This window comes from Colwellia sp. MEBiC06753 (assembly GCF_053470325.1).
Map to the genome: position 1 here is coordinate 230,686 of NZ_JBQMTM010000001.1, position 57,671 is coordinate 288,356.

A 57,671-nucleotide genomic window follows, 5' to 3' on the forward strand; every position below is an offset into this window, starting at 1 on the left:
CGTTTGCGAGATACGTGGAAAGTACTGTTTCAAGACAAGCTGTTGCAATGCTTAATTGTCGCCAACATTATTTGTATGTTTGTGTACGCGCAAATGGACTCAACGCTTATTCAATACTTAACGCGAGCAGAAGTGCCCGAGTTGATGAAATTAATTTCCAGTATGATATTGGCGAATGCCTTAGTCATTATTACCAGTCAGTTTGTGTTGCTAAAAATGATGACCCGCTTAACATTAACTCAGCGCATTCAAATTGGTTTAGTGATGCTGGCCATTTCACAGCTGTGGATGATGCTAAATCCTGTAACAGCGTTTTGGGGCTGGATTGGTGCGGTTATAATTATGAGCTTAGCCGAAGCTATTTTATTCCCAACAATGAATGTGCAAATAGATCGGCTGGCACCGAAGCATTTACGTGGTGCTTATTTTGGCGCGGCCTCGTTTTATTTGATTGGCTTTGCCATGGCGCCCCTTGGCGGCGGTTTAATACTCGATTTATTAAGCGGACCTTGGGTGTTTGGTATAGGCGCAGGGTTAATCATGTTAACTATGTACTTATATAGTATTTTAGATAGGTTGCCACGCCCAGACTTTAGCCTAATGATGGCTAAAACGAATAAGACGGATGAAAGCTAAGTACGTAAGAGGCTTAGAATAAAAGAAAAGGTTAAAGCAAGATAAGCTGCTTCCAGAATGCCGCAGTCAACATTAGTCCTGAACACCGTGTGTTCAGGGCGGAAATTGCACTAAAGCCGTAGGCTTCCCGATACTAGTCGGGCATGCTCAATAGCCATAGCTGAATTCCCTAAGGTAAAACTTATCGGCTCAGGGACATAGTTAACACGCGAACATCCCAGAAGACAGACCTGAATTATAGCAAATTCGTCGCTAGATTTAAGTAAATTATTCGCTAACTAGTGCTGTTTGCTGGCTTAATAAACTAATTGATTATTTATCAGCAAATTATCTTGTTCGTTGAGACACGTTAACTGGAAATTTGTTAGCAAAAAGCGGGCTTTTCTTAGGGTCTGTTGCTCTTTCAGTTTGTAACTCTGTTGTTTTTGAAAAAGCAGTCAATCGCGGCGCTTAATATAAAGTTTGGTTATTCCAAATGCATATTAAGCAACAAAGAGTGACACTTTTTCAGAACAACCCGAAGGGCTATGACTAATTTTCAACCTAACTGCGTTGAAAATCGTTAATGTAGAATAACTACATTACACTCTGTTCGCCTTGTCATCTTAAAAATTAGCCTAAAGCAGAGACTAAAATGAAAGATCAACAGACCCTAATCAAAAGTAAAGAAATTAATACGGTTATTAAGTTTAAGAGGCGCGGTGAAACAAGCAGAAACTAGGTAAATTTAAGGCAGGCCTATGCTGATTTATTATGTTGACCAAGCGCTTGTTCAATCGTTGATTGTAGCAAAGCAATTTTACTTTGAGTTGCTTCGCGCTCTTTTTCATGACTTTGTTTGGCAACTAATAACTCGTTCACTAAGTTTAACGCGACCATCATCAATACTTGCTCTGGCGTATTAATCGCATCGGTTTTATTAAAGCTAGTCAAACGCTGATCTAATTCAGAAGCGGCGGCAAATAGCGCACTTTCCTGACCGACAGGGCAAGCAATTTTATATTTTCGACCAGCGATGGTAATTTCTACTTTGTTGCGCATTGCCGGAGCGAATTCCTTTAAAAATCAGTAAAGTCAGTGAATACCTCGCACTATAACCATCTGGTTAGTGGTATGCAAGCAATATGCACCGGCGTGCGATTAATCGTGATTAAAATGCGCTAATTAGGGTGGTGTCAAATAGGGGGCAATGGTAGGATTAACGCCATCTAATTAATGACATTTTGTGAAATAACATGTCTGAACAAACATTACTCGACTTTGCTCAACTGCAAGCCATTCTAACCTCAGAAAGTGTGCAAATTCATGCCGCCGAATTACATGGCGTTTTATCCGGCTTAATTTCTTCTGGTTATGAATTTGAAAGTACCGATTATCAGGCTATTGTCTGCGATATGCTGAATAACGGTGAGCCTCTACCGTCACCAGTAAAAGACACCGTGAAAAAACTTTATAGCAATATTTGGCAATCGCTACTTGATGACTCTTTTGGTTTTAGCTTGTTGTTACCTGATGACGATGATGCCATTGCCGAGCGCGCGAATGGTTTAGGCCAGTGGGTGCAGGGCTTTAATTTAGGTTTTGGCTTGCAACAAAAAGACGCTGGTGGCCATTCAGATGATGTGAAAGAAGTGCTGAATGACTTTGCTGAAATTGCTAATTTATCTGACGATATTGATGATGATGAAGCCACCGAACAAGCTTACTATGAAATTGCCGAGTACGTTAAAGTATCAGTGTTGTTGTGCTTTGCTGAGTTAGGCGCTGCGCCATCGGCACCGAGTAATGATGATAAGAAAACCATTCATTAAGTTAGCATCTTTTTTCATCGTACTAGCATTTAAACTTATTTAATAGAATTAACCCTTATGCTTAAAAACACCCTAATTCCTTTATCTGAATTTCAACAACGTCGCCAAGCATTAATCGATGCGATGCCAGAAAATTCAGTGGTGGTAATTAAATCAGCCGAAGAAATTACCCGCAGTAACGATACCGAATTTCCATTTTGTCAAAATAAAAACTTTTACTACTTAACGGGCTTTCATGAGCCGGATGCATTATTGGTGCTGGTGAAAAAGCAGCAGCAAGATTATCAAAGCGTGTTCTTTTGTCGCGATAAAGATCCGTTAATGGAAGTATGGCACGGCAGACGTGTCGGCTATGAAGCAGCTAAAACCGATTTTGGTTTTGATGTCAGTTTTTCCAATGATGAAATTTCAGAGCAATTGGTTGGCTATTTAACCAATGCCAGCGCAGTGCTTTACTGCTTTGATGATATTGACGTGATGACCATGATAAGCGAGGCGAATGCACAAATTGCTAGCCAGTTCCGTATTGGTCATAAGCCGCCAGCAACTATGTTAGATTGTGCACCGATTATTCACGAATTGCGTTTACATAAGAGTGCCAATGAAATTGCGGTTATGCGCCGCGCTAACGAAATAAGTGGCAATGCCCATCATCGCGCAATGACCTCAGCTGCTGCAGGCAAGTTTGAATATCAAATTGAAGCAGAAATGTTACATGAATTTGCGGTCAATGGCGCGCGTCACCCTGCTTACGGTTCCATTGTTGCTGGTGGCGATAATGCGAATATTTTGCATTACACCGATAATGACGATGTGTTAAATAATGGTGAATTGCTACTCATTGATGCTGGTGGTGAATTAGCGGGTTATGCCGCCGATATCACCCGTACTTTTCCTGTGAGTGGTAAATTTACTGAGCCGCAAAAAATAATTTACCAGCTGGTTCTTGATTCGCAAATTGCCGTGATTGATGCCATTAAACCGGGCAATACTTTTGCTAATTTAAATGATATTGCCTGTGAAGTGCTGACCAAGGGCCTTTATGAGCTAGGTATTTTACAAGGTGATTTGCCGACACTAATTGCTGAAAAAGCGTGTAAACAATATTTTATCCACGGGCTAGGCCATTGGTTAGGGCTAGATGTTCATGATGTTGGTGATTATCAAACCACAGAACAGCGCGAGCAACTTAGAAAATTTGTACCGGGCATGGTGATGACCATTGAACCGGGGCTTTATATTCCAAAAGGCTGTGATGCTGACGAGAAATGGCACGGCATAGGTGTGCGTATTGAAGATAATATTTTAGTGACCGAAAACGGTTATGAAAACTTATCAAAAGACGTAGTCAAAACCATTGCTGATATTGAGTCGTTAATGGCGCAGGCTTAAATTATGGTTAAGGTGTGTTAGTGGCATGGCGACGGTAAATGAGCCTACCAAGGTTTTAGACAATGACATTAGCGCCGACAATTTTGATATCACCATTGTCGGTGGTGGGTTGTCGGGCTTATTAATGGCGGTTAGTTTAACTGCTCAGCAGACTCGGCCATTAAACATTGCCTTAGTTGAAACAAAAAAAATTATAGCAAGTGATACCTCGCCGTTTGACGATCGGGTTATTGCGCTGTCTCATGGCAGTGTTAGTTATTTAAAACAGCTGAATTTATGGTCGCCGTTAGTTACTGATGCGACGGCCATTAAGCAGATCCATATCTCAGATCGCGGCCATTACGGCAAAGCGCGCATTAACGCCGCTGAACATAATGTTGAAGCACTAGGCTATGTGGTGCCATTAGCGGCAATGGCCAATGTCATGCTTAATCGATTGATTAAAAATAATGTCATTACTTGGTTGGTGCCAGAATCAATTACCAATATTGAATTTAACCAAGCAAATGTTGGCATTTACTTTGAGTCAGGTAAGCAAATTAGCAGTCAATTAGTGATTGGTTGCGACGGCGGTCAGTCAGTGTGCCGCAAAGCGGCGAATATTGGTGCGAACAGTCGAGATTATCAACAAGCTGCGGTTATCGCCAATGTTGAACTTGCTAAGCCTCATCACCACCAAGCGTTTGAACGCTTTACTGAGCAAGGGCCGATAGCTATGTTGCCAATGGCAGGCAACCAATGTTCGCTGGTTTGGACGGTTTCATCAGATAATGCCCAAGTAATTAGCCAGCTAAATGATGTAGATTTTTGTCAGGCATTAGAACAAGCGTTTGGCACTTGGCTTGGCAGCATAACCAAAACTAGCCAGCGTTCGGTGTTTCCACTAAATTTAGTCACTGCTGAGCAGCAAAGTTATCATCGATTGGCGTTAGTGGGCAACGCGTCTCACACCATTCACCCCATTGCTGGTCAAGGTTTTAACTTAGGCTTACGTGATGTCAAAGTACTGGCACAATTAATTGAGCAAGCTAGGCGCGAGCGTAGCGATATAGCTCAAGCGGAAAGTGATATAGGCCAAGCACAATGCGATTTAGGGAGCGGCGCATTATTAAATCAGTATCAAACTAATCGCACGCAAGATCAGCAAAGCATTATTCAATTAACTGATTCTATGGTATCGCTGTTTTCAAATGACTTACCACCATTGGTTGCTGGCAGAAATATCGGTCTTAAAGTGATGAATTATTGCACGGCGCTACAGGCTAAGTTTGTTAATAAAACCATGGGTTATTAGCTAATTCGATAATAGCGTCAGCAAAAACAAGAATAAACAAGTGGAAAATCAATGAATAAATATGATGTGTTAATTATTGGCGGCGGTATGGTGGGCTTAACGTTAGTGTTAGCTATTCGCAAGTTAACCTCATTTACTGTCGCCATTGTTGAGCCCAACCCACCTCAAACCAGCACAGCGGATTTCAGTGTTGACTCTAGTTTGCAACCAGAAATTAGAGTGAGTGCCATTAATGCGGCAAGTGAACAAATATTTAAGCAAATAGGCGTTTGGCCATTAATATGTCAGCAGCGTCTGCAAAGTTATTGCCATATGCATGTTTGGGATAAAGGTGCTGCTGGCGCCTTAGATTTTGATATTAGTGATTTAACAGAGCGTCGCGAGCGTGATAACTTGGGTCATATTATTGAAAATAGCGTAATCCGCAATGCGCTGTGGCAACAAGCTGAGCAAGACGCTGGAATCAGCATATTTAGCCAAGAGCCCCTACAAAACCTTGCTATGGGTGAACATGAAGTGTTCGCAAGTTTTGCAAGCCTGCCACCAATAATGGCGCGGTTAGTAGTTGGCGCAGATGGCGCAAATTCTTGGCTACGAAAACAACTGGATATGCCAATTGCTTTTCGTGATTATGATAATCATGCCATTGTTGCCACGGTGGAGTGTCAGCAAGGTCATCAAGATACTGCTTGGCAGGTTTTTTTAGCTGAAGGCCCATTGGCATTTTTACCCTTGTACCAAGAAAATTTATGCTCAATTGTTTGGTCAACCTCACCAAGTGAAGCCAAGCGTATTATGGCACTGTCAACTGAGGACATGGCAAAAGAATTAGTGGCGGCATCTGATGGTAAGTTAGGCAATATCAAAGTGGCGAGCGAGTTAGCTAGTTTTCCATTGACCATGCGCTTAGCCCATAAATTTATTAAAGATCGTGCCGTGCTAATTGGCGATGCCGCGCACACTATTCACCCATTAGCCGGGCAGGGCGTGAACCTTGGTTTGCTCGATGCCGTATCGCTAGCGCAATGTTTAGCGGATGAAAAGTTAGCGGGCAGTTTAAATGAAAATATCGAGCGTACATTAAGCCGTTATTCTCGCTGGCGACGTAGTGAAGCCGCCAATATGGTGGCAGCAATGGAGTTGATTAAACAGGCGTTTACTCCGCAACATCCGATTGCCAAAATAACCCGTGGTTTAGGCATGAATCTACTCAGTAATATTGGCCCAATAAAGTCGGTGTTTATCAAGCAAGCGCTCGGGGTTAATGGTGATTTACCTAAATTGGCTACAGACCAATAAAACTGACCATTTGTTCAAGAAAAAATCACTTTTCAAATTAAAAACGAAAGCGGCATCATGTCGCTTTTTTATTTCGCATAAAATTTTTAAAATATGATTTATTGAAAATTTAATTTTGTTAATTGATGTTGAGTTGTAGATATGTTCGGTTAATGCGTTTTTTCTTGTTGAATCAATGGCGCGCATTAAATATAATTTGCGCCACTTTTGGTAAATCAGCAAATATTCGCTACTTTTAGCCTGTGCTTTTGCAAAAAGCCGCTTGATTTACTAACCCAAAACATCATTAAGAGTGACGCAAATCATGACGAATAAAACCGTACTTCACGCTAAGCACATTGACGCTGGCGCCAAAATGGTCGATTTTCACGGTTGGGAAATGCCAATCAATTATGGCTCTCAAATTGAAGAACATCACGCTGTGCGTCAAGACGCTGGTATGTTCGATGTGTCACACATGACCATTGTTGATGTTAAAGGGGCTGACGCTAAAGCATTTTTACGTCGCTTAGTGATTAACGATGTTGCGAAATTAGATGTTGCTGGTAAAGCACTTTACACGGGGATGTGTAATGAAGCAGGCGGCGTGATTGACGACTTAATTGTTTACTTCTTTACAGAAACAGACTACCGCTTAGTAGTAAACTCAGCAACGCGTGAAAAAGATCTTGCTTGGATGGCAGAGCAAAGCAAAGGCTTTGACGTTACGATTACTGAACGTCCAGAATTTGCCATGATCGCTATTCAAGGGCCCAATGCCAAAGCTAAAGTGGCGACCTTATTAACCGCTGAGCAAAACGCAGCTGTTGAAGGCATGAAGCCATTTTTCGCGGTACAAGCGGGCGACTTATTTATTGCTACCACAGGTTACACTGGTGAAGCAGGTTATGAAATTGCCTTACCCGAAGCGCAAGCAGCTGATTTATGGCAACAGTTATTAGACGCTGGTGTTAAGCCTTGTGGTTTAGGTGCGCGTGATACATTACGCCTTGAAGCAGGTATGAACCTTTACGGTTTAGATATGGACGAAACTGTATCACCTCTTGCCGCTAATATGGCTTGGACAATTAGCTGGGATGATGAATCTCGCGAGTTCGTTGGTAAAGAAGCCATTGCAGCCCAGCGTGAAGCAGGCGGCCAAGCTAAACTAGTGGGCTTAGTGTTAGAAGAAAAAGGCGTGTTACGTTCAGGTTTAACCGTTGTAACTCCACACGGTGAAGGCGTGATCACTTCTGGTACGTTCTCACCAACATTAGGTCATTCAATTGCGATGGCGCGTGTACCACGTGCAGTACAACTAGGTGATACCGTACAAGTTGAAATGCGTAAGAAATTAGTAGACGTTGCGGTAATTAAGCCAAGCTTTGCCCGTAACGGTAAAAAAGCATTTTAATCACTATTACTCGTTATTTTTAGCAACGCGCAATAGTTGATCTGTGAAGTATTTTCACTATATTTGAGTTGATTACTTCACTTAACAAAGAACTTTAAAGTTAATATTAGGAACAATAAAAATGAGCAACATTCCTTCAGAGTTAAAATATACAACGTCTCACGAGTGGGTACGCAACGAAGGTAACGGCATTGTGACTGTAGGTATTACTGAGCATGCACAAGAGTTACTTGGCGATATGGTATTCGTTGAGTTACCAGAAGTAGGTGAAAGCGTTAGCACTGGTGACGATGTTGCTGTTGCTGAATCTGTAAAAGCAGCTTCTGATATTTACGCACCAGTAACTGGTGAAATCGTTGAAGTTAACGAAGATTTAGAAGACTCACCAGAGTTAGTAAACTCTGACGCATTCGGCGATGGCTGGATGTTCAAAATTAAACTTGAAGATGAAGGCGAACTAGAAAGCTTATTAGACGCTGAAGGTTATGCCAACTCAATTGATGAAGAATAATCATTAATTAACAACTAGTTAAAGGCCTCGAACTCAGTTCGGGGCTTTATTTTTTTGATACACATTAAGTGAAGCTGTTTTATGACTACCCAATCTCAATCAAACAACACGCTAACGGATTTAGAGCAAACTCAAGACTTTATTCGTCGCCACATTGGCCCGAATGAAGCGCAAACTCAAGCTATGTTAAATGATATCGGTGCCGAATCGGTTGATGCCCTTATCGATGAAATTGTTCCTGCCAATATTCGTCTTGCGGATTTACCTGCGATTGAAGAAAGCAAAACAGAAGTGCAAGCACTTAGCGATTTAAAAGCGGTTGCTAGCAAAAACCAAGTGAACAAAACTTACATTGGTTTAGGTTACTACGGCACGCTAACACCAAACGTTATTTTACGTAACGTGTTAGAAAATCCAGGTTGGTACACAGCGTATACGCCATATCAGCCAGAAATCGCCCAAGGTCGTTTAGAGTCATTATTAAACTATCAGCAAATGTGTTTAGACCTAACAGGTTTAGACTTAGCATCAGCGTCATTACTTGATGAAGGTACGGCAGCAGCTGAAGCAATGGCATTAGCTAAGCGTGTATCAAAAAACAAAAAATCGAACCTTTTCTTCATCGCTGAAGAAGTATTTCCACAAACGATTGACGTTGTGAAAAACCGTGCTGATATGTTTGGTTTTGACGTAGTAGTGGCACCAGCAGCTGATGTTGAAAACCACGATGTATTTGGTGCGTTATTACAATACCCAGCAGCCAGTGGCGAAATTACTGATATCTCAGTATTAATTGAAAAAGTACACGCGAACAAAGGTATTGTTGCAGTAGCGGCAGATATTATGAGCTTAGTGTTATTAAAAGCACCGGGCGAATTAGGCGCAGACGTAGTGATTGGTTCAAGCCAACGTTTTGGTGTACCTATGGGGTACGGCGGACCACACGCAGCATTCTTTACCACTTCTGATCAATACAAGCGCTCAATGCCAGGTCGTATTATTGGTGTATCTCGTGATACTCGCGGTAACGCTGCACTTCGTATGGCAATGCAAACCCGTGAACAACATATTCGTCGCGAAAAAGCGAATTCAAACATTTGTACTGCACAAGTTTTATTAGCGAACATGGCTGCGTTTTACGCGGTTTACCACGGTCCTAAAGGTTTAAAAACTATTGCTAGCCGCATTAACCGCTTAGCAGACATTTTATGTTTAGGTACAGCAAGCAAAGGCTTAACGGCTGATCACGCCAACTATTTTGATACCTTAACGTTCACGGTTAGCAACAAAGACGAAATTGTTACCCGCGCATTAGCTGCAAACGTTAACTTACGTACAGACGTTGACGGTAAAGTATCGGTTTCAATTGATGAAACGACGACTCGTCAAGACGTAGCTGTATTATTCGATATTTTATTAGGTGCAGGTCACGGCTTAGACGTTGCAGCACTTGATCAACAAATTATTGATTGTGGTCACTCATCAATTCCTGCGAACTTAGTTCGTGAGTCTGAAATTTTAACTCACCCAGTATTTAACTCGCACCACAGCGAAACTGAAATGCTGCGTTATATCAAAAAGCTAGAAAACAAAGACTTAGCGCTTAACCATTCAATGATTTCATTAGGTTCTTGTACCATGAAATTAAATGCGACTGCGCAAATGATCCCAGTTTCATGGCCTGAATTTGCCAACATGCACCCGTTTGCACCTGTTGACCAAGCGCAAGGCTACAAGCACATGATTGACGAGTTAGCGAAATGGTTAGTTGAATTAACGGGCTATGATGCAATGTCAATGCAACCTAACTCAGGTGCACAAGGTGAGTACGCGGGTCTTATCGCTATTCACAAATACCATGAAAGCCGTGGTGATGCGCACCGTAACATCTGTTTAATTCCATCATCTGCTCACGGTACTAACCCTGCATCAGCACAAATGGTTGGTATGAAAGTAGTTGTGGTAGATTGCGATAAAAACGGTAACGTTGATATGGCTGACTTAAAAGCCAAAGCCGAAGAAATGGCTGATAACTTATCATGTATCATGATCACATACCCGTCGACGCATGGTGTTTACGAAGAAACGATTCGTGAAATTTGTGAAATTATCCATGCAAATGGTGGTCAAGTTTACTTAGACGGCGCTAACATGAACGCACAAGTAGGTATTACTTCACCAGGCTTTATCGGCGCTGATGTTTCACACTTAAACCTACACAAAACGTTCGCTATTCCACATGGCGGCGGTGGCCCAGGTATGGGACCAATTGGTGTTAAAGCGCACTTAGCGCCATTCTTACCGGATCACGCGTTAATTAACGTTGATGAAAGCACAAAAGGTAACGGTGCGGTTTCTGCAGCGCCATACGGTAGTGCTGGTATTTTATGTATTTCTTATCTATACGTTGCAATGTTAGGTAAAAAAGGCGTAACTGATGCCACTAAATACGCAATCACTAACGCTAACTACTTAGCCAAGAAGTTAAGCCAACATTACCCAATTTTATACAAGGGTAATAATGATCGCGTTGCACACGAATGTATTGTTGATTTACGCCCATTAAAAGAAGCGTCTGGTATTACTGAAATGGACGTAGCAAAACGCTTAATGGACTATGGTTTCCATGCGCCAACGATGTCTTTCCCTGTGGCAGGAACGTTAATGATTGAGCCAACAGAGTCAGAAGCTAAACCTGAGCTTGAACGCTTTATTGAAGCCATGACCTGTATTCGCGACGAAATTCGCAAAGTAGAGCAAGGCGAGTGGACGTTAGAAGACAACCCGCTTCACAACGCACCGCATACGCTAGCGGACATTACTGGCGAGTGGAACCGCGGCTACTCAATTGCCGAAGCGGTATTCCCAGTTCCTGCTGCGGCAGCAAACAAATTCTGGCCAACGGTTAACCGTATCGACGACGTGTACGGCGACCGTAATTTGATCTGTTCATGCCCAAGCGTGGATACTTATAAAGACTAAAAAACATAAGTTTTTTATACAGTTAGAAAGCGAGTTTCCGGAAAAGGAGCTCGCTTTTTTTTATTTTGCGATTACACTTATTTTCAATACGTAGTTCAGAATGTCAGGCTAAGTTAGACGGTAATTAGCACTAAAGACATAAACATAACGAGAGTAGAACATTTTTTAATATGCTTAACGAAAATAACCATATTACTTTAATTGAGGAAAAGCCTAGCTCGTATGTTTCTCGCCGTGCGACTGAAACACTGTTTGCTCGGTCGAAAGTTGGACCATTATTTTATAGTCTTGCGGTGATTTTTAGTGCTTTGCCACAAGGGCTATTTACTACTCATTTAGTTGAAGTACTTGCATTCCTTTTACCGTTACTTGCCATATCATTGGTGCGTTTAATTGAAAAGACGCCAACTGCTAGCGACTATTCGCTATGGCATAAAAGACATTGGTTGCTGGTTTATGCCACTGTGTTGATATGGGGTATTTATTTCGGTTGGGTATCAATGCATCCTGAATGGACTAGCGCATTTATTGTTAGTCTGATTTCCACCGTTAATTTTTCTACGGCGATAGCCCACCAATTCTGTATTGATAAGCGAAATGCAACCATTAGCAGTTTACTTTGCTTTGCATGGGCATCGGGAGTGGTAGTTATTTACCGCCCGGAATTGATCGCCATTTTGTACGCTTTTGGCTTTTATTGTGTCTATTTAGTTTCAACTATTAATAATGCACATCGTGAATTTTTTCGCCAATTGGATATCGAATTAAAGCTTATTGATACTCAACGCGAACTTGAAAACCAGGCGAGTACCGACGCGTTAACTGGCCTGTATAATAGGCGGGTTTTCGATGCTGAAATGCAAAGGAACTTCGCACAGGCTAGCCGTCATCATAGTGACTTTAGTCTGATATTGCTCGATCTTGACCATTTTAAAACATTAAACGATACCTTAGGTCATGCTGCTGGTGATATTTGTATCCAAAAGGTAGCCGGTATACTTAGCAATAACTTTCGTCGAGAGCTAGATATTGTCGCTCGAATTGGTGGCGAGGAATTTGCGGTGATTTTACCTGAAAAATCATTAAGTGAAGCGCTAGCTATGGCGGGTAATCTCCATGAATGCTTTCAGCAGCTAACTATGGGGGAAGCTGAAAATTCGAACTTTACCATTACGGCGAGTATAGGTGTTGGAAGCTTTCAAAATACCAAAGCCGAAGATGTTGATACACTATACCAATTAACTGATGCTGCGGTTTATGCTGCAAAAAATAGCGGTCGAAATCAGGTTGTTGCAGCTAATTCTCCAGATGTTGTAGTCACACTTTGAACGACTACCTTGCTTGACTTTATAGTTAAACTGTAAAGGTATGATTTAACTAAATATAGTTAACAAGGTGTGCAACCAACTCTCGTTGACTATTAAACCCCGATTTACTGTAGACCGACATCAATTGTGATTTGATGGTGTTAAAAGACAGGTGAGATAACTCGGCTGCTGTTTGTAAGTCATTGCCTTCAAAGAGCAATTTCACTGTTCTTAGTTCTTTTTGCGAAATATTAAATTTTTCGGCAAACAATTGCCATTGAGGTTGCTTAGTGGACAGTATCTCAATGACACAACACGGGCTATTGAAATCGTTCAGGTTGCTCTCCGCGGTTATCGGGTAGGCCTTTAGCATGATTTGTTCTTGACTATTTTCTAAGGTGATGGCGACCGGCTCTGGTATTTTTGCTTGTATCCAATCTAAAGTAGAGCGAATAAAGTCTTTCAATAAATGGTTTTTGCTTGCCATTTTGGTGACTAATTTTCCATTGCGCTCAACCAGTATATTTTGCTTACTTAAAATATGGGATGACACTTTATTAACTTGTAATAAATTTTGAAATTCATCAATTACAATTAGCGGATAAGGGTTATTTTCTAAAACGGACTGGTAAAGTGAAATTTGCCGTTTTTGTCGTGCTAATTTGTCATACAAAAAACAGGCTCTATTGACGTGTGGATAAATCATTGAAAATAATTTGAGGTCGTAATCACTATATTCAGTTTTCAACTTATTTCTATTTAATACGATAAATGCTTCAAGAGAGGCAGAGCGAATAGGGAAAGAAATTAAGTTATATTCAACACCTGCCTTTTCAAATATTGGATAAACATCTGCTTGGTGAAGTTGCTCTTTTGACAGGAAATCTCTTCCTCGGATACACGCTAACTCTTTTAGTGATTTTGCCACTTCCCAAAACGGGTCGAGCTCTTTAAGTTTATAAAAATATTCATTAAGAAAAAACTCTTTATTAAATCCACTGGCGGTATTTTTGTAATCAAAAAACATCGGTTGTAATGTTTCCTGATCTGCCATTGCTAACCAGCCAATGTTGGAGTTTGTGGTAATCATTAATTCGTTTAAAAAGGGTGAAAAATCACCATCAATTGCCCCTTGGTAGACAAGATTAGTGAGCGTGTTGAGCGAGTCCATATTCTTGTTCTTGTGTTGAATACTTTAACTCGACGACTTTTTTGAGTTAGCTGGTTAATTTAATGTAAACGTAAAAATAGCTCACATATGCTGATATTTCATCTGAACAGATGAATTTTTAATCTGTTAACTCAATTATATTTAGGACTTTAAATCCAACACTAAAGCAAGTAAAAAATTAAACAGTGCTTTTTACTTATTGCTTTTACATCAAGTGAACTTAACTGAATAAGTGAGTAATTAACATGGAAAGCAATACCGAGATATTGGTTAATATTAACGACTGGCGCCCTGTAAGCCAATTAACTAAGCCTAGCTCTAAAGATGGATTAAATTCACGAACGTTCAAACGACAGGTGATCAAGCAATTAATGGAAAATTACGGCGCAGTTATTACAATAGAGACCGTTTTCTACTGGGTTGAAATTGGCCGACAACTTGATTTTGATTACCTGAGCTTTGGACGTAAGTTGTATCGACATCAGTTGTATCTTAATGTTGCTTCGAAATACGGTGAATTAATCGCTTATTACTTGACTTACCAGTTGCCTAAAGCATTGGCATTGAAAATACCGCTTGCTCTGTCTGATGAGCTCAAGGAATTTATTACTCAAGCTAATGTTGACCTAGATTTATCAATTGATCTTAATGCTTTTCATCAGAAGGTCAGAGAATATTGGCTTAACGATGAACAAGTTTATACTTTACTTACAGAATACGGTGAAAAAGCTAGCGCGCATCAAAATTAACAGTAGTTTTTAATTCGTAAAAATTAATTAGTAAACTTTTAGCACAGCGAGCTACCGGCAACGGAGCTCGCTTTTTGTTTTCTAATGATTGTCTGCGCTGCTAGTTGTTGTTAACTTATTAAAAAAGAATGATTAAATTAAGTCTCGAACGAAAGCATATATTAGTAATTTTTATGGTAAATCGATGGCTTTATTTGCCAATAACAAATTGAACTTTATAAAAAGGATAACATATGGCTGCTTATGCAATATTTGATGTCGAGATTTATGATCTTGAGCGCTACCAAGAATATATGGCACAAGTTAAACCTGCTATTGAAGCAGCAGGCGGCAAGTATCTTGCGCGAGGCGGCGAACATAAAGTGTATGAAGGGGATTGGACGCCACGCAGAATTGTGCTTTTTGAATTTCCATCAATCGATGCCATCAATGAATTTTATTATGGCGAAAGCTATCAAAGTTTGAAATCGATGAGAGAGGAGTGCAGTTCGGCTCGACTTGTCGGCGTTGAGGGCATGTAATAAAGGTATTTTTAGCTACCTGAACTAATTTAGTTTTCTGCCAGCTAAAGATCACGATTAAATAAATAGCTTTATATACGGATGTTATTTCTTAGCTCGTTTAGAATTGGTATTGGTTTCGTATCGTATCGGTGTTGATATAGTTGTTTGTTGAATTAACGGAATTGGTTCAGACTAAATAAAATGGTCTTTTATTTAAAGATATTGTTCTTATCGTTTTTTAATCAGGCGCTTTAGTATAAGTTGCTAATATAAAACTAAAGTTATTAATTTTTCAGGGAGTTCTAATGAAGTCATGGATAGTTGTAGCGCTAGCTTTAGCGAGTTTTGCTGGCAATACTCAAGAGCTTGATATTAGTAGTGACAACCGCAGCTCTTTATCAGGCACTTCGTTAACAGACACGTCTTTATCAGAAACCTCTTTATCAGATAAGTCCTTTAATATTAAGCCAGCGAGTGACGTTGAATTTGAGCACCCTAAATGGGGGCTGGCCGCATTAATTCGAAATGCATCTATTCCATATTCGGTTGATTTTGGCGTTGAAGACTCAACCGTAACCACCTTTTTTCCAATGATGTTTTATCAAGGACAGCGCTTTTTCCTTCGAGGTACAGAAGGCGGCCTGCATCTAAAAAAAAGTGAAAACTTTGAGCTGAACGCAATACTGCGCAATCACTTTATCGACATACCTTCGTCATTTCAAAATCGCATTGGCGGTGATACCACCGACTTTGGTTTGCAGTTTAGGTACCAAATTAATCAAAACTTATTTACTGAAGTTGAGTTGATGAGCGATCCGAAAGAGCTTTTCCATAGCGTGATGAGTGTTGAAGGCAAATTCCAACCTGGTAATTGGTTATTACAACCGAAGGTATCGTTTGCTTGGCGCGAAGCCGATTACAACAACTACTATTATAATCTTGCTGATGAGCGCATTGGTGCTGGCGTTGATACCAAAATAGGCATTGCCGCAAGGTATCACTGGTTTGATAATTTATATTTACTTGGCGGTGCTTATGCCAACTACTTAAACAGTAATGCCAGACATTCAGCGAGCATTGATAACGACTGGCAAAGCGAAGTTTATTTTGGTTTTGGTCTTTTTAATCATGCTAAAAAGCGTTACAGCGCTCCTTTATCGAGCCCTAAATATATCCGTATAGCACATGGCTGGGCGACGCCTTCAAACTTGGGTGAAATATTGGCGTTTGACTGGGAAGAAGATGAATATAATAACCAACTAAGTTCAATATTTTATGGCTATCCATTAACCGATGAACTTTTTGGTGCACCATTAGATGTCTATCTAACGTCAGGTTTTGTTGGTCACTGGTCGTCCGATGTGCAACCGGCACTACAGGAAGGTGTGGTTGCAATAAAAGTGTATTATACCTTTGACTGGCCTGTACGCACGCGAATCGGTGTTGCCGAAGGGCTTTCTTACATTAGCCAACTTAGCTATATAGAACAAACTGAGATGGATGAAAAGGGTTACCAAGGCAGTAAAATGCTCAATTATATAGACCTTTCCATTGATACTAATTTAGGCGATATATTTAATTTAATGCCACTGCAAAAGGTGTGGTTGGGCTTAAGTATTCATCATCGCTCGGCGATTTTTGAGTCCGCTTCACAATTTGGCCGAATCAAAGGCGGTAGTAACTATAATAGTATTTACCTTCAAATTGATTTTTAGTTGCAGCTTTAGTGAGATAAAAGATTTCAATAAGTTACTGAACTGCTATGTTTATTCAGTGTTTGAGTTTTAGTAATGTTAAATGATCTGTTTTAACTTCCGGCTAGGGCAATTAGTCTAATTCAATCAATAAATAACCAACTAAATTGCTTTTTTCATATTAAGCTTTCGATGTTCAAGAAAAACGATTAAAATAGCCGCGGTCAAATTCGGCTGGATTATTTTTCTACAGGAATCTTGAGCTATGAGCGTCAACCCAAAACCTAGTTATCGTCGTATTCTTTTAAAACTTAGTGGTGAAGCCTTAATGGGCGAAGAAGGGTTTGGCATCGATCCAAAAATCCTTGATCGAATGGCACAAGAAATCAAAGAACTGGTTGAAATGGGCATTCAAGTCGGCTTGGTTATTGGTGGCGGTAATTTATTCCGTGGCGCAGGCTTAGCTGAAGCTGGTATGAACCGAGTGGTCGGCGACCAAATGGGCATGTTGGCTACGGTGATGAACGGCTTGGCGATGCGTGATGCATTGCACCGTGCATTTGTAAATGCTCGTCTAATGTCAGCAATCGACTTAGCTGGCGTTTGTGATACCTATAACTGGGCAGATGCCATTGGTATGTTAAAATCTGGCCGCGTAGTTATTTTCAGTGCAGGTACAGGTAACCCATTCTTCACTACCGACTCAGCTGCGTGTTTACGTGGTATTGAAATTGAAGCAGATGCGGTATTAAAAGCAACCAAAGTAGATGGTATTTACTCTGCCGATCCAGTAAAAAATCCAGAAGCTACCTTATTTACTCATCTTACGTATAATGAGGTACTTGAAAAAGAATTGAAGGTAATGGACTTAGCTGCCTTTACCTTAGCGCGTGATCACAATATGCCTATTCGTGTGTTTAATATGAACAAGCCTGGTGCGTTAAAGAACGTCGTTATGGGGCTTGAAGAAGGCACAACCATAGATCACGCCGAAAACTTAGTTTAATTGTTCAGTATTAAGGAATATCCAAGTGATTGAAGATATTAAAAAAGATGCAGAAACTCGTATGAGTAAAAGTATCGATTCATTAAAAACTAACTTAAATAAAATTAGAACAGGTCGTGCGCATCCTTCATTATTGGACAATATCTCTGTTGATTATTACGGCTCTGAAACGCCACTAAACCAAGTGGGTAATATTTCAGTACCAGATGCACGTACGTTAGCAATCACAGTGTTTGATAAATCTATGATTGGTGCAGTAGAAAAAGCAATTTTAGCATCAGACTTAGGTTTAAACCCGTCTTCACAAGGTACGTTAATTCGTATCCCTTTACCGCCGCTAACAGAAGAGCGTCGTAAAGACTTAGTAAAAGTGGTTAAGAATGAAGGTGAAAACGGTAAAATTGCTATTCGCAATATTCGTCGTGATGCCAACTCTGATTTTAAATCGCTAAATAAAGAAAAAGAAATTAGCGATGATGAAATGCACCAAGCAGAAGACGAAATTCAAAAAATTACTGACAAGTATGTCAAACAGGTTGACCAAATTCTGGTTGATAAAGAAGCTGAATTAATGGAAATCTAGCATTTGCTAGTAATGGAATACGCGCCGTAGTAACTTAACTACGGCGTTTTTATATAGTGAGATTTACGTGTCAAATACCTCTACTCTAGCTACATCGGAACTCAATATTCCGAAACATGTCGCCATTATTATGGACGGCAATGGTCGCTGGGCACAGCTGCAGGGAAAAAAGCGTGTTTTTGGTCATAAATCAGGCGTCGAGTCTGTTCGTTCAACAGTTACAACTGCCCGTAAGTTAGGGGTTGAAGCCCTGACATTATTTGCTTTTAGCAGCGAAAATTGGTTACGACCAGAAGAAGAAGTATCCGTTTTAATGGAATTGTTTATGCTTGTGCTAAATAGAGAAGTGAAGCGCTTGCATAAAAATGATATAAGATTTCAGGTGATTGGTGATACCAGTCGTTTCTCTGACAAACTACAAGAAAAAATAAGAGCGGCGCAAGAGTTAACCAAACACAACAAAAGCATGGTGTTATCAATTGCTGCTAATTATGGGGGGCGTTGGGATATAGCCAATGCCGCTAAGCAGCTAGCTGAGCAAGTAGTCAATAATGAAATTTCGTTAGCTGATATCAATGAGCAAACGTTAAATCAATACACTTGTTTAGCCGATTTACCAGAATTAGATTTAATGATCCGTACCGGTGGCGACCATCGCATTAGTAATTTTTTACTGTGGCAGTCAGCCTATACGGAGTTTTACTTCACCAATACGTTATGGCCTGAATTTAATGAAGGCGAATTTACTAAGGCGCTCGATGTTTTTACACAACGTGAACGCCGATTTGGTAAGACGGGTGACCAAGTAAAACAAGAATAAAAGGAAATTCGCTTGTTAAAGCAAAGAATACTGACTGCGGTGATATTAGCACCACTAGCAATAGCTGCTATTTTCTATCTACCGCTGCCTTTTTTTGGCGCACTTTTACTGGCTATAATGGCCATCGGCGCTTGGGAATGGGGTCCTTTAATGGGCTTTGCGAAAAAATCGCGACGCCTGTTTTTCGTGTTTGCAACTATCAGCCTTATCGGTAGTATTTGGACATTTTTACCGCCCGAGTTGCTATGGTTAGAAAAAGGCCAACTTCAAGACAACGCCGTATATATTTTATGGTTAGCCGTAGCCTGGTGGGCGCTATCGGCAATTCTTACCTTTGTTTACCCGCGTTTTAGCAAATTCTGGTCAAGTCACCGCTCTGTACGTGGAGTGTTTGGCTGGTTAACACTTATTCCAACTTGGCTGGCGTTTATGGTCATTCGCTCTAGCGAATATCAAACAGATCCTTACCATGGCGCACAATTGATTATGTTTTTATTTATGATGGTGTGGAGTGCGGATGTCGGTGCCTACTTTGTCGGTAAATCCATTGGTAAACATAAATTAATGCCAAATGTTAGCCCCGGAAAAACCTTAGAAGGCTTCTTTGGTGGTATCGCTTTTGCCTGCGTATTAATTATTACCGCAGGTAAAATTATTGGCTGGAATGTTGAGCAGTTCTCTGTTGTTTTATTTGTTACCGTGATTATTACCACTATCTCTGTGCTGGGCGATCTGAATGAAAGTATGTTTAAGCGTCAGGCTGGGGTAAAAGATAGTGGCACTATTTTACCAGGTCATGGCGGGGTGCTTGATCGTATCGATAGTCTAACGGCTACCGCGCCAATTTATGCACTTTGTTACGTGATTATCGGCTGGTAGCTGATGACAACTAGTAAGGTGCAACAGCACCAACTTTGCATTCTTGGCTCAACTGGCTCCATCGGTGTTAGTACCTTAGATATTGTTAGGCGTCACCCTGAACGATTTTCGGTTGTATCAATGTCAGCCAATACGCGGGTCGACGCTATGTTGGAACAGTGTTTGGAATTTAAGCCTAAACATGTAGTCATGGCATCAGAAGCGGCGGCGATTGAACTTAAAGCACTATTGTTGGCACAAAACATTAGCAATATTACTGTTGATTTTGGCCAGCAAGCTTTGTGTAACATTGCTTCGTCTGATGATATTGATACCGTCATGGCAGCAATTGTCGGCTCATCAGGTTTAATGCCTACACTTTCTGCGGTTAAAGCCGGTAAACGCGTATTGCTAGCAAACAAAGAAGCGTTAGTCACTTCGGGTCAAATCTTTATTGATGCGGTTAAATCGTCGGGTGCTCAGTTATTACCCATTGATAGCGAGCACAATGCTATTTTTCAGTGTCTCCCTGAATTTGAACAACATCGACCGGGACAATGCCAATTACAAGCAAGTGGTATTAGCCGCATATTGCTAACAGGCTCTGGTGGCCCATTTAGAACCAAACCGGTTGCTGAGCTTAGCGATGTAACGCCCGAGCAAGCGTGCGCGCACCCTAACTGGGATATGGGCAAAAAAATCTCAGTAGACTCGGCCACTATGATGAATAAAGGCTTAGAGTTTATCGAAGCGAAATGGTTATTTAATGTTGAGCCAGAGCAAATTACTGTGGTGCTGCATCCACAAAGTACCATTCATTCTATGGTGCAATATAAAGACGGCTCTGTCATAGCGCAAATGGGTAACCCTGATATGCGTACGCCAATTGCTCATGCGCTTGCTTACCCAGAGCGAATTGATGCCGGTGTTGAGCCATTAGATTTTTTCAACGTAAAGCCGTTTGAATTTGAAAACGTTGACTATCAACGTTATCCAAACCTAAAACTGGCGATTGATGCCTGCTCATTAGGGCAAGCAGCGTGCACTGCACTTAATGCTGCTAATGAAATTGCGGTTGAAGCATTTTTAACAAAGCAAATTAAATTCACCGATATATATCAAATAAATCAAGCCAGTGTTGATGCTTTTTCTCATGAGCAAATTCATACCATTGATGATGTATTAATGCTTGATTCCAAAGCGCGTACTTTTGCATTAAGCTACCTAACCGAATTAGGAGGTAAGCACTAAATGTTCGATATTTTGTGGAATTTAGCGTCATTTGTTGTAGCTCTGGGAATATTAGTTACTGTACATGAATACGGGCATTTTTGGGTGGCACGTAAAAATGGCGTTAAAGTAGAGCGCTTTTCGGTGGGCTTCGGTACGCCCATTTGGCGTAAAACCGATAAACAAGGCACTGAATACGTGATTGCGCTAATACCGCTTGGCGGCTATGTAAAAATGCTTGATGAGCGGGTTGATGAAGTGCCTGAAGATCAAAAGCATTTAGCGTTCAACCAAAAAAATGTTTATCAACGCATTGCTATTATTGCTGCAGGCCCCTTTGCTAATTTTGCGTTTGCCATCGTTGCCTTTTATTTAATGTTTTTAATTGGTGTGCCTAGCGTTAAACCGGTTATAGGTGGTGTAACACCAAACTCAATTGCTGAACAAGCGCAATTACCGGTTAATGGTGAAATTGTCGAAGTGGCAGGGCAATCCGTTAAAGACTGGCAAGATATTAATTTGGCGTTAGTCGGTCAAATTGGTCATGACACCATTGAAATTCGCGCAAAGTTACCTGACAGTCAGTTCGCTAAACAATTTACCTTAAACACTCAAAATTGGCAGTTTTCTCCTGAAAAGATATCATCATTAACGAGTTTAGGCATTGTACCTTTTTCACCCAAAGTTCATACCGAAATTGCTCAAGTAGGCCCTAACAGTGCTGCCGATAAAGCGGGTTTGCAAGTTAATGATAAATTGGTGGCATTAAATGGTGAGATGATCAATGATGACTGGTCTAAATTTGCCTCAATGATTAAAACTTTCCCTAATCAAGAAGTGCTTGTCACCATAGAGCGAAATGGCCAACCTGTCTCTTTGGTTGTAATTCCCGATGCGAGAGAAGTTAACGGCATACAGCAAGGTTACTTAGGTATTTCACCTCGTTTTGATACATGGCCTGATGGTCATCAAATTACCTTAGCATATGGTGTTTTTGGCAGTTTTACAGAAAGTATTGAACGTACCTGGAATTTAGTGGTCTTAAGCTTCGACATGATAGGTAAGCTAATTACTGGTGATGTGTCGGTTAAAAATTTAAGTGGACCAATTTCCATTGCACAAGGTGCGGGAAATAGTGCAGGTTACGGTTTTGTCTATTTTTTAGGCTTTTTAGCGTTAATTAGCATTAATTTAGGAATAATTAACCTTTTACCGCTACCAGTACTTGATGGTGGCCACTTACTTTATTACCTTATAGAGCTTTTTACAGGAAAGCCTGTACCAGAAAAAATACAAGAGTTGGGATTTCGTTTCGGGGCAATTGCGTTGCTCACGTTAATGAGTATCGCCATATTTAACGATATATCGCGACTTTAATAAAAAAGAAGTAAACAAGTTACATTTATGATGATAAAAAAAATTGCCTTAGCCGTTTTATTAGGCTCTCTAGGGACTTCAGTACAAGCTTCAAGTGATTTCCAAGTTGAAGATATCCAAATTAAGGGCTTACAACGTGTGGCACTCGGTGCTGCGCTAACCCATATCCCATTTAACGTTGGTGACTCGTTAAATGAATATCGAGTTTCCCAGTCGATCAAAGCACTGTATAAGTCTGGTCACTTTAATGATATTCAGGTTTCCCGTGACGGCAATCGTATTATTTACCGTGTTAAAGAGCGTGAAACGATCAGTGAAATTACCTTTGAAGGTAATGACGATTTAAAAGATGAACAGCTAACGCAAAGTTTAGAAGACAGCAATATCCGTGTTGGTGAAACCTTAGATCGTACGGTGATTTCTGGTATTGAAATGGGCTTGGAAGACTTCTATCACAGTGTTGGTAAATACAACGCTAATGTTAAAGCAGAAGTTACTCACTTGCCACGCAACCGTGTAAACCTTAAGTTTGTTTTCGAAGAAGGTGACGCGGCAGCCATTGAACAAATTAACTTAGTTGGTAATGAAATTTTTACTGATGAAGAAATTTTAGAAAATATCGAGCTGACCTTTGATTCACCTTGGTGGGATTTTATGGCGCAAGATCGCTATCAAAAACAAACCCTACAAGGCGATATGGAAACCATTGAAAGCTTTTATTTAGATCGTGGTTATTTACGATTCAAAGTAGATTCAACACAAGTGTCGATGACGCCTAATAAAGAAGCGGTTTATATTGCGCTTAATGTCACCGAAGGTGAACAATACACCGTTAGTGAAGTTGACTTTATTGGCGATATGGCAGGGTTTGAACAAACCATTCGTGCAATCAACCCGCTACAAGAAGGCAAGTTATATAACGGTGCCGAGGTTACTTATACCGAAGAAACCATCAGCCGCTTCTTAGGGCGATTTGGTTATGCTTATCCGAAAGTTACGACCATTCCTGATATTAACGATGACGATAAAACCGTTAAGTTATCTATTTCGGTTGACCCAGGTAAACGCATTTATGTTAACCGCGTTAACTTTAAGGGTAACCATGTAACTGCAGATCGAGTACTGCGCCGTGAACTTCGCCAAATGGAAGGTGCATGGTTATCAAATAGCTTAGTTGAAGCGTCGAAAGCTCGCTTGTCTCGTTTGCCTTATATGGAAACGGTTGAATTTGAAACTAATCAAATTCCAGGGGAAGACGATTTAGTGAATGTTGACTTTGAAGTGAAAGAGCAGCCGTCTGGCTCGTTTACCGCCGGTGTTGGTTATGGCTCACAAACTAAATTAAGTTTAAATGCCGGTGTTCAGCAAAATAACTTCTTGGGAACCGGTAATCGATTAGCATTTAACTTAAATACCGTAAGTTATTCACGGGCTGCAAGTATTTCATATACTGACCCATATTTTACCGTTGACGGTATTTCACTGGGGGGCTCGCTATTTTATAACGAGTTTGATGCTGGTAACGCCAACTTAGTTGAATATAAAAATAAAACTTATGGTTTAGGGTTAAACCTTGGTTTCCCAATTAATGAATATGTGCGAGTTAACTTTGGTTTTGGCTACAAAAGTAACGGTATTACGCGCTTACAAACCTATGAGCAAATTCAAAAGTTCTATGACTTATACTCAGATCCGGATGATCCAGATGCTGGTTTAGAGTTTAAGACCTTTGATTTCTCAACGGGTATTTCTCGTGTCACATTAAACCGTGGTACTTTCCCAACCGCGGGTTCACAGCAAAGTTTGTCTGCGAAGGTGACTACGCCAAACTCAGATGTTAATTACTTTAAAGTTAACTTAGATACTAAATGGTACTTCCCGATCACTCGTGATCAGCGCTGGACAGTGTTAACCCGTTTTGAAGCAGGCTATGCTAATGGTTACTCAGACATTAACGGCAATGATCAAATTCTGCCATTCTGGGAAAACTTTAGAGCCGGTGGAGCTGATACCTTACGTGGTTTTGAGAATAACGTAGTAGGTCCTCGCGCAATCTTTAGACGCCCAACAACTATTGGTGGTAGCCCTGATCCTGTGGGTGACTCAGGTGGTTGTTGTTTAGGCCCTGATCATGATTATATTGATATCTCTAAGAACTCAGTAGGTGGTAACGCCATGGTATTGGGTGGTGTAGAACTAGTGTTCCCAACACCATTCCTTGATGAAGGTTACTCAAATAGCGTGCGCAGCAGTTTATTTGTTGACGTAGGTAATGTTTGGGATACTGAATTTGATATTAATAGTTATCGTGACTTAGCGGAAAATGAGTTTATCAAACTTGATGATTATTCAGATATTGGCCGTTACCGTAGTTCGGCGGGCCTTTCTGTACAGTGGTTATCGCCTATGGGACCAATGATATTTAGCTTTGCCAAAGCATTGAAAAAAGAAGATGGGGATGATACAAGTTTCTTCAGTTTCAACATTGGTAAAACGTTCTAAACGTATTTTCATATAACAAGATTTTAATTTTTAGGAGAAGAAGTTGAAAAAATTTATTAAGACGTTAGCAGTAACAACTGCCGCTTCAAGTATGTTATTAGCAAGTGCAGCAATGGCGCAAAAAATTGCTGTCGTGAATTTCCAAGAAGTGATGGCAAAAATTCCTCAAACTGCTGCGGTTATGCAACAGTTAGAAAATGAATTTAAAGATGAAAAAGCACTATTAACGCAATTAGAGAAAGATATTAAATATTTTCAAGAAAAGAAAAAGCGTGACTCTTCTTTAATGACAGAAAAAGAAATTGCCGATCTTGATCAGCAAATTGCGACTAAATTCCAAGAGTACCAAGTTAAAGGTAAAGAATTTCAAGCAAAATCTCAGCAACGTCAAAACGAAGAAACATCTAAAATTATCGCGTTAGTTCGTCAAGCAATCGATATCATTGCCGCGAAAGAAAAGCTAGATATGGTTGTTGAACAAAAAGCGGTTGTTTTCTCAAAGCCTGAAGCTGCGATCACTGATCAAGTAGTAGAGCAAGTGAGCAAATTAAACTAAGAAAATTGCAATGAGTTATACATTAACTGAAATTGCACAGCAAATTGGCGCGACTGTTAAGGGAGATGGCAACTTCTCCGTTAGCAGTCTTGCTACTTTAGCGACTGCAAAAAATGATCAAATCGCCTTTTTGGCAAATTCTAAATACCAAAGCCAATTGCAAACCACGCAAGCTGGCGTGGTGATCCTAGCGCCAGACATGGCTGATAATTGCCAAACTAATGCCTTGATCATGGATAATCCGTATATTGGCTATGCGTTAGTTGCCAAACTAATGGATACTACCCCAACACCTGCGACTGACATTCACCCGTCAGCAGTGATTGATGCCAGCGCGCAACTTGGTAGCAATGTTGCTATCGGTGCTAATGCGGTTATTGAATCAGGTGTTATCTTAGGTGATAACGTCGTGATTGGCGCGGGCTGTTTTATTGGTAAAAATAGCCAAATTGGGGCTAATACCAAGCTTTGGGCTAATATTAGCGTATATCACCAATGCATTATTGGCGAAAACTGCCTAATTCAAGCCAATACCGTTATTGGCGCAGATGGCTTTGGTTATGCGCCGCATCAAGGGCAGTGGCATAAAATTCCGCAATTAGGCCGAGTGATTATTGGCGATAATGTTGAAATTGGCGCCAGTACCACAATCGACCGTGGCGCATTAGAAGATACCGTTGTTGAAGACGGCTGTATTATTGATAACCAAGTGCAGATTGCCCATAACGTGCGAGTCGGGGCACACACCGCTATTGCAGGGTGTACCGTTGTTGCGGGCAGCACCACCATTGGAAAGAACTGTACGATCGGCGGTATGAGTGCGATTAATGGTCATATCGACATTTGCGATCAAGTATTGATTACCGGCATGAGCATGGTAACTAAGCAAATTACTAAGCCAGGAGTATACTCATCAGGTATTCCTGCACAATCGAATAAAGACTGGCATAAGATGAATGCACGTATCAGAAAGCTGGATCAGCTTGCCAAGAAAGTCAGTCAATTAGAAAAAGATTCGATGAAATAAAAGGAACGTTTACGTGGAAAGAATTAAAAATACAATTGGCATCGAAGAGATCAAAACCTTGCTTCCGCATCGTTACCCTATGTTATTAATTGATAGGGTAGAAGATTACGAGCCAAATCAGTGGTTGCACGGCATTAAAAACGTTACTTTTAATGAGCCGGTATTTACTGGCCATTTTCCAGACTATTCGATTTTTCCTGGCGTGATGATTTTAGAAAGCTTAGCACAGGCAACTGGTGTGCTTGGTTTTAAATCTGCCGGCGGTCGCAAAGACGGCGAAATGTTTTTGTTTGCTTCAATTGATAATGCACGATTTAAGCAACCGGTTGTACCGGGCGATACTATGCATTTACACGTAGAATTTTTAAAAGCACGTCGTGGTATGTGGAAATATTACGGTGAAGTGAAAGTTGATGGCAAAGTAGTGTGCAGTGCCGACCTGATGTGCGCAAGACGAGAGTTATAATTTAGTGATACACGAACAAGCGATTATTGAGCCAGGTGCTCAAATAGGTAACAACGTTTCTATTGGACCTTGGACGTTTATTGGCAAGGATGTCGTTATTGGTGACAATTGTGATATCCGCTCTAATGCGGTGATCAAAGGACCAACAAAAATTGGCAAAGGTAACACTATTTACCAATTCGCCAGTATTGGTGAAGATTGCCAAGATTTGAAATATGCCGGTGAGCCTACCGAGTTAATTATTGGTGATAACAATACCTTTAGAGAGTGTTGCACCATTCATCGCGGCACGATTCAAGATAAAAGCTTAACGCAAATTGGTAGCAATAATTTATTTATGGCTTATACCCATGTAGCGCATGATTGTATTGTTGGTAGCCATTGTATTTTAGCCAACAATGCCTCTATCGCAGGCCATGTTCATGTGGGGGATTGGGCTATTCTAGGCGGTATGTCAGGTGTGCACCAATTTTGTAAAATTGGCGCTCATAGCTTTGTTGCCGCCAATGCCTTGGTATTAAAAGATGTGCCTCCATACGTTATGGCCTCAGGTCACGGCGCATCACCATTTGGTTTAAATTCAGAAGGCTTAAAACGTCGTGGCTTCTCTAAAGAATCAATTCTTGCGATTCGCCGCGCTTATAAAGAAGTTTACCGTAAAGGTTTATCGGTTGACGATGCGTTAGTTGAAGTGGATAAACTCGCTGAAGAATTTAATGAAGTTGCTGAATTTTCGGCTTTTATTAAATCATCAAATCGCGGCATTATTCGCTAACTGCCTGCCTACATATGTCAAAGTTTACAGATCAAGCACCGGTGTTTGCCATTGTTGTTGGCGAACACTCGGGTGATACGTTAGGCGAGGGCTTAATGCTCGCCATCAAAAAACAATACCCTGATGCTAAGTTTGTCGGTATTGGCGGCCCTAAAATGATTGCTCAAGGGTTTGATAGTTTGTTCGCGATGGATGAACTAGCGGTAATGGGCATAGTTGAAGTACTTGGTCGAATCAGGCGCTTACTTTATGTTCGAGAATACTTAACCGAGTATTTTACTAAGCATCAGCCGGCTGTTTTTATTGGTATCGATGCCCCTGACTTTAACTTAACACTTGAAGAGCGCTTGAAAAATGCAGGGATTAAAACCGTGCAATATGTTAGTCCGTCGGTTTGGGCGTGGCGTGAAAAGCGGGTGTTTAAAATTCAGCGTGCCACTAATTTAGTGTTGGCGTTACTGCCGTTTGAAAAAGCGTTTTACGATAAATATCAAGTCCCATGTCAATTCGTTGGTCATCCGCTGGCTGATGACATTCCGTTAATTTCAGATAAACAAGCCGCTCGTGACGCTCTAGAAATAAAAACTCAGGGTAAAGTATTGGCATTAATGCCGGGTAGTCGTGGCGGTGAATTATCGCGATTAGTTGAAGTGTTTTTAGCCTCTGCAGTTAAATTAACAGAAGAAGATCCTGAGCTAACATTAGTTGCGCCGATGATCAGTGAAAAACGCGCCCAGCAATTTCACGAAATACATCAACAAGTGGCCCCCGATTTAGCGGTGCAAGTCTTCATCGGTAAAACCCAAGAGGTAATGGCGGCCAGTGATTGTTTGCTAACTGCGTCTGGTACAGTGACCTTGGAAGCTGCGCTGATTAAAAGACCTATGGTCATTACTTATCGCTTTAATTGGCTGACTTATCAAATGGGTAAGTTTTTAGTGAAGCTGAAATACTTTTCTTTACCTAATTTATTGGCAGATAAAGAATTAGCGCCCGAATTATTGCAAGATGAAGTTACGGTTGAAAATATAGTGCCACTACTTAAAGAGCGCTTATATCACGATCAATCTGCACTTAACCAAGCATTTACTGATATTCATTTAGCGCTAAAACAAGATGCGAGCAAGCAGGCAGCTAAAGCGGTAATTGAATTAATCGCTGATTAAAATTGCTTTACCTGTGTATTACAAACTGTTTTAAGACTTACGTTAAATCAATATGACTAAATCCATTCAAGCTAGAGAAACTCAAGCTAAAAAAAGCAAGCCATCATTACCACCATTTGAATACCCAGTGGCTTATTGTATTGCTGGTGTTGACGAAGTCGGGCGCGGTCCGTTAGTCGGAGATGTCGTGACTGCTGCAGTTATTTTGGATATGGACAACCCAATTGAAGGCTTAATGGACTCTAAAAAGCTTTCTGAAAAAAAACGAGAGTTGTTGGCCGCAGAGATTAAGCAAAAAGCCGTAGCATGGGCCATTGGCAGAGCGACACCAGAAGAAATAGATACGATTAATATTTTGCATGCGACAATGCTAGCGATGCAACGTGCGGTAGCTGGCTTAAATGTTACGCCTGATTATGTGCTAATTGATGGCAATCGTTGCCCTGAGCTCGGCATACCATCACAAGCGGTAGTCAAAGGCGATGCTAGAGTGGCAGAAATTAGTGCTGCATCAATTCTTGCTAAAGTTGAGCGTGACAATGACATGATTGCCCTTGATGCCGAGTATCCAGAATTTGGTTTTGCCAAGCATAAAGGTTATCCAACCAAAGCGCATTTTGAAAAAATTGCTGAATTAGGCGTGTTAGATTGTTATCGTAGAAGCTTTAAACCGGTAGCAGCAATTATTAATCAGCGTAGCAGTTAAACTAAGTTAGCAAAGTCAGCAGTGAAGCTAGGCTAGGTAAGCTTAGCTAAGTTAATATAACCACTATCTTTAATAAAAATATTAATTAAGAAAAGTTAATAAGAAAAATAAAGCAGAAAATAGTGCGCCTTAGTAATCAGGTTCGCGAAAGTATTTAATCAATAGCCATAATAATAACGACAAACGATAGCGAATTTTCATGTCCGAGCAAGCAATAGCAACACCACCTCAGTTTATTCATTTAAGAGTTCATAGTGACTTTTCAATGTGTGATGGTTTAAGCAAAGTTAAGCCGATTATTGCCCAAGCAGAATCGCTAAATATGCCAGCGATTGCCTTAACTGATCAAATGAACTTGTGTGGCTTGGTTAAATATTATCATGCTTGTCATGGCGCAGGTATTAAGCCGATTATTGGCTGTGACTTTTGGGTAAAAAGCGAAGAACTTGAAGATCAGCTCTTTCGTCTGGTTATTATTGCTAGCGACAACACGGGTTATAAAAACCTAACTGAACTGATTTCCAAAGCCTATTTACGTGGCCATATTCAAAATAAAGCGGTATTAGACAAGTCTTGGTTGGTGGAATACGCACAAGGCTTAATTATTTTATCTGGTGGCCGAGAAGGCGATATTGGCAAAGCATTGCTCAAAGGCAATAACGCTCAAGTCAGTGCCATGGTTGAATTTTACCAGCAATACTTTCCCGATAGATTCTATTTAGAGCTGATTCGTACCGGCCGCCCTGATGAAGAAACTTATTTGCATTTGGCTGTAGAACTAGCCAGTGAATATGACTTACCGGTAGTTGCCACCAACGAAGTGGTATTTTTAAAAGAAGATGATTTTGATGCCCATGAAATTCGCGTAGCAATTCATGATGGCTATACGCTAGATGATAAACGTCGACCAAAACGTTTTTCGCCGCAGCAATATTTGCGCTCTGAGCAGGAAATGTGCGAGCTATTTGCCGATATTCCTGAAGCGCTGGCCAACTCAGTGGAAATTGCCAAACGCTGTAATGTAACCGTCCGTCTTGGTGAATATTTCTTACCCGATTTTCCTACCGAAGGGATGAAAATTGATGAATATTTAGTCAAAGTTTCGGAAGAAGGTTTACAAGAGCGCTTAGAGTTTTTATTTGATAAAGACTCCCCTGATTTTGAAGAAATCAGAAAGCCTTATGATGAGCGCTTAAAAGTAGAGCTTGAAGTTATTAATAACATGGGCTTCCCTGGTTACTTCCTGATCGTAATGGAATTTATTCAGTGGAGTAAGGATAACGATATTCCTGTAGGCCCAGGCCGTGGCTCTGGTGCTGGTTCACTGGTGGCCTATGCCTTAAAAATTACCGACCTTGACCCACTAGAATTTGATCTACTTTTCGAACGTTTCTTAAACCCTGAACGTATTTCGATGCCGGATTTCGACGTCGACTTTTGTATGGACCGGCGTGATGAGGTAATTGCCCATACAGCAGAGCTTTACGGGCGTGATGCGGTATCGCAAATTATTACCTTTGGTACTATGGCGGCAAAAGCGGTAATTCGCGATGTTGGCCGAGTATTAGGTCATCCATACGGATTTGTTGATCGAATCTCGAAACTTATCCCGCCTGATCCAGGCATGACGCTAGCTAAAGCCTTTGATGCTGAGCCAAAATTACCCGAGCTTTACGCGCAAGATTCAGACGTTAAAGATTTGATCGACATGTGTCGTATTTTAGAAGGTACTACACGTAATGCCGGTAAACATGCCGGTGGCGTAGTTATTTCGCCGACAACCATTACTGATTTTGCGCCGCTTTATTGTGATGACGAGGGTAAAAACCCCGTTACTCAGTTTGATAAAAATGACGTTGAAGATGCCGGTCTGGTTAAGTTTGACTTCTTAGGCCTTCGTACGCTGACCATTTTGCAATGGGCCATTCAAATGGCTAATGCCAAGTTAGAAGTAGCAGGTAAAGAGCCGATTGATATTACTGCTATTCCACTAGATGATAAAAAATCATTTGATGTGTTATTAGCCGCGCAAACGACTGCCGTTTTCCAGCTGGAATCGTCCGGTATGAAAGCCTTGATTGAAAAGCTAAAGCCTGACTGCTTCGAAGATATTATCGCTTTGGTAGCCTTGTTCCGCCCAGGCCCACTAGATTCTGGGATGGTAGATAACTTTATCGAACGTAAGCATGGCCGTGAAGAAGTGTCTTACCCTGATGTTACTTGGCAGCATGAATGGTTAAAGCCGGTACTTGAACCGACCTACGGCATTATTTTGTATCAAGAGCAGGTAATGCAAATTGCTCAGGTTTTGGCAGGCTATACGCTAGGTGGCGCAGATATGTTGCGTCGTGCTATGGGTAAGAAAAAGCCTGAAGAAATGGCTAAACAGCGTGCCGTGTTTGAAGAGGGCGCAAAAAGTCAGGGTGTCGATGGCGAGCTTGCCATGAAAATCTTTGACTTGGTGGAAAAATTCGCCGGTTATGGTTTTAACAAATCGCATTCAGCAGCCTATGCATTAGTGTCTTACCAAACGCTGTGGATGAAAGCGCATTTTCCTGAGCCATTTATGGCAGCGGTAATGTCGGCGGATATGGATAACACCGATAAAATCGTGACTTTGGTTGATGAGTGTAAAAATATGGGGCTGACTTTGCTGCCGCCCGATGTAAACTCTGGTCAATATAAATTTACCGTTAACGATGATAATGAAATTGTTTATGGTATTGGTGCGGTTAAAGGTGTTGGTGAAGGGCCAATAGAAGCTATTATTGCCGCGCGCAAAGCTGGCGGGCCATTTGCTGATTTATTCGATTTCTGTGCGCGAGTCGATATTAAGAAAACCAATAAACGCGTGTTAGAGCGCTTGGTTAAATCAGGTGCGATGGATGCACTAGGCCCTAAAACGCCTAGTGGTGGCCCACATCGCGCAGCAATGTTTGAAACTTTGCCTGATGCTATTCGCGCAGCAGAGCAGCATGCAAAAGCCCAATCATTAGGGCAAGATGATTTATTTGGCCTGATCAATGAACAGCCGGAAGATACCCGCCAAACGTTTAAGCAAGTAGCGCCTTGGCCAGAGCAAGTTTGGTTAGATGGTGAAAAAGAAACGTTAGGGCTTTATTTAACCGGTCATCCGATTAATCGTTACTTAAGTGAAATTAAACATTACACCACTAGCCGTTTAGTCGGCGTGCAACCCACGGGTAAAGATAAGTCAGCAACGGTAGCAGGTTTAGTGCTTGGTGTTCGGGTATTGGTGAATAAACGCGGCAAACGTTGGGCGTTGGTGACACTTGATGATCGCAGTGCGCGCATGGATGTTAGGCTATTTCCTGATGATTATGAACGCTTTGCGGAACTGTTAGAGAATGATGCTATATTAGTGTGTAGCGGACAGGTCAGCTTTGATGATTATTCCGGTGGATATACAATGTCCGGCCGAGATATAATGACCATCGCGGCTGCTAGAGAAAAAAATGTTAAATCTCTGGATCTTAGCGTTGATAGCGCCGAAATTGGTGCAGACTTTATCGAGAAATTTACTCAAGTATTGTCGCCGTATAAAGACGGTACTTGTCCAGTTCGTGTATTTTATCGTTGTCCGGAAGCTGAGGCTATGTTCGAGCTTGGCGTGCAATGGCGAGTAACACCAGAAGATATGTTACTGCATGAATTAAGAATTTTACTAGGTGAGGAAAACCTCACCTTACAATTTAAATAAAGCCAGTGCATGAGCATTGGTTAACGACAGGTTAGGTAATCAAACGCATATGTCATTAAATTTTTTAGATTTTGAACAGCCTATTGCTGAACTAGAAGAAAAAATTGAAGAGTTGCAGTTGGTCAGCAATGGTCAAGAGCTTGATTTAGATTTAGAAGAGCAAATCAATCAGCTACGCGAAAAGAACAAAGAACAAACTAAGAAAATTTATGCCAATTTAGATCCTTGGCAAACTGCGCGTGTTGCTCGTCATCCGCAACGCCCTTACACACTTGACTATTTATCACGTATTTTCACTGAGTTTGACGAGTTAGCTGGTGATCGTGCTTACGCTGACGACAAAGCCATTGTTGGTGGTACCGCACGTTTAGATGGCAAGCCTGTAATGATTATAGGCCATCAAAAAGGCCGCTCAACCAATGAAAAAGTTAAACGTAACTTTGGTATGCCGCGTCCTGAAGGTTATCGTAAAGCCCTACGTTTAATGGAAATGGCAGAACGCTTTAATATGCCAATTATCACGTTTATCGACACGCCAGGTGCTTACCCAGGTGTTGGCGCAGAAGAGCGTGGTCAAAGTGAAGCCATTGCCCGTAACCTTAAAGTCATGTCGCGTTTAACGGTACCAATTGTTTGTACGGTTATTGGTGAAGGTGGTTCAGGTGGTGCGTTAGCCATTGGTGTTGGCGATCGCGTGAACATGCTGAAATACTCTACTTACTCAGTTATTTCACCAGAAGGTTGTGCGTCAATTTTATGGAAAACAGCCGAGAAAGCATCTACCGCAGCCGAAGCTATGGGGATTACTGCAAAACGTATTAAAGAATTAGACTTAATCGATAACATTATTGAAGAGCCATTAGGCGGTGCGCACCGTGATATGGACGAAATGTCAGCCTTATTAAAACAAGCAATTAAGGCTGATTTAGACTCGTTAAGTGGGTTATCGAAAGATGAGCTGATTGAGAAACGTTACCAACGTTTGATGTCTTTCGGTTATTGTTAAGCACTCAATTAAAGCGGCCTGAAGGCCGCTTTTTATTACCAATCTAACGTTTACTCCAACCACATTTGATGAATTCAGCACAAAGTAAAATACATTCAATATTATTAACTTACCCTGACTGGCCTGTAGTTGTCGCCTACAGTGGTGGTGTTGATTCTCAAGTTTTACTTAGCCTAGTTTCAAGCGCATTTGATACGTTAACGCATGAAAATGCTAAATATCGCAATCGAAAGATAGTGATATGCCATGTTCATCACGGCCTAAGTAGCAATGCCGATGACTGGCAACGTTTTGCTGAGCAAGAATGTACGAAAAGGCAATTAGCGCTTAAAGTGGTTAGCGTGACACTTGATATTAACTCGACAGAAAGCCTTGAAGCCCAAGCACGTGAAGCGCGTTACTTGGCCTTACACCAAGTATTTGATCAGCCTACGTTAATCTTTACTGGCCATCATCTTGATGATCAGGCTGAAACATTATTATTGGCGTTAAAGCGTGGTTCAGGCGTTAAAGGCTTAAGTGCAATGGCTGAGCTTACTGAGATTAACGGCAATATAATTTGTCGACCATTGTTAGGTGAGTCGCGTCTTGCTATTGAGCAATTTGCCACAGTTCAGCAGCTAACTTGGGTAATAGATGAGTCAAATCAAGATCAGCGTTTTGATCGTAACTTTTTACGCAACAGTGTATTACCGCTAATAAACCAGCGCTGGCCGGCGTTTACTAAAACGGTGGCGAGAAGTGCGCAGTTATGTAGGGAAAATCAGCAATTGGCGGATGAATTAGCCGCTGATGACTTAACGAATATTTTGCTGATACCTGCTGCTGGTGAAAATATTGTTGGTGAAAGTAATGCTCGCTTTTGTCTTAACGAATTATCTAAGTTGTCTCAAATTCGGTTTAATAATGTTATGCGTTATTACTTTGCATCGCAGCAGTACTTGATGCCATCGCAAGCGCAATTGGATGAACTTTATAGCCAGCTAACGGCTGAGCAAGATAAAGTACCAGCGGTGAAATTAGGTCACTATTGGGCAAGGCGATATCAGGATAAACTTTATATTACCGATGACTTTGCTGATCTTTCTTCAGTTGAATTTCAACTGGATTTATCACAATTAGCAAGCGCTAAGTTACGCCTACCATTGCCAGATAATTTAGGCGTTTTGGAGTTTACGCAGGCAACTGTCGAACGTGAAAAAGGTGAGGGCAATGTCTTTTGTGTTGCAGACTTAACCTTGCCAGTTATTGTAAGGTTTAGTCATCACAACCCAAACGTTACTCCTGACTATCGTCAGCACTCGCGCTCACTCAAAAAAGTATTACAAGAGCTGCAATTACCGCCGTGGCAGCGCACGCGTTTACCGTTTATTTATTATTGCGATGAGCTGGTGGCAATTCCGAACTATTTTGTTTGCCGGCAATTTATTGAAAATACGCATAAAGCGCAAAAATCAGTATGGGTGCGCTGGCTTGCAAGTGAATAATCACGTTAGAATAGGCGTGTATTTACCAAAAAGTAATTTAAATATTTTACCCATAATAAAAATGATAATTCTCACTTTGGAGCGTTCATGAACCTAGTATTAAAACTCATTGCCGGCATTGTCGCCGGTATGCTGATTGGTCTTTATGGCCCAGATGTTATTGTTCAGCTGTTATTTACCGCACAAACGGTAATTGGCCAATTAATTAAATTCACCATTCCACTGATTATTTTATTTTATATCGCCAGTGGTATCGCGTCATTACCTCAAGGCTCGGGCTCGTTGCTAGGTAAAACCGTTGGCCTAGCTTATGGCTCAACTATCATCGCAGGTACATTGGCGTTTTTAGTTGCTAGTGCAATATTGCCAAGTTTAGTCGGTGGCAACGCATTAGAAGCGGCTCATGAAGGTGAAAAGCTAAAAAGCTTTATCGATATTAGCATTCCGCCAATGTTTGAAGTAATGACGGCATTAGCGTTAGCGTTTATTTTAGGTATTGGTATTAGTGCAATTAATGCCACTAGCTTACGTAAAGGCGTAAACGAGGCACGTGATATTATTGATGTCTTATTAAGTAAGGTTATTATTCCTGCTTTACCGTTTTATATTGCTGGCGTATTTGCTGAAATGGCTGCTGATGGTACGGTATTCTCAACGCTAAAAACCTTTGGTGTGGTATTAATTTTAGCGATTATTATGCATTGGCTATGGATCACGGTACTTTATATTGGTAGCGGTATAGCACTGAAAAAGTCACCTATCACTTTATTGAAAAACATGTTGCCGGCCTACTTTACGGCATTAGGTACCATGTCGAGTGCCGCAACCATTCCGGTGTCACTTAAAGCAACAAAATCAAATAAGGTTAGCGATAATATTGCTAACTTTACTGTGCCATTATGTGCGTCAATTCACTTAAGTGGTTCAACAATCACTATTGTGACTTGTGCTACAGCGGTTATGTTATTAACGCCAGAGCTTGCAGTACCGGGTATTGGTGGCATGATCGGCTTTATTCTAATGCTGGGCGTAACTATGATTGCAGCGCCAGGCGCGCCAGGTGGCGCAGTTATGTCGGCTTTAGGCTTACTGGCTAGTATGCTGGGCTTTACTGATGCAGCATTAGCGTTAATGATTGCACTTTATTTAGCGCAAGATAGTTTTGGAACGGCGTGTAATGTTACTGGTGATGGCGCTATTGCGCTTTGGGTTGATAAATTCGCCGATGAACAAACAGATGTCGCAACTGACACTGCTAGCGAAGAAAAAGCGACTAACGCCTAAGCTAAAATGCAAAAGCGTTAAAGTGCCAAAGCATTAAAATGCTTAAGTTAAAGTACTTAAGTTAAAGTACTTAGGTAAAGAAATTAAAAATCAATTAATAAAAGGCGGACTATCCGCCTTTTTTATGCACAATATGTTGCGCAACTGTTACATTTAATCACAATTAACCACTGACTCTTCAGCTAAGATCTTCATTAGAAAATTTTAACTGGGAGCAGGGCTATGACAAATACAATTCAACTGTATCGTTATCAAGATACCGAAAGTTATCGCCAAGCCGTCACTCAGTTAAATCCGCTCATTACCTCTGTTGCTAAATTTATTGATACTGAACAACGACTGCCAATAGATATGGTGGCAATTGAACAGCAACATCAATTACATTTAGCAGATACCGAAAATTCCCGCGCAAGGACTAAGCAATTACAAGCTTATCAAGCTAGCTATTTTACTAAAGGTAACGTTTTTAACTTAACCGTTTAATGGGTAATCCTCCCATTTTTAACTATTATCAAAAATAGAAAGTTAAGCTACAGCTAGCGGTGGTTTGCCGCCATTGGCTTTGTGTGGTCGTTTATGATTATAAAACCACAACCAATTTGTAGCATGTTCTTGAACCTCTTCCAACGTATCAAATAGATTTTTACTCAGCCAACTGTATCGAATAGTTTTGTTATGCATCCCACCCATTTTCATTTTTCGAACTTTTCTCTTATGCTTTAGGTAGTTATTGCATTATCAATATTTAGTTAAAACTGTTGCAAAATTGTAAACTATCAGCGCAAAATAGCTGATAGGTAGCAAAGCTACTCCTGACATGTTTTAAAGGGAAAGAGAAAAATGGTTAAGCTTGGTTTTTACTCGCTGTATATGTTGGCACTGGTTGTGCTGTTAACTGCTTGCCAACCTGCGCAAAAGCCTGAGGTCGTTGAGCAAGTTGTAGTAACCCAAGCCAAGCTGGAAAATGTCCCGCTTTATGGTAATTATGTAGCGCGCACCCAAGCATCACTTGATGTTGAAGTTCGTGCCCGTATTACTGGCTTTGTTGAAAGCGTAAAGTTTGTTGAAGGTAGTTGGGTTAACGAAGGGGATTTACTCTATGAAATTGATAATAAACCCTACAAAACCCGAGTGGCACGCGTAAGTGCAGCCTTTGAAAAAGCGCAAGCGGCTTTAGCTAAAGCAAAGCGTGATGTTCAGCGACTTAAGCCTCTATACGAACAAGATGCTGCCAGCCAGCTCGATTATGACAACGCTTTATCTACTCAGGAGCAAGCGCAAGCTTCGGTACTGGCGGCAAGAGCAGAGTTAAATGAAGCCGAACTAGAATTAAGTTATACCCGAATTACCGCACCAGTTAGTGGTATGGTCTCAAGCTCTGAAGCTGATATTGGCGCACTGGTGGGCTCTGGCGGCATTTCTTTGCTTACCACCATAAAACGCATTAACCCTATTTTCGTTCACTTTAATATGTCGGCGCTCGATTACCTTAATACGAAGCGCCGAATGACCTCAATTTTAGATAAATTAAAAGCCGAAGAAAAAGGTAAGGCGGTTGAAGGTTTTGTGCGTATTACATTACCTGATGACAGTGAATATCGTTATTGGGGGGATGTCAGCTTTACTGATCCGAAAATTAATCCGAAAACCGGTACGTTTAGAGTTCGCGCGGTTTTACCAAACCCTGAAAGTGAATTGTTACCCGGTCAGTATACCAAAGCACGAATTAAGTTAGATGAAATGACCAATGCGGTGATTGTTCCTGAAGAAGCCGCGCAGGTCGAACAAGGTGGCGTTTATGTGATGGTAGTGCTTGATAATAATGTTGTAGAGCGTCGATTTGTCATTGTTGAGCATTATGGTGAACCGGGCATAGTAATTGGCTCTGGTTTACAAGCTGGAGAGCGTATAGTGATTAAAGGGCTACACCGTATTCGCCATGGTAGTAAAGTTCAGGCGTTAACTGAGCAAGAATATCAGGAAGCACAACAAGCTAAGCGTATATCACCAGAGGGCGTATAAGGTGTTTTCTCATTATTTTATTAATCGCCCAGTATTTGCTGTCGTTATTTCTTTGGTTATTTCATTAACTGGCTTAGTGTCGTTATTTAGTTTACCGATAGATCAATACCCTAATATTGCACCACCTTCGGTTAAAGTGTCTGCCTCCTTTCCTGGCGCTATCGCTGAAACCGCATCTGAATCAGTCGCGGTGCCATTAGAGCAAGAGCTTAACGGCACACCGAATATGCTGTATATGGAATCAAAGTCTACCAACTCAGGTGGTACAAGTATCACCATTACCTTTGATGTTGGTACCGACCCTGATATTGCCTTAGTTGATGTGCAAAATACCGCAAACCAAGCAGGTTCAAATTTACCCGTTGATGTGCAAACTGAAGGGGTCAGTGTCAGTAACGAAAGCTCAGTAGAATTATTGAAACTAGCGCTTACCTCAGATGATGATCGTTATGATGAAATCTATTTAAGTAACTATGCCACTATTAATATTCAGGCGGCATTAAAGCGCGTACCAGGCGTGGGCAGGGTAAGAAATACTGGTTCGCGCTCTTATTCTATGCGGGTATGGGTACGCCCTGATGTGCTGGCAGGTTACGGTTTAACGGTCAGTGATGTTACGAATGCCATCAAAGAGCAAAATAAAGAAGTGGCCGCGGGGGAAATTGGTGCTCAACCGGTGGAAGATAACATCAAGCTGAACTTTGCGGTTAGAGCTCAAGGTAGGCTTAATCAGGTTGAGCAATTTAAAAATATTATGGTGCGGGTCAACAGCGATGGCTCAATGATCCGGCTACGTGATGTTGCAGACATAGAACTTGGCTCTTCTGCCTATACACTTAATTCAAAGTTAAATGATGAGCCGGCGACTGTACTACAGGTTTATATGTTGCCGGGAAGTAATGCTTTAGCTGTTGCCGAAAAAGTTCATGCCGAAATGGAGCGTTTAAGTAAAACCTTTCCACAAGGGGTTAATTGGCAAGTATTTTACGATGCGTCGGTATTTATTAAACAGTCGATTGAAGAAGTGGTTGTAACCCTGTTTCAAGCGTTAGTTTTAGTGATCCTCGTGGTGTATTTATTTTTACAAAACTGGCGAGCTACCTTAATTCCTGCGTTAGCGGTACCTGTGTCGATTGTTGGTACTTTTACTGCGATGGCGCTATTTGGCTTTACCATTAACAATGTCAGTTTATTAGCCATGGTGTTAGCTATTGGCGTAGTAGTTGATGATGCAATCGTGGTTGTTGAAAATGTCGAGCGTTTAATCGCCGAACATAATCTTGATGTAGTTACCGCCACTAAACAGGCAATGTCAGAATTAAGTGGTGCCTTAGTTGCCACCTCATTAGTATTAGCGGCGGTATTTGTGCCGGTCTCTTTTTTAGCAGGCATCACCGGCATAATGTACCGAGAGTTTGCTTTGGCAATTACGGTTGCGGTGCTAATTTCCACATTAGTTGCCTTAACGTTAAGTCCTGCACTGTGTGTGCTATTTATTAAAAAGGAACCAACAGCGCCTAACCAAGTTTTTCGTTGGTTTAATACGTGGTTAAATAATCTAGGTCAGCGCTATAGTGCCGTGGTGAGTTTAACGACAATTAACGCTAAACGTACTTATTTGCTGTTTATTTTAATGTTGTCAGCATGTTATATCGTTATGATTCATTTGCCATCATCTTTTATGCCTAAAGAAGATCAGGGGCGATTTTTTATTGATGTCGCTTTACCTGACGCCGCTACTGTTTCTCGCACCAATGCGGTAATGACTAAGGCTAACCAAATCATTCTTGCCCATGACGCGGTTGCATATACCTTTACTATTGCCGGTGAAAATCGTCGTTCAGGCAGTGCTCAGTCAAACGGTGTGTTTGAAGTAATTCTTAAGCCGTGGGAGTACCGAGCAGATAAACATTTTGATGTCGGTAATGTCATTAGTGATATAGAACAACAGTTGTATCAAATACCTGAAGCAAAATTTAGCTTATACCAGCCATCAGCAATTGCTGGGCTAGGCTCTGGTTCAGGTGTTGAATTTGCATTACAGGAAAAATCGGGCGGCGGTTTAGCGAAATTATCTGAGCCTTTATCAACCTTACTTGCTCGGTTAAATCAATACCCTGAAATTGCTTCTGCCACTTCTTCACTACGAGGGGAAGTGCCACAATTATTTTTAGAGCTCGATAGAGAAAAAGCCAAGGCACTTAATGTCCCGATTGCTGATGTATACAGCACAATTAAAGTACTAACAGGTTCATCAACGGTAAATGATTTTAATTTGTTTGGTAGAGTTTACCGCGTGAAAGTGCAAGCAGCGGGGGAGTATCGAGACCGACCTTCAGATTTAAATGAATTTTATGTACGTAGCTCGTCAGGAGATATGGTGCCTTCAAGTGTCTTAGCTGACTTAAAGCTAATTACAGGGCCTTCCGCAATAAGTCGTTTTAATATGTTTACCAGCGCTACGGTGAATGTCTCGCCCGAAAATGGTATTTCAACCGGTGAAGTCATTGAAATCATTGAGCAAGAAGTGGCGAAATTACAAGATAATATTGGTTATGAATGGACCGGGTTAACCTATCAAGAAATTCGCTCACAAGGGCAGCTTAATATCGCCATAATACTTGCCATTTCCTTTGTCTTTTTATTCTTAGCTGCGCTTTATGAAAGCTGGGTTTTACCTTTTGCCGTATTATTAATTACCCCAATGGCAATGCTAGGTGCAAGTACCTTTGCTTGGCTTGGTGGTGTTGAAAATAATTTATTTTTCCAAGTCGCCTTTATTGCCTTGATAGGTATGGCTGCGAAAAACTCGATATTAATTGTCGAATTTGCCAACCAAGAGTACCGACGTGGTAAAGATGCCATAACTGCCGCGTTAAGTGCAGCAAGTTTGCGATTTAGGCCAATTCTTATGACTGCAGCGTCATTTATTTTAGGGGTATTGCCATTAGCATTGGCTAGTGGCCCTGGCGCGATAGGCCGACAAGCGATTTCGATACCCATTCTTGGCGGTATGATTGCAGCAAGTACCATAGGTATAATTTTAGTGCCGCTATTTTTTATCACCGCTGCTAGGTTTATAACGCGTAAAGCGCAGGAGGTGGTGAATGAATAAGTTCACTGTCATTGCAGCTAGTGTTATGTTTGCGTTAACCGGTTGTGCATTAGGCCCTGATTTTAAAACACCTGAATATAATGGCGCTCAAGATTATATGGGCGTAGAAGCTAGTGAAACAACTAGTGAAGAATTGTCCTCTTGGCAACAAGTATACACTGAGCCTGCTCTGCAACATTTAATCACTTTAGCATTGGCTAATAATCATAATCTTGAAATAGCTAGAGCAAGATTGAAAGAGGCTGGGCTAAACGCTGATATTGTTGCAGCAGATAGGTGGCCAGATGCTGAAATCGGTGCTGAAGCAACTAGGAAAGAGTCTGGCAGTGGCCCAGAAAATAATTTTGAAGCAAGGGCTTATTTAAACTGGCAGCTTGATTTATTTGGTGAAAATACCAGGCGTACAGAAAGCGCATGGGCAAAGTATTATGCTCAGCAATATGCCGTGATAGCGACCAAGCTGGCATTAATTAGTGAAGTTGCACAAACCTATTTTGCTTATCAATTAGCTCAACAAAAGCGCTATATCAGTGAAAATACCATAAAAATCAGGGAACGACAGTTGTCTATCGCTCGCCTGAGAAAGTCTGGTGGCGTTATCTCGGGTTTAGAAGAGCGCCAAGCTGAAGTAGAGTTGGCTACCGCACAAGTTCAAATTCCGGCGTTAAAGCAAAACGCACTAGAAGCTAAAAACCAGCTTAAGCTGCTTATTGGTGATAGCGACGCAGAAATTATCTTCAGTGACGCTTGGTTATCTCAACCTCTACCTGAAGTACTTGAAGCCGGTTTACCTAGTGAGCTGCTCGCTCGCCGCCCTGATGTGCAACAAGCTATGCATAATTGGCATGCCAATATGGCCAATATCGGGGTTGCTAAAGCACAGTTATTTCCCAAATTAACCATTTCGGCTGATATTGGCTCAGAAACTGATTCCTTGTCAGATTTATTCACCAATGATGCATTCGTCTGGTTATTGGGGGGCGATTTACTGATGCCTATTTTTAATATGGGCAAAAATTTAAATGCGTTATCAGCGGCCGAGCAGCAAGCTTATCAAGCAAGCCTTACTTATGAACGTACTGTTATTGCCGCGATTGCTGATGTCAGCAATAACATTAGTCATTATCAATCCACTCAAGACGCTTTGCTTGCACAAAAACGTTTAGTTGACAGTTCTGCCCAATATTTTCATTTGGCGGAGCTTCGATATCGCAATGGTGTTGCCAGTTCGTTGGATTTAATGGATGCACAGCGCTCATTATTTTCCGCAAAAATAGCGTTAGCAGAGGCGACCTATGATCGATTAGAGAGCCTAACAAGGTTGTATCGTTCACTTGCTGGCGGTTGGCAACAGACTGAAGTTAATTAATCGCTTTAGTGATGTTCCTTAACTTAGCGCAGTTATTTTGCCATTTATCTTGTCACGGCTTTTTAAATTGGCGCTAAACAGGCATAATAGCACCAATTTTTTTATGGGCATTATTTCTTATGTCAATTGAACAAGCACTTATCACTCGCAGCGGCGGTTGTTGCGAACTTTGTACTAGCCAAAACGACCTAACGGTTTACCATGTGCCGCCGTCGGAAGGTAACGATCAAGATCAGGCTATTTATATCTGTGGTACTTGTGCCAGCCAAATTAGTGGTGATGCTGAATATGATATGAACCACTGGCGTTGTTTAAATGACAGTATGTGGAGCCAAGTGCCAGCGGTGCAGGTCGTTGCTTATCGTATGTTACATCAGCTATCAACTGAAGGTTGGGCGCAAGATTTATTGGATATGATGTACTTAGAAGACGATGTAAAGTCGTGGGCAGAAAAAGCCATGCCAGCGGCAGATGCTGAGCCAACACTTGATTGCAATGGTACCCACTTACAGGCCGGTGATACCGTACATTTAGTGAAAGACTTAGTGGTAAAAGGCGCGAACTTTACCGCAAAACGTGGCACGGCAGTACGTAATATCTCGTTAAGCGATAATCCATTACATATTGAAGGTCGAGTGAATGGGACACGTATTGTTATTATTGCAGACTACGTGAAAAAGTCGGTTTAACTTTTCTTTTTAGACCAACTTCTTTTTGGACCAGCTTCTTTTTAAGCCCGCGCTTAGGCGAAAATGAACCAACAATACTCTAGGGCTAATTAATTTCAATTAGCCCTTTTTTTGTCACTTTATTAAGGGTTGGCAAAATGTTAGCTGCATGGTTCTCGCTACTATAACTGACAGTTATTCCACCTAAATCAAAAGTATGACTTTCTGCTACTTCGATAAATTTTTCTTGGGTTATTGGCAAGGACACCTGTTTGATAATTTCGCTAAATAACGCGGCATTAATATAACCTTCTAACGACTCATGAGTCAGTTGCTTACCTTGCATTGCTTGGCGATATTGCTCAACGATAGCTAATTTAGACTGTTTGGGGTTTGGCACAACTGTCGACATATATATGTTTTTCGGGTTCTTAAGTTGGCTTACTAAGGCTTCAGCACCAGCAAACGATAATACACCTATAGGCATGGTTAAATTTTTCGCGCGTAAGGCGTTGGCTAAACTCGCTACTGGTTGATAGGTGCCAACGCATAATATGACATCGGGTTGCTCATCTTGCAGCACTTTGACTGCCGCAGCGATATCATTTGAGTTGCGCTTATAGCGAACCTGAATAATATCAGTGATAAACTTCTGGCTTAGGGCATTGATATAACCCTTGCTGGCGGCGATACCAAAGGCATCTGCTTGGAAAAAAATGGCGACTTTCTTTAACGGAAGTTGCTTGGTGAAATGTTCAACCAGTATTTCTGCTTCCTGATAATAACTACCACGAACATTAAAAAACTGTTTATTAAACGGCGTACGTAAAAACTCGGCGCCGGTAAAAGGAGAAAAATAAAGCATTTGATAGCGCTCAAGCAATGGCAGTATTGCTTTTGACGTTGGCGTACCAACATAGCTAAATAAGCTAAAGACTTTATCTTGGGTGATTAATTGTCGGGTATTGGCAATAGTGCGGTTTGGCTCGTAACCATCATCATAGCGAATAAGCTCAATGGCTTTATCTTGGTTTTCAGGCTGCTTATTGTATTGGTCAAAATAGCTAACTGCGCCTTTGTGTAACTCAATACCTAACTCTTTAGTTGGCCCTGAAAAAGGCGCAGACATGCCTAAGCGCACAGTATCTGCATAAAGAAATGAACTACTGACGCTACAAAAGAATACAATAATAAACGAAGCGATGTTTGCTTTGTTCAAAACTACTACCTTTATTGTCACTGCCAGTATTTTTTTTAAGGGCAGAGAAGAGTTAATTAACTTTCTAAGAGTAGCAATTTTAATTTAAAAAGCGATAAAAATAAGCGCTTAGTATCGAATAGATCAAAAAATTTACAAAATTTAATGCCTGATAATGTTATTTCCATGTATTTACATGAGTTTTCATTAACTGGCTTTAAATAATTAATTTGAACTTTAGTAATCATTAATTTTCGGTAAACTAAGTGTTAACTATTAGAAGTATAAAAAAGATCGCACCTATTACACCTATTACACCTATTACACCTATGACACCTATGACACCTATGGCCAGTATGAAAAGTACGGAAGTTAATTTTGATGGCCTCGTTGGCCCAACCCATAATTACGCAGGATTATCTGAAGGTAATGTTGCATCGCTTAACAACGCCAAAGATGTTTCTAGCCCAAAACAAGCGGCAAAACAGGGTTTAGCAAAAATGAAAGCGCTACACGATATGGGCATGAGCCAAGGAATTTTAGCGCCGCAAGAGCGCCCAGATATGTATGCTTTGCGTCGACTCGGCTTTAGCGGTAGCGATGAGCAAATATTGGCGGCTGCCTATAAACAAGCACCAGCCTTGCTATCGGCTTGTTGTTCAGCCTCGAGTATGTGGACTGCCAATGCGGCAACCGTTTCGCCGTCGGCCGATACTGTCGATGGCAAAGTGCATTTCACCTCTGCAAACTTAACTAATAAATTTCACCGCTCATTAGAGCCTGAAACCACCAGACATATTCTTCAAGCAACGTTTAACAACGACAAACATTTTGTTCACCATCAACACCTGCCAGATAATGATCATTTTGGTGATGAAGGCGCGGCTAATCATACTCGTTTATGTCAAAACTATGGTGATGTTGGAATTGAAATATTCACCTTTGGTCGCTATGCCTTTAACCGTATGATGCCAATGCCGAAAAAATACCCCGCTCGTCAAACGTTAGAAGCCAGCCAAGCAGTTGCCAGGCTTCATGGGCTTTCAGATGAACATACTGTTTTTGTTCAGCAAAACCCTGACGTAATCGATCAAGGGGTATTCCATAATGATGTTATTGCGGTCGGCAACCAAAATGTGCTGTTTTATCACCAACAGGCATTTTTAAATACCGAGAATTTTATCGCGGAACTTAATAGTAAATTTGCTGGCGAGTTGCATTGCATTGAGGTAGCAAGTGAGCAAGTCTCTGTAGAAGATTGTGTAAATACTTATCTATTTAACACCCAAATAATCACCCTACCTTCTGGGGAAATGGCAATTATTGCGCCGATGCACTGTTATGAAAACCCATCAGTAAAAGCCTATTTGGATGAGTTGGTGACCCAAAACACGCCAATTAAACAAGTGAAGTATTTTGATGTTAATGAAAGTATGAAAAATGGTGGCGGTCCTGCTTGTTTGCGCTTGCGCGTAGCGTTAAATGAAGCAGAGCGTAGTGCGGTGAATCCTGATTGTATGATGTCGGATGACAAGTTTGCGCGGTTAAATGCTTGGGTTGATAAACATTATCGCGACCAGTTAACCTTTGATGACTTAAGAGATCCGCAATTAGTAATAGAGTCACGTACTGCTCTTGATGAATTAACTCAGCTATTAAATTTAGGTAGTGTTTATCGTTTTCAGCAAAACTAGTTGAACACTCATAGGTGCATAAAAGAGGCGGGCATAAGCCCGCTTCTTTAGTTAGAAATTAAGCTTACTTTTCTAAAAACTAAGCGTTGTCTTCCGAGCTATTGTTACCTTGCAAGTCATTGCTTTGAACTGAGCCTTTAGTTTCCTGCTCGGTAGGTTCAACTACCGTTACTACCTGCTGAACTAATTTTACTCGACCAGATTTAACTAATGCCTCTCGCAACAAGTATTCAATTTGCGCGTTCACGCTGCGCAGTTCATCGTCTGCCCAGCGCTGGGTTGCCGCTAAAATATCGGGGTTAATTCTCAGTGGAAAGCTTTTTTTGGCAGCCATGATAAACCATTAAGCCTTAGTACAAGCTACCGGCATTAATCACCGGCTGTGTACTATGATCGCCACAAAGCACAACTAACAAATTGCTGACCATTGCTGCTTTGCGCTCTTCATCTAGCTCAACAATTTCTTTTTCAGAAAGCTTTTGTAGTGCGGTTTCTACCATGCTTACAGCGCCTTCAACAATTTTGCTTCTAGCGGCAATAATTGCTGATGCTTGTTGGCGTTGTAGCATGGCACTGGCAATTTCTGGGGCATAAGCTAAATGGCTGATTCTCGCTTCAATAACGCTAACCCCAGCTTTATTTAAGCGTTGCTGAATTTCTTTTTCTAGCGATTCAGAAACTTCTTGCGGATGGCTACGTAGGGCAATTTTATCACCTTCATGCATATCATAAGGGTAAGTAGTTGCCATATTGCGAAGGGCAGCTTCACTTTGAATGCTAACGTAGCTTTCATAGCTGTCAACTTCAAACATCGCTTCTGCAGTATCTTCTACTTTCCAGACAACAACAGCGGCAATTTCAATGGGATTTCCATGATTATCATTAACCTTTAATTGGCCACTTTCAAAGTTACGAATACGCAATGAAATGGTTTTGCGAATGAAAAATGGAATGGTCCAGCGTAATCCGTTAGCTTTTACTGTGCCGACATAGCTACCAAAGAAGGTCATTACTTTGCCTTGGTTTGGTTGGATCATAAAAAAACCTCCCCAACACAAGCCGACAATAGCGACAAAGCCTAATTCAAAAATAGGGTTGCCAGAGATATTTTGTAAATTAATCACCGACAGTGTTTGCAGCACTAATAGAATAACCAGTGCGATATAGCCATTTAGTGAAAATCCAAGTTTTTCTTTCATCGTTGTCTCTCTTATCGTTTTACATGATAACTAAGTGATATCATTTTGATATCAAATTTAGTTTAAGTTTTAATCGTTGTAAAGAAATTTGTTAAAAAGATGTAATACAAGATGTTACTAAATAACTTCAGGTTAAATAGAGCAGTAGCGTGAGCTATCGGCTATTTGCTGGCGCAATCACCAGTGTGAACTTAGTGTGAATCCAGTGTAATTCCTGTGTGATGATTAGTGTGGAAAGTTGTGTGTCGTTATTTATAAAGCGATGATGAAATAGAAAGCGATGATGAAAAATCGCTTTCATCATCTTTTTAACTGTTGTTAATAACTAGCAAGTTTGGATATTGCCTTATTAGCCTGTAATAAGAAGTTAATCATCGTTATTAATTAAGCCAGACAAGCCCTTTTTGGCAAAGTTTGGTAAGGCAAATGCCGCTGTGTGGAGCTTGGCATTGTAATAGTCAAAGTCCAAAGCGCTTTGTGTGACGCGATCTGCATTAAAATCGTTAACTGGGTGATATTGCTTGGAAGCAAAGGTAAAGCTCCATAAACCGCCTGGATAGGTCAGATTTGAAAAGCTATATAAATAGGTTTTGGGGAATACCTTATTTAATACTGTTAGCAGTGACTGTTGAATTTCTAAGGCATACCAAGAAGACTCGCCTTGAGAAACAACAATGCCGTCGTCGGTTAAGCAATTGAAGACATCTTGATAAAAAGCTTCGCCGAATAATGGTTGAGCAGGGCCAATAGGATCTGTACTGTCGACAATAATTACATCAAACTTCTGCTGGCTTTGTTTCACAAATTCAACGCCGTCACTAATAATTAAGTTAATGCGTGGATCTGACAATGCACTGGCGGTTTGTGGAATGTGGGCTTTACAGGCATCAACCACCATGGCATCAATTTCCACCATGGTACATTGTTCAACTGAACTATGGCGGATCACTTCGCGGGCTGTACCACCATCGCCGCCGCCAATAACGAGTACGTTTTGCGGTTTTGGATGCACAAAAAGTGGTACATGTGTAATCATGTCATGGTAAGCAAACTCATCGCGCTCAGTCACCATAATCAAACCGTCATTGAGTAGCATTTTGCCATGACCTTTAGTTTCGACCACATCTACTGATTGAAATTCACTTTGGCCAGAGAACAGCACTTTTTCAACTTTAAACTTAATGCCAAGAAAATCTTGGAATTTTTCTTCTACCCAAAGGTTAGAGTGCATGGTTTTCTCCTGAAATATCGAGCGGGATTGATGAAACAAACGTTGTTTGCGGCAAAATATAATTAGCAAAATTAACTAGATAGCCATTAGTTAACGTGTCACTAACTAATGATTTACTGACATAAGTTGCAGGTATATATGTCTGTAACTGCTGGCTGAAATTAGCCTGATTAAAGTTGATTAAATCAAACGATTTAGGTTGTAAAATATGCAATATTTTCGGGGCCAGTTTCACTAAATTTAAGTTTGATTCAAAAGAGATATAACTACTATTAGCTTGTGGCGTGACATGAATGGTTAAATATTCTTTGCCTTTAATCGCGTTAAGCGAGTAGCCATAGGGCTCAAAGACAAAGTCATCAAGGGTAAAACCCGGCAACATCTGATCAATGCATAAAAACGCTCGAATTTGTTCGGCAGTTAAATTGGGCTGGGTTAAATGCCGTGATGCTTGTTCACTAATTTGATAGGCCAAGAGTTCAAAGGTTTTATCGTTGGTGTCGGCAACAACGCCATTGTCTAAATGAAATACATAATTGTGATGGCTATCTAATTCGCCAAAACGAAACGCCTTACCTTTGATGTGGCTGGCAAGTAACTTTATATCGTCGCCAAAACAACTGGGCTGGGCCTGAGCGAAATATTCGTTTTTGCGCTGATAAGTTAATTGGGTAATCACATTTTTACCATGGCTGGTAATAAAAAAATCAATCGCATTAACTAAGTGTGTTTGACCACAGGTTAATATCAATAACTTATCGCGCCAAACAAATAAGCTAGATTCCGACAGTAAAAATGCTTTGCAGTGGTCATTTTCAATGCTGGATAAGATTTGTGCATGGCAACGTTCAACCATAGCTGCCCAAAACGTATGATCAATATCGGTAAGTAAATTAAGTTGGTTAGTATCTACTAAAATCTCAGCTTTTTTTTCTGAGCCTTCAAAAAACAATAGTCTGCCCTCAATACTTGGTGCTATACGGTCAGCAAATTTATATCACAAAGCGCAACGCGCCCGAATATTTGCTTATGGGTTAAGCTGATATACAGCCTCGTATAATAGAACATTATTTAAGACAAAAAATACTATACTTTGGTTAAATTTTTTGCATAATTGCGCAAAATTATTTCCGCGATTATTTTGGAATTGTAGATTGAATAAAATCAAAGTGCTAAACACGCCATTATCGGTTGTTGAAACACCATTCGAAGGTGCTATTGAGTGCCAAGAATTGTTAAGCGATGCTACCCATATTATAGGTTTTGAATTTGATGGCACCGCATGTTTTCGTAAAGGCACCAAGCATGGGCCAAATGCGTTACGTGCGGTTTCTGACGGTATTGAAACGTATTCTCCATACTTAGATGATGACCTAGAAAATCATACCTTTGTTGATTTGGGAAATTTGCCGATTGATTTAGCGATAAATCACGACACAGATCCTACGTATATTGAAGAACAATACCTAGCGGCTAATCAGCTGTTTGACCAAGTATTTGCTGATATTTCCTTGGTTAACGACAAGGTTAAAATTATGACCTTAGGTGGTGAGCATTCAATTTCCTATGCACCAATTAAGCGTTATTTAGCTGAATATCCTGATATGGTATTGATCCATTTAGATGCTCATGCCGATTTACGAGATGGCTATTTAGGTTATCATTATTCGCACGCTTCAATTATTCATCGTGTGGTAGAGCACTTTACTGAACAGCATTTATTAATTCAGTATGGTATTCGTTCTGGTACTCAGGAAGAATATCAATGGATGAAAACTCACAACAGCTTAAAGCCAAGCCGTGCGGAGTTTTTAAGTGCTATTGAGCAAATTGCCGATGATAGACCAATTTACTTAACGCTGGATTTAGACTACTTTGATCCAAGTTTTTTCCCTGGTACAGGCACACCTGAGCCGGGTGGCGAAGATTTTCATTCGTTCGTTAGCTTGTGTAAAATCTTAAAACGCAAAAATTTTGTCGGTTGTGACGTGGTAGAGTTGTCACCCGAAATTGACAGTACTGGTAATAGTGACGTATTTGCCGCCAAAGTGGTGCGCGAACTGTTACTTTGTTTAGGTAAATCATAGTCAACTTGGTTGACTTAAATAGAGAGTAACACCTTGAGCCGCGATAATTTGGAACTTACAAACAAAACAGAGCAAAGTGCTACCGAATGGTCGGTAGCAGAAGCAGAAAAAACTTACCGTGTAAAACGTTGGGGTAACGGCTATTTCGCGATTGGCGAAACAGGCGATATTGAAGTATCACCACGATATGACCAGCCAAATCTGAAAATTAATTTAAAAGAAGTGGTTGATGAAATTGCCTCAGAAGGTATTGAGTTTCCAGCCGTTGTACGTTTTCACGATATTTTGCGTTCTCAGGTTGAACGCTTAAACCGCATTTTTAGAAGCACCATTGAAGAAGCGCAATATGAAGGGCGTTATTTAGGGGTATTTCCGGTTAAAGTAAACCAAATGCGTGAAGTTATCGAAGAAATTGTCGATGCGGGTTCACGTTTTAATTACGGGTTAGAAGCAGGCTCTAAGCCTGAGCTTATTGCCGCGCTTGCTTATAATACCAACAAAAACTCATTAACTATTTTAAATGGTTATAAAGACGAAGAATATTTACGCCTGGCCTTACTAGGCTTAAAAATTAATCGCAAAGTAGTGATTGTTATTGAAAAGTTCAGTGAGCTGATCAAGCTAATTGCCTTGTCAAAAGAGTTGGATATTCAACCGATAATTGGCCTTCGGGTTAAAATGATGGTGAAAGGCCGTGGCAAATGGGAAAGTTCAAGTGGTGAGCGAGCTAAATTTGGCTTAAGCATTGCTGAAATTTTAAATGCCGTACACTTGCTAGAAAAAGAAGGCATGACGGATTGCATCAAACTGTTGCATTTCCATATTGGCAGCCAATTAACCGATATTCGCTCGGTTAAAGAAGCGGTACAAGAAGCATCACTCATATACTCGCGCCTTGTAAAAATGGGCGTGCCATTAGAATATGTTGATGTTGGTGGTGGCTTAGCGATTGATTATGACGGCTCACAATCAACGAATGATTCATCATGTAACTACAGCCTTGAAGAATACATTGCCGATATCGTTTATGGCTTTAAACAAAACTGTGATTTAGAAGAGGTAAATCATCCGCATTTAGTCAGTGAAAGTGGCCGAGCCATGACTGCGCATCACTCTTGTGTGATCACCAAAGTTATCGGTGAAATTCATCCAAGTGGCGTTAAATACAATACGCGAAAAGCAACCGGTGAACATATTATTGTCACCAATATTCGCGAAATTGAAGACACGTTAACACCAGAGAATTATCAAGAAGCCTACAATGATATTGCCTTGCTTAAAGAACAAGCGATGCAAGCATTTAAGTTGGGTATTTTGTCATTGGAAGAAATGGCAAAAATCGAAGTGATTTACTGGCGTATTCTCGACAGCATTGACAAGTTGATTCACAACTTAGAGTTTATTCCAGAGGAATTACGTGAAATTCCTGAAATGTTGTCGTCGCAATACTTAGCAAACTTCTCAGTGTTTCAGTCGGCTGCTGATTCTTGGGCAATTGATCAAGTACTGCCAATTGTGCCAATTTCACGATTAGATGAGCAGCCAACCAAGCTTTGTAGCTTAGTGGATATTACCTGTGATAGTGACGGCAAAATCGATAAGTTTATTGGTGAAGAAACCGTTGCCACTAATATTCCAATGCACCAATTAAAACCAAAAGAAGATTACTACATTGGTATTTTCTTAACTGGTGCATACCAAGATGTAATGGGCGATATGCATAACCTTTTTGGCCGATTAAACGAAGTGCATATTGTTAGCTATGATGAAGATCCAAAAGACTTCTACATCGAGGAAGTTGTAAAAGGTACATCAGTAAAAGGCGTACTTTCAACCATGCAATATACGCCAGAAATTATGGCGCAAGTGGTGAAAAAAGAGATCGATCGCCAAATTCAGCGAGGAAAAATCAAACCGCGTGAAGGTGTGCACTGGATTGATTTTTATGAAGAATGCTTGGAAGGGTATACTTACTTGAAATAGCATTCTCTTTAAAATATTAAAAAGCACCTGTTCTAGGTGCTTTTTTCTTTCACTAAAATTAATGTGAGGTTAATTTTTTAGTGTTGAACCCTCTAGTCGCTGCGCCAATAAAAGGTAACCTAATAATCGCGACTATTAACGAATTATACTAAATCTTTAATTGCTTCAATAAACTTGTCAATATCGGTTTTAGCGATATCTAAATGGGTGACTAAACGTAGGTAGTAACTCGGCGTAATTAATATGCCTCGCTGTTTTAGCGCATCAGCCAACGCATTAATATCAATGCGCTCACTTACTTTGGCAAATACCATATTGGTGATAACGCTATTTAGTTCTATATCAAAGCCTTCTAGTTTATTTAGCTCATTTGCTAAGTATTTCGCATTGTCATGGTCGGTAGCGAGTTTGTCGACATTATCGGTTAACGCAATTTTAGCCGCAGCCGCTAAAATACCTGCCTGTCGCATGCCGCCACCAACCACTTTGCGCCAGCGTCTTGCCTGTTTGATTAGCTCTTTAGACCCGAGCAATAATGAGCCAATTGGCGCGCCTAAGCCTTTTGACAAACAAATCGTCATTGAATCAAAGTGTTTGGCAATCTCGGTAATATCAACATTTAATGCGGTTGCCGCGTTATAAACACGGGCGCCATCTAAATGCAGCTGTAACTGGTGCTCAAGTGAAAATGCGCGCAGCTTTGCTAAATATTCAAGCGGCAGCACTTTGCCGTTGATGGTATTTTCAATGCTGATTAATGTGGTTTTGGCAAAATGAAAATCATCAGGTTTAATTGCACGCTTTAACTTGTCGAGCGACAAGCTGCCATCTTTTTCATTTTCAATGGGTTGTGGTTGTATTGAGCCAAGTACCGCGGCGCCACCACCTTCAAACTTGTAATTGTGTGCGTGTTGACCACAAAGGTATTCATCGCCGCGCTGACAATGACTGAGCAGCGCCAGTAAATTCGCTTGGGTACCCGAGCTACAAAATAACGCGGCTTCAAAGCGATGACGATCTGCTGACCATGACTCTAGCTCGTTAACACTTGGATCATCACCATAAACATCATCACCAACAACGGCGTTAGCAATTGCCTCGCGCATTTTTGCACAGGGCTTAGTCACAGTATCGGAGCGAAAATCAATCATCGGCTGGCCTATCTTGGTTTTATTAGGATTGGGTTTAGCGCGATGCTAGCGAATATTAATGGATAGTTAAAGTGAAAACTGTATAGCGGGCACTTAATCTACGTACTCGATTACGTTAGAGCAATCATAGTTTAAGTAATGAATGTTCTGATGAACTCCATTTAGTTTTCTTGTATAATCCGCGCACTAAAATTTTAGGTAATTTCATCAGGTACAGGTCTGTTATGACAGTTGAAACGTTCGATCCACAAAACCCGAATCAAAAAAGCCAATCGGCAGATGCAGGGCATGATATTGCCAAGCAAACTACCACTATGGAAACGCCAAACAAAGTGATTGCCGAACAGGCGAGTGCGGTTGACCATAGCCAAACCAAAGGTTCGCGTATAGGATTCGTATCTCTGGGCTGCCCAAAAAACTTGGTGGATTCTGAGCGTATTTTAACTCAGCTGCGCACTGAAGGTTATGACGTAGTGCCAAGTTATGACGATGCTGATATGGTGATTGTTAACACCTGTGGTTTTATCGACTCTGCGGTGCAGGAATCGCTTGATACGATTGGTGAAGCACTCGCGGAAAACGGTAAAGTGTTAGTGACCGGTTGCTTGGGCGCGAAAAAAGATGAAATTATCGAACTGCACCCGAACGTACTTGGTGTCACTGGCCCACATGCTTATGATGAAGTATTAACCCAAGTTCATCAGCACCTAGCAAAACCAACACACAACCCATTTACTGATTTAGTGCCGGATCACGGCGTTAAGCTGACGCCGAAGCACTTTGCCTATTTAAAAATATCGGAAGGGTGTAACCACCGTTGCACGTTCTGCATTATTCCGTCTATGCGTGGCGATTTAGACTCGCGTCCCATTGGTGATGTGCTTGGTGAAGCCAAACGTTTAGCCGCTGCTGGTGTTAAAGAAGTGCTGGTAATTTCGCAAGATACCTCGGCTTATGGTGTTGATGTTAAACACAAAACCGATTTTTGGGATGGCATGCCAGTGAAAACTCACATGAAGCAATTATGTGAGCAACTGGCCAAGCTTGGTATTTGGGTGCGCCTACATTATGTTTACCCGTATCCGCATGTGGATGACATTATTCCACTGATGGCGCAAGGGCAGATTCTGCCGTATTTAGACATTCCGTTTCAGCATGCAAACAAACGCATCTTGAAATTAATGAAGCGTCCGGGGAGCTCTGAACGCGTATTAGAGCGCATTAACAAATGGCGTGAAATTTGTCCTGAATTAGTGATTCGTTCAACCTTTATTGTTGGTTTTCCAGGGGAAACGGAAGCAGAGTTTGAAGAGTTATTAGATTTTTTACGTGAAGCCAAATTAGATCGCGTAGGCTGTTTTAAATACTCGCCGGTTGAAGGCGCAACAGCGAACGATTTACCCGATCATGTGCCTGATGAGGTAATGGAAGACCGCTTGCAACGCTTTATGGAAGTGCAAGCTGAAATAAGCGCGCAAAAGCTCCAAGACAGAATTGGTCAGGAATACTTAGTATTGATTGATGAAGTAAACAGTGAAGGTGCTGTCGGTCGTTCATATATGGATGCCCCAGAAGTTGACGGTAAAGTGTATTTAACTGACGAGTTTGATGTGCAGCCAGGCGATATGATTTGGGCGCAAATTATTCATGCTGACGAACATGATGTTTGGGGCGTAAAAGTCGATGATGACGAGGACATTGAAAGCGCGGAAGGCACTGAAAGCGCTGATGCCGAATAGTTGTTATTTAGTGAAATATTGGATCTAAATTAACAATGATGATCACTATCGTCATTCTGGTCGTTTGTTTGTCATTCCGGTGAAAACCGGAATCTTCTAACTACTCAAGCCGTCATTCCGGTGAAAGCCGGAATCTATAGACTGTTTAATGAATGAGATCCTGTCTTTCTACAGGATGACGATATCAGCGAGGCATTGCTCACTTCTCGGGATGACAAATTGGCGAGGCGACAGCCCTAAAACCTCATTCGCGCCATTCCGGTCGCTTGTCCGTCATTCCGGTGAAAACCGGAATCTATAGACTGTTTAATGAATGAGATCCTGTCTTTCTACAGGATGACGATATCAGCGAGGCATTGCTCACTTCTCGGGATGACAAATTGGCGAGCCGACAGCCCTAAAACCTCACTCCCGTCATTCTGGTTGTTTGTCCGTCATTCCGGTGAAAACCGGAATCTCTGGCTGTTTATTGAATGAGATCCTGTCTTTCGACAGGATGACGATATCAGCGAGGCATTGCTCACTTCTCGGGATGACAAATTGGCGAGGCGACAGCCCTACAACCTCAACCCCGTTATTCCGTTCGTTTGTCCGTCATTCCGCTGAAAGCCGGAATCTTCTGACTACTCAGCCGTCATTCCGTTGTAAAACGGAATCTTCTGACTGTTTATTGAAGAGACCCTGTCTTTCGACAGGATGACGATATCAGCGAGGCATTGCTCACTTCTACAGGATGACGATACTAAAACCTCATTCTCGTCATTCGGGTCGCTTGTTTGTCATTCTGGTGAAAACCGGAATCTACCGGCTATTTAATGATTGAGTTCCCGTATTTCTACGGGATGACGATACTAAAATCTATTCCCGTCATTCCGGTGAAAACCGGAATCTTCTGACTGTTTA

General features: G+C 41.1%; 46 protein-coding genes, 1 other RNA gene and 1 pseudogene (1 of these 48 running past the window's edge). 38 read left to right on the top strand and 10 right to left on the bottom strand.

The features are described 5' to 3' along the window. Nucleotides 1–636 carry the 3' portion of an MDR family MFS transporter gene (locus ACOB82_RS01125; RefSeq protein WP_448211065.1) on the top strand. The gene continues 618 nt to the left of window position 1, outside the view, so 636 of the gene's 1,254 nt are visible here — the last part of the coding sequence; its start codon lies off the left edge, out of view; it ends in the stop codon at nt 634–636. 45 nt (nt 637–681) lie between these two features. On the opposite strand, the gene ssrS is transcribed toward ACOB82_RS01125, so the two are convergent. Continuing rightward, nucleotides 682–863, bottom strand: a non-coding RNA gene (gene ssrS / locus ACOB82_RS01130) — 6S RNA. 511 nt (nt 864–1,374) lie between these two features. Next, complete coding sequence (locus ACOB82_RS01135) at nt 1,375–1,677, bottom strand: cell division protein ZapA (RefSeq protein ID WP_448211066.1); 303 nt, start codon at nt 1,675–1,677, stop codon at nt 1,375–1,377. Nucleotides 1,678–1,871: 194 nt separating this feature from the next. Here ACOB82_RS01135 and ACOB82_RS01140 point away from each other — a divergent pair, with 194 nt between their 5' ends. The 8 genes from ACOB82_RS01140 to ACOB82_RS01175 all read left to right on the top strand — a co-directional run bounded on the left by ACOB82_RS01140 (nt 1,872) and on the right by ACOB82_RS01175 (nt 12,646). Next, entirely contained in the window at nt 1,872–2,447 is a 576-nt protein-coding gene (locus ACOB82_RS01140; RefSeq protein WP_448211067.1) for a UPF0149 family protein, read from the top strand. A 57-nt stretch (nt 2,448–2,504) separates the two neighbouring features. Then, nucleotides 2,505–3,839 carry a Xaa-Pro aminopeptidase gene (gene pepP, locus ACOB82_RS01145; protein WP_448211068.1) on the top strand — a complete coding sequence of 445 codons (1,335 nt, stop codon included), beginning with the start codon at nt 2,505–2,507 and terminating at the stop codon, nt 3,837–3,839. Nucleotides 3,840–3,864: 25 nt separating this feature from the next. Next, entirely contained in the window at nt 3,865–5,133 is a 1,269-nt protein-coding gene (ubiH, locus tag ACOB82_RS01150; protein ID WP_448211069.1) for a 2-octaprenyl-6-methoxyphenyl hydroxylase, read from the top strand. 51 nt (nt 5,134–5,184) lie between these two features. Continuing rightward, the gene (locus tag ACOB82_RS01155) at nt 5,185–6,432 is read left to right on the top strand and encodes an FAD-dependent monooxygenase (RefSeq protein WP_448211070.1); all 1,248 of its coding nucleotides are present in this window, start codon (nt 5,185–5,187) and stop codon (nt 6,430–6,432) included. A gap of 304 nt (nt 6,433–6,736) precedes the next feature. Beyond that, a complete protein-coding gene (gene gcvT / locus ACOB82_RS01160) occupies nt 6,737–7,825 on the top strand; it encodes a glycine cleavage system aminomethyltransferase GcvT (protein WP_448211071.1) in 1,089 nt (362 codons plus the stop codon). 121 nt (nt 7,826–7,946) lie between these two features. Continuing rightward, entirely contained in the window at nt 7,947–8,336 is a 390-nt protein-coding gene (gcvH, locus tag ACOB82_RS01165) for a glycine cleavage system protein GcvH (RefSeq protein ID WP_448211072.1), read from the top strand. Between the two features lie 81 nt (nt 8,337–8,417). Further along, on the top strand, nt 8,418–11,318 hold the full coding sequence (gene gcvP / locus ACOB82_RS01170) for an aminomethyl-transferring glycine dehydrogenase (RefSeq protein ID WP_448211073.1): 2,901 nt from the start codon (nt 8,418–8,420) through the stop codon (nt 11,316–11,318). Between the two features lie 170 nt (nt 11,319–11,488). Then, nucleotides 11,489–12,646, top strand: coding sequence for a GGDEF domain-containing protein (locus ACOB82_RS01175; RefSeq protein ID WP_448211074.1), 1,158 nt, complete (start codon nt 11,489–11,491; stop codon nt 12,644–12,646). A 49-nt stretch (nt 12,647–12,695) separates the two neighbouring features. Here the strand turns inward: ACOB82_RS01175 and ACOB82_RS01180 are convergent, their stop codons facing one another. Further along, nucleotides 12,696–13,796: a helix-turn-helix transcriptional regulator gene (locus ACOB82_RS01180; protein WP_448211075.1), complete on the bottom strand. Its 1,101-nt coding sequence runs from the start codon at nt 13,794–13,796 to the stop codon at nt 12,696–12,698. 245 nt (nt 13,797–14,041) lie between these two features. On the opposite strand from ACOB82_RS01180, the gene ACOB82_RS01185 reads away from it, so the two are divergent. The 21 genes from ACOB82_RS01185 to ACOB82_RS01285 all read left to right on the top strand — a co-directional run bounded on the left by ACOB82_RS01185 (nt 14,042) and on the right by ACOB82_RS01285 (nt 37,795). Beyond that, the gene (locus tag ACOB82_RS01185) at nt 14,042–14,545 is read left to right on the top strand and encodes a hypothetical protein (RefSeq protein WP_448211076.1); all 504 of its coding nucleotides are present in this window, start codon (nt 14,042–14,044) and stop codon (nt 14,543–14,545) included. A gap of 233 nt (nt 14,546–14,778) precedes the next feature. After that, the gene (locus ACOB82_RS01190) at nt 14,779–15,066 is read left to right on the top strand and encodes a DUF1330 domain-containing protein (RefSeq protein WP_448211077.1); all 288 of its coding nucleotides are present in this window, start codon (nt 14,779–14,781) and stop codon (nt 15,064–15,066) included. A 287-nt stretch (nt 15,067–15,353) separates the two neighbouring features. Further along, nucleotides 15,354–16,763: a MipA/OmpV family protein gene (locus ACOB82_RS01195; RefSeq protein ID WP_448211078.1), complete on the top strand. Its 1,410-nt coding sequence runs from the start codon at nt 15,354–15,356 to the stop codon at nt 16,761–16,763. A gap of 244 nt (nt 16,764–17,007) precedes the next feature. Further along, entirely contained in the window at nt 17,008–17,748 is a 741-nt protein-coding gene (pyrH, locus tag ACOB82_RS01200) for a UMP kinase (RefSeq protein WP_448211079.1), read from the top strand. A gap of 61 nt (nt 17,749–17,809) precedes the next feature. Further along, nucleotides 17,810–18,331, top strand: a complete 522-nt coding sequence (gene frr, locus ACOB82_RS01205; RefSeq protein WP_448211239.1) for a ribosome recycling factor — start codon at nt 17,810–17,812, stop codon at nt 18,329–18,331. Nucleotides 18,332–18,461: 130 nt separating this feature from the next. Next, nucleotides 18,462–19,151 (top strand): polyprenyl diphosphate synthase, encoded by a 690-nt coding sequence (gene uppS, locus ACOB82_RS01210; protein WP_448211240.1) that lies wholly within the window; start codon nt 18,462–18,464, stop codon nt 19,149–19,151. 12 nt (nt 19,152–19,163) lie between these two features. Then, nucleotides 19,164–20,030 carry a phosphatidate cytidylyltransferase gene (locus ACOB82_RS01215; protein WP_448211080.1) on the top strand — a complete coding sequence of 289 codons (867 nt, stop codon included), beginning with the start codon at nt 19,164–19,166 and terminating at the stop codon, nt 20,028–20,030. A 3-nt stretch (nt 20,031–20,033) separates the two neighbouring features. Next, the gene (gene ispC, locus ACOB82_RS01220) at nt 20,034–21,260 is read left to right on the top strand and encodes a 1-deoxy-D-xylulose-5-phosphate reductoisomerase (RefSeq protein ID WP_448211081.1); all 1,227 of its coding nucleotides are present in this window, start codon (nt 20,034–20,036) and stop codon (nt 21,258–21,260) included. Next, complete coding sequence (rseP, locus tag ACOB82_RS01225; protein WP_448211082.1) at nt 21,261–22,616, top strand: sigma E protease regulator RseP; 1,356 nt, start codon at nt 21,261–21,263, stop codon at nt 22,614–22,616. Nucleotides 22,617–22,643: 27 nt separating this feature from the next. After that, complete coding sequence (gene bamA, locus ACOB82_RS01230; RefSeq protein WP_448211083.1) at nt 22,644–25,118, top strand: outer membrane protein assembly factor BamA; 2,475 nt, start codon at nt 22,644–22,646, stop codon at nt 25,116–25,118. A 43-nt stretch (nt 25,119–25,161) separates the two neighbouring features. Further along, nucleotides 25,162–25,674 carry an OmpH family outer membrane protein gene (locus ACOB82_RS01235; RefSeq protein ID WP_448211084.1) on the top strand — a complete coding sequence of 171 codons (513 nt, stop codon included), beginning with the start codon at nt 25,162–25,164 and terminating at the stop codon, nt 25,672–25,674. Between the two features lie 4 nt (nt 25,675–25,678). Further along, nucleotides 25,679–26,701, top strand: a complete 1,023-nt coding sequence (lpxD, locus tag ACOB82_RS01240; RefSeq protein WP_448211241.1) for a UDP-3-O-(3-hydroxymyristoyl)glucosamine N-acyltransferase — start codon at nt 25,679–25,681, stop codon at nt 26,699–26,701. A 13-nt stretch (nt 26,702–26,714) separates the two neighbouring features. Beyond that, nucleotides 26,715–27,167: a 3-hydroxyacyl-ACP dehydratase FabZ gene (gene fabZ / locus ACOB82_RS01245; RefSeq protein ID WP_448211085.1), complete on the top strand. Its 453-nt coding sequence runs from the start codon at nt 26,715–26,717 to the stop codon at nt 27,165–27,167. A 4-nt stretch (nt 27,168–27,171) separates the two neighbouring features. Beyond that, entirely contained in the window at nt 27,172–27,942 is a 771-nt protein-coding gene (lpxA, locus tag ACOB82_RS01250; protein ID WP_448211086.1) for an acyl-ACP--UDP-N-acetylglucosamine O-acyltransferase, read from the top strand. A 14-nt stretch (nt 27,943–27,956) separates the two neighbouring features. After that, a complete protein-coding gene (lpxB, locus tag ACOB82_RS01255; RefSeq protein ID WP_448211087.1) occupies nt 27,957–29,108 on the top strand; it encodes a lipid-A-disaccharide synthase in 1,152 nt (383 codons plus the stop codon). Between the two features lie 52 nt (nt 29,109–29,160). Further along, complete coding sequence (gene rnhB / locus ACOB82_RS01260; RefSeq protein ID WP_448211088.1) at nt 29,161–29,814, top strand: ribonuclease HII; 654 nt, start codon at nt 29,161–29,163, stop codon at nt 29,812–29,814. A 199-nt stretch (nt 29,815–30,013) separates the two neighbouring features. Next, nucleotides 30,014–33,535, top strand: a complete 3,522-nt coding sequence (gene dnaE / locus ACOB82_RS01265) for a DNA polymerase III subunit alpha (protein ID WP_448211089.1) — start codon at nt 30,014–30,016, stop codon at nt 33,533–33,535. A gap of 49 nt (nt 33,536–33,584) precedes the next feature. Then, a complete protein-coding gene (accA, locus tag ACOB82_RS01270; RefSeq protein WP_448211090.1) occupies nt 33,585–34,541 on the top strand; it encodes an acetyl-CoA carboxylase carboxyl transferase subunit alpha in 957 nt (318 codons plus the stop codon). A 68-nt stretch (nt 34,542–34,609) separates the two neighbouring features. Further along, a complete protein-coding gene (tilS, locus tag ACOB82_RS01275; RefSeq protein WP_448211091.1) occupies nt 34,610–36,028 on the top strand; it encodes a tRNA lysidine(34) synthetase TilS in 1,419 nt (472 codons plus the stop codon). An 87-nt stretch (nt 36,029–36,115) separates the two neighbouring features. Further along, nucleotides 36,116–37,312, top strand: a complete 1,197-nt coding sequence (locus ACOB82_RS01280) for a dicarboxylate/amino acid:cation symporter (protein WP_448211092.1) — start codon at nt 36,116–36,118, stop codon at nt 37,310–37,312. A gap of 222 nt (nt 37,313–37,534) precedes the next feature. Next, nucleotides 37,535–37,795 (top strand): hypothetical protein, encoded by a 261-nt coding sequence (locus tag ACOB82_RS01285; RefSeq protein WP_448211093.1) that lies wholly within the window; start codon nt 37,535–37,537, stop codon nt 37,793–37,795. A 42-nt stretch (nt 37,796–37,837) separates the two neighbouring features. On the opposite strand, the pseudogene ACOB82_RS01290 reads toward ACOB82_RS01285, so the two are convergent. Beyond that, nucleotides 37,838–37,990 (bottom strand): annotated as a pseudogene (locus ACOB82_RS01290) (integrase core domain-containing protein); the annotation flags it as partial. A gap of 162 nt (nt 37,991–38,152) precedes the next feature. Between ACOB82_RS01290 and ACOB82_RS01295 the strand changes: the two are divergent. From ACOB82_RS01295 to ACOB82_RS01310, 4 genes are all read left to right on the top strand, one after another. Then, nucleotides 38,153–39,334 (top strand): efflux RND transporter periplasmic adaptor subunit, encoded by a 1,182-nt coding sequence (locus ACOB82_RS01295; protein ID WP_448211094.1) that lies wholly within the window; start codon nt 38,153–38,155, stop codon nt 39,332–39,334. A gap of 1 nt (nt 39,335) precedes the next feature. Then, complete coding sequence (locus ACOB82_RS01300) at nt 39,336–42,449, top strand: efflux RND transporter permease subunit (RefSeq protein WP_448211095.1); 3,114 nt, start codon at nt 39,336–39,338, stop codon at nt 42,447–42,449. Continuing rightward, entirely contained in the window at nt 42,442–43,818 is a 1,377-nt protein-coding gene (locus tag ACOB82_RS01305) for an efflux transporter outer membrane subunit (RefSeq protein ID WP_448211096.1), read from the top strand. Before ACOB82_RS01300 ends, ACOB82_RS01305 begins: the two co-directional genes overlap by 8 nt. Nucleotides 43,819–43,937: 119 nt before the next feature. After that, nucleotides 43,938–44,507: a PhnA domain-containing protein gene (locus ACOB82_RS01310; protein ID WP_448211097.1), complete on the top strand. Its 570-nt coding sequence runs from the start codon at nt 43,938–43,940 to the stop codon at nt 44,505–44,507. A gap of 85 nt (nt 44,508–44,592) precedes the next feature. Here ACOB82_RS01310 and ACOB82_RS01315 read toward each other — a convergent pair whose 3' ends face one another. Further along, the gene (locus tag ACOB82_RS01315; RefSeq protein WP_448211098.1) at nt 44,593–45,705 is read right to left on the bottom strand and encodes an ABC transporter substrate-binding protein; all 1,113 of its coding nucleotides are present in this window, start codon (nt 45,703–45,705) and stop codon (nt 44,593–44,595) included. Between the two features lie 335 nt (nt 45,706–46,040). On the opposite strand from ACOB82_RS01315, the gene astB reads away from it, so the two are divergent. Continuing rightward, on the top strand, nt 46,041–47,378 hold the full coding sequence (astB, locus tag ACOB82_RS01320; protein ID WP_448211242.1) for an N-succinylarginine dihydrolase: 1,338 nt from the start codon (nt 46,041–46,043) through the stop codon (nt 47,376–47,378). 79 nt (nt 47,379–47,457) lie between these two features. Here astB and ACOB82_RS01325 read toward each other — a convergent pair whose 3' ends face one another. The 4 genes from ACOB82_RS01325 to ACOB82_RS01340 form a co-directional block, all read right to left on the bottom strand. Next, nucleotides 47,458–47,712 carry a hypothetical protein gene (locus ACOB82_RS01325; RefSeq protein ID WP_448211099.1) on the bottom strand — a complete coding sequence of 85 codons (255 nt, stop codon included), beginning with the start codon at nt 47,710–47,712 and terminating at the stop codon, nt 47,458–47,460. A gap of 16 nt (nt 47,713–47,728) precedes the next feature. Beyond that, nucleotides 47,729–48,577: an SPFH domain-containing protein gene (locus ACOB82_RS01330; protein ID WP_448211100.1), complete on the bottom strand. Its 849-nt coding sequence runs from the start codon at nt 48,575–48,577 to the stop codon at nt 47,729–47,731. Between the two features lie 367 nt (nt 48,578–48,944). Continuing rightward, nucleotides 48,945–49,808 carry a polyamine aminopropyltransferase gene (gene speE / locus ACOB82_RS01335; protein WP_448211101.1) on the bottom strand — a complete coding sequence of 288 codons (864 nt, stop codon included), beginning with the start codon at nt 49,806–49,808 and terminating at the stop codon, nt 48,945–48,947. Then, complete coding sequence (locus ACOB82_RS01340) at nt 49,798–50,760, bottom strand: adenosylmethionine decarboxylase (RefSeq protein ID WP_448211102.1); 963 nt, start codon at nt 50,758–50,760, stop codon at nt 49,798–49,800. The genes speE and ACOB82_RS01340 overlap by 11 nt, the downstream gene beginning before the upstream one ends. Before the next feature lie 202 nt (nt 50,761–50,962). On the opposite strand from ACOB82_RS01340, the gene speB reads away from it, so the two are divergent. Continuing rightward, a complete protein-coding gene (speB, locus tag ACOB82_RS01345; protein WP_448211103.1) occupies nt 50,963–51,895 on the top strand; it encodes an agmatinase in 933 nt (310 codons plus the stop codon). Nucleotides 51,896–51,928: 33 nt separating this feature from the next. Next, complete coding sequence (gene speA, locus ACOB82_RS01350; RefSeq protein ID WP_448211104.1) at nt 51,929–53,878, top strand: biosynthetic arginine decarboxylase; 1,950 nt, start codon at nt 51,929–51,931, stop codon at nt 53,876–53,878. Nucleotides 53,879–54,021: 143 nt separating this feature from the next. On the opposite strand, the gene ltaE is transcribed toward speA, so the two are convergent. Next, complete coding sequence (gene ltaE, locus ACOB82_RS01355; protein ID WP_448211105.1) at nt 54,022–55,029, bottom strand: low-specificity L-threonine aldolase; 1,008 nt, start codon at nt 55,027–55,029, stop codon at nt 54,022–54,024. Nucleotides 55,030–55,253: 224 nt separating this feature from the next. Here ltaE and rimO point away from each other — a divergent pair, with 224 nt between their 5' ends. Then, complete coding sequence (rimO, locus tag ACOB82_RS01360; RefSeq protein WP_448211106.1) at nt 55,254–56,768, top strand: 30S ribosomal protein S12 methylthiotransferase RimO; 1,515 nt, start codon at nt 55,254–55,256, stop codon at nt 56,766–56,768. The last annotated feature ends 903 nt before the right edge of the window (nt 56,769–57,671 follow it).

What these genes read in the sequence shown, in the direction of transcription:
- ACOB82_RS01135 (WP_448211066.1), bottom strand. Translation starts at nt 1,677, where the DNA reads ATGCGCAACAAAGTAGAAATTACCATCGCTGGTCGAAAATATAAAATT.
- ACOB82_RS01140 (WP_448211067.1), top strand. Translation starts at nt 1,872, where the DNA reads ATGTCTGAACAAACATTACTCGACTTTGCTCAACTGCAAGCCATTCTA.
- pepP (WP_448211068.1), top strand. Translation starts at nt 2,505, where the DNA reads ATGCTTAAAAACACCCTAATTCCTTTATCTGAATTTCAACAACGTCGC.
- ubiH (WP_448211069.1), top strand. Translation starts at nt 3,865, where the DNA reads ATGGCGACGGTAAATGAGCCTACCAAGGTTTTAGACAATGACATTAGC.
- ACOB82_RS01155 (WP_448211070.1), top strand. Translation starts at nt 5,185, where the DNA reads ATGAATAAATATGATGTGTTAATTATTGGCGGCGGTATGGTGGGCTTA.
- gcvT (WP_448211071.1), top strand. Translation starts at nt 6,737, where the DNA reads ATGACGAATAAAACCGTACTTCACGCTAAGCACATTGACGCTGGCGCC.
- gcvH (WP_448211072.1), top strand. Translation starts at nt 7,947, where the DNA reads ATGAGCAACATTCCTTCAGAGTTAAAATATACAACGTCTCACGAGTGG.
- gcvP (WP_448211073.1), top strand. Translation starts at nt 8,418, where the DNA reads ATGACTACCCAATCTCAATCAAACAACACGCTAACGGATTTAGAGCAA.
- ACOB82_RS01175 (WP_448211074.1), top strand. Translation starts at nt 11,489, where the DNA reads ATGCTTAACGAAAATAACCATATTACTTTAATTGAGGAAAAGCCTAGC.
- ACOB82_RS01180 (WP_448211075.1), bottom strand. Translation starts at nt 13,796, where the DNA reads ATGGACTCGCTCAACACGCTCACTAATCTTGTCTACCAAGGGGCAATT.
- ACOB82_RS01185 (WP_448211076.1), top strand. Translation starts at nt 14,042, where the DNA reads ATGGAAAGCAATACCGAGATATTGGTTAATATTAACGACTGGCGCCCT.
- ACOB82_RS01190 (WP_448211077.1), top strand. Translation starts at nt 14,779, where the DNA reads ATGGCTGCTTATGCAATATTTGATGTCGAGATTTATGATCTTGAGCGC.
- ACOB82_RS01195 (WP_448211078.1), top strand. Translation starts at nt 15,354, where the DNA reads ATGAAGTCATGGATAGTTGTAGCGCTAGCTTTAGCGAGTTTTGCTGGC.
- pyrH (WP_448211079.1), top strand. Translation starts at nt 17,008, where the DNA reads ATGAGCGTCAACCCAAAACCTAGTTATCGTCGTATTCTTTTAAAACTT.
- frr (WP_448211239.1), top strand. Translation starts at nt 17,810, where the DNA reads ATGAGTAAAAGTATCGATTCATTAAAAACTAACTTAAATAAAATTAGA.
- uppS (WP_448211240.1), top strand. Translation starts at nt 18,462, where the DNA reads ATGGACGGCAATGGTCGCTGGGCACAGCTGCAGGGAAAAAAGCGTGTT.
- ispC (WP_448211081.1), top strand. Translation starts at nt 20,034, where the DNA reads ATGACAACTAGTAAGGTGCAACAGCACCAACTTTGCATTCTTGGCTCA.
- rseP (WP_448211082.1), top strand. Translation starts at nt 21,261, where the DNA reads ATGTTCGATATTTTGTGGAATTTAGCGTCATTTGTTGTAGCTCTGGGA.
- bamA (WP_448211083.1), top strand. Translation starts at nt 22,644, where the DNA reads ATGATGATAAAAAAAATTGCCTTAGCCGTTTTATTAGGCTCTCTAGGG.
- lpxB (WP_448211087.1), top strand. Translation starts at nt 27,957, where the DNA reads ATGTCAAAGTTTACAGATCAAGCACCGGTGTTTGCCATTGTTGTTGGC.
- rnhB (WP_448211088.1), top strand. Translation starts at nt 29,161, where the DNA reads ATGACTAAATCCATTCAAGCTAGAGAAACTCAAGCTAAAAAAAGCAAG.
- dnaE (WP_448211089.1), top strand. Translation starts at nt 30,014, where the DNA reads ATGTCCGAGCAAGCAATAGCAACACCACCTCAGTTTATTCATTTAAGA.
- accA (WP_448211090.1), top strand. Translation starts at nt 33,585, where the DNA reads ATGTCATTAAATTTTTTAGATTTTGAACAGCCTATTGCTGAACTAGAA.
- tilS (WP_448211091.1), top strand. Translation starts at nt 34,610, where the DNA reads ATGAATTCAGCACAAAGTAAAATACATTCAATATTATTAACTTACCCT.
- ACOB82_RS01280 (WP_448211092.1), top strand. Translation starts at nt 36,116, where the DNA reads ATGAACCTAGTATTAAAACTCATTGCCGGCATTGTCGCCGGTATGCTG.
- ACOB82_RS01285 (WP_448211093.1), top strand. Translation starts at nt 37,535, where the DNA reads ATGACAAATACAATTCAACTGTATCGTTATCAAGATACCGAAAGTTAT.
- ACOB82_RS01295 (WP_448211094.1), top strand. Translation starts at nt 38,153, where the DNA reads ATGGTTAAGCTTGGTTTTTACTCGCTGTATATGTTGGCACTGGTTGTG.
- ACOB82_RS01305 (WP_448211096.1), top strand. Translation starts at nt 42,442, where the DNA reads ATGAATAAGTTCACTGTCATTGCAGCTAGTGTTATGTTTGCGTTAACC.
- ACOB82_RS01310 (WP_448211097.1), top strand. Translation starts at nt 43,938, where the DNA reads ATGTCAATTGAACAAGCACTTATCACTCGCAGCGGCGGTTGTTGCGAA.
- astB (WP_448211242.1), top strand. Translation starts at nt 46,041, where the DNA reads ATGAAAAGTACGGAAGTTAATTTTGATGGCCTCGTTGGCCCAACCCAT.
- ACOB82_RS01325 (WP_448211099.1), bottom strand. Translation starts at nt 47,712, where the DNA reads ATGGCTGCCAAAAAAAGCTTTCCACTGAGAATTAACCCCGATATTTTA.
- ACOB82_RS01330 (WP_448211100.1), bottom strand. Translation starts at nt 48,577, where the DNA reads ATGAAAGAAAAACTTGGATTTTCACTAAATGGCTATATCGCACTGGTT.
- speE (WP_448211101.1), bottom strand. Translation starts at nt 49,808, where the DNA reads ATGCACTCTAACCTTTGGGTAGAAGAAAAATTCCAAGATTTTCTTGGC.
- ltaE (WP_448211105.1), bottom strand. Translation starts at nt 55,029, where the DNA reads ATGATTGATTTTCGCTCCGATACTGTGACTAAGCCCTGTGCAAAAATG.
- rimO (WP_448211106.1), top strand. Translation starts at nt 55,254, where the DNA reads ATGACAGTTGAAACGTTCGATCCACAAAACCCGAATCAAAAAAGCCAA.